Genomic DNA, 57,671 nt, shown 5'->3' with positions numbered 1-57,671 from the left:
CGGGCGGGCAGCGCAGGGCGTCCATCGCCTGCTCGAGCTGGCTGTCGATGTCCCACGCGTCCGCGGCGTCGAGCTCCTCCTGCAGCGCGCCCATCTCTTCCATGAGCTCGTCGGTGTAGTCGGTCGCCATCAGTTCGGCGACCTCGTTGTACCGGTTGAGCTTCGCCTTGATCGCCACGCCCTCTTCCACGTTCTCGCGAACCGTCTTGGTCTCGTCGAGCTGGGGCTCCTGCATCAGGATGCCGACGGTGGCGCCCGGCGCCAGGAACGCGTCGCCGTTGTTGGGTTGGTCCAAACCGGCCATGATCCGCAAGACGCTCGACTTACCGGCCCCGTTGGGGCCGACGACGCCGATCTTCGCGCCCGGAAGGAAATTCAGGGTGACGTCGTCAAGGATGACCTTGTCGCCGTGCGCCTTGCGGACCTTCCGCATCGTGTAGATGAATTCGGCCATGCCTCTGATATCGCCTTTCTCGGGTCTTCGCGATCTGCGAGAGTCCGGGCCCATCCTAGGCGCGGCCGTGATTGCGGGTGAGGGCGGCGGCGCCCGGCGCTACGCGGTGAGCGCCAGTCCGTCGCCATCGTCGGCGCTCGGCTCGGCAGATGATCCGGTCTCGGTGTCGGAACTGTTTTCCGGGCCGGCGTCGGCGGGTTCGGAGTGGCGACGCTTGTCGATGCGGGCGATGCACCGCGCCAGGTCCGGCCCCACCGATGTGGCCCTGATCTCCAGCGAGGACCGACGGTTGCCGTCGCGGTCCTCGTATTCGCTGGTGTACAGATTGCCAACAACGATCACCGCGTCTCCCTTCCCCAGGCCCGCGCCGACGCCGGTGACCAGGCGCCCCCAGCAGTTGACCGTCGCGTAGAGCGAGTTACCCGGCTCCCAGGTGCCGTCGGTGGTGCGCCGCCGGGAATTGCTCGCGACGCGGAACTTGAACAGCTCCTGGTCGCCGACCCAGCGACGCTCCGGGTTGGTGACGATCGTGCCGACGACGGTGATCGGTGTTTCGAACATGGCGGTTCTCCTTCTCGAGGCTGCGGCGCGGGCACAGCACCTGCGCCGTCGATGACACAGCCATTGACCGCCACGGCACCGACAGCCCGGCCGCGCGACAGTCGAGCGCACGGACAACCTGTGGATGAAACGGGCTCTGGGGACAGCCCCGAGCGACGTACGCCGGATCAGCTGTCGGCGCGGTCGCGCCGGGCCAGTTCGGCCAGCATCGCGTTGTACGCGGCCAGGTCCGCGTCTTCATCGCGGTCGGCGGCGCGGTCGAGCCGGCGCGCGGTCCTGTCGTCGCTGCGACTCCACTGCACGAACAGCGCGATCAACACCACCACGAGCGGCACCTCGCCCGCCGCCCACGCGATGGCCCCGCCCAGCTTCTGATCGGCGATCAGATCGGTGTTCCACGGCAACGCGAGCGAGCGGTAGAAAGCGCCGCCCATCGCGGTGTCGGTGCCCATCAGCACCACGCCGAAGAACGCGTGCAGCGGGAGCGAGGCGAACACCACCGCGAGCTTGGCGATCGGGGGCAGCGGCCGCGGCGTCGGATCGACACCGATCACCACCCAGTAGAACAGGTAGCCGCTGAGCAGAAAGTGCACGTTCATCGCGAGATGCGCGGCGTGGCTGCCGGCCACCGCGTCGAAGATGCCGCCGAAGTACAGCCCGTAGAAGCCGACGATGAACAGCGCGGTCGCGACCACGGGGTTGGTCAGCAGCCGCGACACCCGCGAATGCAGGGCCGCCAGCAGCCACTCCCGCGGGCCCGGCGCGGCATCCCGTCCCGCCGTCGGCAAGGCACGCAGCGCCAATGTGACGGGTGCGCCGAGCACCAGCAGGATCGGCACCATCATCGACAACATCATGTGCGCGATCATGTGCATGCTGAACATCGCGGGCATGTACCGGCCGAGGCCCGACGAGGTCGTGAACAGCAGCAACAGGCAGCCGAGCAACCAGGCCACGACGCGGCCCGCCGGCCACGCGTCCCCCCGGCGCCGCAAGCGCCGGTACCCGGCCAGATAGACCGCGGCGAACACCAGCGCGGCGGTCCCGAACACGAGGTCGAACCGCCAGTCGAACAGCAACCGGCCCACGGTCGGCGGGCCGGCCAGGTCGTAGCCGATCTCGACCGCCGGGATGGACAGGTTCGTCTGCACCGGTGGCGGCGGCGGAGTGCGGCCCAGAGCGACGGCCACCCCGAAGGTCAGGCCGAAGACCACCGCTTCGATCAGAGCCAGCCGGATCAGCGCGCCCCGCGCCGGCGGATCGGCGGCCAGGGCGGCGATCCCGCGGCGCCGCTGCTGCCAACCGAGGATTCCCAGGGTCACGAGTGCGAGCAGTTTGGCGATCACCAACCAGCCGTACCGGGTGTGGATCAGGTCCTCGGGCCGCACCCGCACCAGCGCGTTGATGATTCCGCTGAGCGCCATCGCGACGAAGCACCACAGCGCCACGGTCGAGAACCGCCGCGCCGCCAGGTGGTCGTTCCAACCGGAGCCGCCACGCAACGCGTGCACCAGTAGCGCCAGGAGCCCCCCGGCCCACACCGCACCCGCGATGAGGTGAACCAGGAGGCTGTTGGTCGCGATGTCGTGAGATCCGCCCGAGGACGAATGCCCGGTCAGCGCCAGCGGCAACAGGGTCACCAGGGAGCCGGCGAACAGCACCGGTGTCCACGACCATCGCAGCACCGGAATGCTCACCACCGTCACGACGGCAGCGAACAATGCGGTCCATCGCCACGCGCCCGCGATGTCGATCAGGTCGGCGACGGACCAGATGTCGGCCGGACTCAGCCGCGTCATCAACGGCTGACCGCTGACGTCGGACACGGTCAGCGGCACCATCAGCACCGCGCACACCGTCCAGAACCCCGCCGCCGCGGTCCCGATCCGCAACGCCCGGTAGCCGTCCACATCGAGAACCCCGGTGGACTGCGGCGGCACCAAAAACGCCGCGAACAGGAAGGATCCGGTAGCGACCACCGCGGCGATCTCGCCGGCAGCCTTGACGAACGGCAACCCGTACGTGGTGACCGCACCCGGGTCGGGCAGGCCCGTGGCGGTCAGCGCCTCGGCCAGCGACAGCGCCGACAGCGCCGCCGCAGTCAGGCCTGCCAGCACCGCGACGCCGTAGAGCAGCGGCCACACCGAGGCACTACGCACCCGCGCGGGCGCGGCAGAGCCGGTGAGTGTCATGCCTCAAGCGTATGACCCCTGCGCGAGTGACCTCTCACACCGCCTGTTCGCGCAGCCGCCGACGACTGCGTTCCCGCGCCATGAACTGCTTGCGCGCGTACCGATCGACGGTGTTCATATCGGCCAGGATGCCGCGCAGTTCGTTGCGGAAGGCTCTGCGCCGGTCCTCGAGATCGGCGGCGGGCTCGAGCAGATGTTGGTCAGCGGCGACTTGGCGCGCAGTGGCGAACAGCAGCGCCGACACCGACTCGTTGCTCTGCACACGGCCCTGCGCCACGTACTGCTCCCCCAACCCCAGCGCCTTGGCGGTGAGGTCCTTCTCGGAGATGTCGGCCGGCGCGTCGAGCAGCGCGTCGGCGACGATCTGATACGCCTCGAAGAACGGCCTCAGCAGTGGTCCGGCGATCGTCGGTCGCTTGGCCGCCAGTACTGCGTCGATCCGGTCGCCGCCGGCGGCGACATCGCCTTCCCAGTCGTCGTGCCAGGACATCTCCTCGGCGACGTGCGCACGGAAGGCCGCGGAGTCGGCGAAGTAGAAATCGAATTTCAACAGGTCGCGCAGACGCATCACCTGCGTCCAGAACGCCTCCACCCGGTCGCCGTCACTGCGGGCGGCACATGCCAATGCCAGCTCGACCAACGATGTCTCGAGGAACGCGTCGATCAGCGAGTTGCGGTAGAACGCCGCCTCGAGTTCGTCTTGCGGCGCGATGTACCAGACCGTCTCGCGACCGCGGTCCACGCGCGTCACCGGATGACCGCCCGACAGCGCGTCCAACGCGGCGCGCACCCCATCCGGGGTACGTAACCGCAACGCGCTGTTGGTCATCGGTGTCTGCTTGCGCTCGAGATAGTCCAGCGAATCCTGCAGCGTGTGATGCAACTGGTCGAGGGTGAGCGCGACCCCGCGGGTCGAGAGCAGCAGCGCCGAGACCAACCCGGTCGCGTTGACCGGGGTCACCTGCACGATGCGCCACGCCACTTCGAACGCCATCTTCTGCAGCGCAAGACGTTTGGCCGCCTCGTCGGTGGTCATCGGACCGTGCGGCTCGCCGAGGTACTCCCGCATCGAGACCGCGCGCGGGAACCGGACGTAGATCTTGCCGTAGTTACGTTCGCCTTGGGCGCGAATGTAGTTGACCAACCAGGACAGGCCTTCGGGGGTCTTCTCGCCGCCGCGCGCGTAGGACGCGTACTCGGCGGTCTCGTGCAGCTGATCGAAGCTGATCGACACCGGCTGCAGCAGGATGTCGTCGCTCCGGCCGTCGAGATAGGCGTCGGCCACGTACGCGAGCAGACCGAGCTTGGGCGGCAACATCTTTCCGGTGCGTGACCGGGTGCCCTCGATCGCCCAGGCGAGGTTGAACCGCTTCTCGACGATGTACCCGACGAACTGACGCAGCACGTATTTGTACAGCGGGTCGTCGAGTTTGCGGCGCAGGAAGATCACGCCGGAGCGGCGCATCAGCGGTCCCATCGCGCCGAAGGACAGGTTGATTCCGGCGAATGTGTGTACCGGCGGCAGCCGGTTCTCCTGCATCGCGACGGGCACGATCGCGCCGTCGAGATAGGAGCGGTGGGAGAACAGCAGGACGGCCGGATGGGCCTCGAGCGCGTGGCGCATCGCCTCGACCTCGGTGCGGTCGTAGTCGATGTTGGGATCGAAGCCGCGGCTGAAGATGGCCCTGCCCAGCGACGGGATCAGGTCGACGGAGAACCGGCTCCAGCCGGTGCCCAACTCGTCGAGCATCTCGCCGGCCTTCTCGACCGTCGCACCGGGAATCTGCTCGAGCCCCTCGCGGAACCGGGCCGACGACAGCATCTCCGGCTTGATCAGCCGCGGTGACTTGTATTCGGGTCCCAGCAGCCTCAACTCCACGCGCTCGATGGCCAGAATCGCCCGTCGCAGCACGAAACGTGCGAACTCCCGGGGGTTTTCGGCGGTGGTGTTCTCACTCCAGTTCTGGCGCAGTTCGGAGACCTTGGCGGGCTCGCCGGCGACGACGCGGGCACGTGACGGATCCCGCTTGAGGATGCTCCGCTGCAGCACCCGCGGCGGGCAGTAGGTGTCACGTCCCGACAGCAGCGCGACCACCTTCGACCGGGTCGGCAACCCACCGGGCACCCAGAACACCCGCACCGGGACGACCGACCTGTCCTCGTCGGCTTCGAGCATCTCGACCAGCCGGGCCAGGACTCCTGGCGGCGGATCGTCGTCGGCGGGCAGCTTCAGCACCTCGATCTTGCTCTCCGGGTGCGCACTGCGCTGCTCGTCCAACCAGTCGGCGAGCAGCGCCTCCTCCGCGGGCGACGACACCGATGCGAGGACGAGCGTGTCGTCCACGGCGGTGAACGCCGTGATGTCGTCGGCGCGGACTTTCACGGCCGCCCCTTGGCCGTGGTCGACGTCGTGCTCGACGTGGCAGTCTTCTTCGCCGGCTGCTTCTTGGCCGCCGCCTTCTTCGCCGGTTGCTTCTTGGCTGCCGCCTTCTTGGCCGGGGCTTTCTTCGCCGGCTTCTCCTGGCGCCGATACAGCTCCGGCTCCGGCAGTTGGTCGTGGGGCCAGTCCTTCAGGGTGTCGAGGTAGAGCTGGCGCACCTCGGCGATGCGGTCCTCGAGATTGTCGTGGGTCCAGCACTCAACCGAAATCGGCGGATACACAACGACATCCACGGTTCCGGGGTTGAAGGTGCTGGAGTCTCGGGCCGCGATCACCTCTGCGTTGCGGATCACGATCGGCACGATCGGGATGCCCACCGACATGGCGATGCGGAAGGGCCCCTTCTTGAATTCGCCCACCTCGGTGGTGTCCAACCGCGTGCCCTCGGGCGCGATCAGGATCGACAACCCCTTGCGGGCGAGTTCCTCGACCTTCTTCAGACCCTCGACGGCCTTCTGTGGATCGTCGCGGTCGATGAACGCGGCATCCATGATCCGGCCCATGGTCCCGACGATCGGGTCGTTCTCGAGTTCCTTCTTCCCGACCGAGGTGAAGTTGTCGCTGACGAGCCTGCCGGCGATCATCGGATCGGCCTGGTTGCGATGGTTGAAGATGAACACCGCCGGCCGTTGTGCGGTCAGGTTTTCCGCGCCCAGCACGTTGAGGTTGATGCCGACGGCCGTCAACAGCGTCCGGCCGAACACGGACGTGAAGAAGTTGACCCCGCTGCGCCGGTTGCGGGTCAGCAATCCGACGCCCAACGCACCCCACGCCACCGGCACCATCGACGCGATGCCTGCCACGGTCCGCAGTTGCGCGACGGGGTTGGCGCCGCTGCGGCTGGTGAACCGCAAGACGGGCCAGCCGCGCTTGGCGGCGACCGCCGCCATCTTGCCCTCCGGATTGGTCGGCCGCGGGTTGCCGACGAGGTACATGAGCGCGACGTCTTCGTCGCCATCGGCATAGAAGTAGCTCTTCGACAGATCGACGCCGTTGGCGGTCGCGAACTCCTGTACGGCGCGGGCCTTGCCGGGGCCCCAGATGATGGGCCGCTCGACCTCGCCGGTGATCAACCCGTTCTCGTCGGTCTCGAACTTGTTGCTGAGGATGTTCTCGATGCCGAGGAACCGGGCAACGGGTTCCACCTGCACGGTCAGCGCGGACGAGCTGAGCACCACGGTGTGGCCGCGCGCCATGTGGGCGCGGACGAGCTGCCGCATCTCGGGATAGATGCGGCCGATGATCTTCTGGGCGAAGAGGCGTTCGGCGAGTTCGTCGATGTCGTCGACCGAGTTGCCCCGCAGCATCCGGGCCCCTTTGCCGATCAGGTCCTCGAACTCCGAGCGGCCCAGCTGGTGGTTGAGCCCGGCCTGCACCATGCCGATGAACTCGCCCACCGACATCTGGCGCCGCCGCAATCGGTCCTGGGTCATCACCACCCCGGTGAACCCTGCGACGAGGGTGCCGTCGAGGTCGAAGAACGCGCCGACCTCGGGCCCTTCCGGTGAGGCTTCGATTTCGGCGACCGAACCCGGAAGGCGCATCTGGGGATTGTCGGGGCTCACTGTGCGGCACTTCCCTTCGTCGAAACGGTGTGAGACAAGGGTGACGGGGACTCGGCGGTGAACGTCGCCGGGTGGGCGCGTCCGTCGCCGCCGAGCGCGAGAACTTCGTCGAAGCCTGCCAGCAGACACTGCGCCAACAACGTCGGATCGGTGATCGCGGCGCGGTCGTAGCGCGCGGTGACGGTGCAGTAGCCGGAGCGGGAGATCAGCACGACCATCATCGCCACGCCGGGCAGTGGGCCGAGTCCGTACTGCCGCAGCACCTGCGCACCGGCGATGAACGTGTCGCCCGCGTAGACCGGCACGTTGCTGGCTTGCACATCGGAGTTCACGATGGAACCGGCCATCGACTCCAGCACGCTGTCGGGCAGCAGCGACACGACGGGCGCGATCGCCCCGACCAGGTCGAGCGCGCGCTCGTCACGCTTACGCGTCATCTGGGTCCTGATGTTGCGGATACGCACCGCGGGATCGGTGAGCCCGATCGGTGCGGCGAGGTTGACGCCGGCGAACCGGTTCCCGCCCGCGGGGTCCGCCTCCGAGCGCAGATTCACCGGGACCGCCATCGGCAACGTGTCGACCGGAACGCCCTTGGCCTGGTGGTAGAGGCGCAGCGCTCCACACAGACCCGCCAGATACGCGTCGTTGATCGAGCCGCCGGCGGCCTTGGCCGCGCGGTGAAGATCACCGAATGCGATGTCGATGGCGTCGCTGCGGCTCGACAGCGAGCGCCGGCGCAGCAGCGGCGACGGGTCGGCGACCGGCCCGATCACGCGGGCACCCGACATCGCGTAGTCGATCACGCTGCCCAGCCGCGACACCGGGTCGCGGACGACATGGCCGGCGGCCTGCGCCGCGCCGAACAGCACGTCGCGCAGCCCGCCGGCGATGGTGCTGGGCAGGCGGTTGAGCCCCTGACGCATCAGGTCGTTGGGCGACAGATCGGCGGGGATGGGTAGCGGCGGCACCGGCTGCTTCGGCGGCTGGCGTTCGAGGTCGTAGAGGTTCGCGAACATCTCGACCCCGCCCACACCGTCGGTGACGGCGTGGCTGAGGTGCACCATCAGCGCGGCCTGGCCGTCGTGCACCCCTTCGATCAGGGTCGCGGTCCACAGCGGCCGGGAGATGTCCAGCGGTGACTGCGCGGCCACCTCGGCGAGATCCATCACCTGCCGGAAACTGCCCGGCTCTGGGACGCGGACCCGGCGGAGGTGGAAGTCGAGATTGAAGTCCGGGTCGACGACCCAGCGTGGCGCTGCGGTCGGCAACGTGGGGATCACGACCTTCTGCCGTAGCCGCAGCACCTTGCGCGATGCGGTGTCGAAGCGTGCGCGGAAGGTGTTCCAGTCGGGCGTGGTGTCGAGCAGTTCGACGGTCAGGATGCCGGAGCGGGTCCGCGGGTTGGCCTCGCCACGGTGCAGGATCTGGTCGAGGGGGCTGAGCTCCTCGGGCAGTCCTGCCGCGTCCAGGTCCGGCGGATCACTCATGGGCACCACGCTAGTCGGCCGCCTTGTGACGCGGAGCGGCTTTACGGCCCGCGCGCGATAGACTCCTCGGGCACTGCCTCCGTAGCTCAGTGGATAGAGCGACCGCCTTCTAAGCGGTTGGCCGCAGGTTCGATCCCTGCCGGGGGCGCTTACCTCTCTACCCGTCTGTCGCTACACCGGCAGCAGGTTCGGCCCCTGGTTCACGCCCGCCGAGGTGGTCGGCAGGCTCACCTCCACGCTGTCGATGTGCACGAATCCGAACTGGGTGAAGTTCAGGAACGGCGTTGCGGTGGTGAAGATCTGCAGCTCCAGCTCGCTGTCGGGGGTCATCGTGTAGGCGATGTCCTCGAGGTCGATCTCGGCGACCTGATCGCGACCGTTGAGGGTGACCGGCACCGGCGAGACGATGTTGCCGACGACGAGCCCGGTGCTCTTGTCGACCACCTGGGCGTAGATGTGACGGCTGCTGCCCAGGCCGCTGTAGTTGATCACCACGTGCGGCGCACCGACGACGTTGGCCTCGCCATCCGGGTTGCTCAGCGGAATCGTGACCGCGTTCGTCGCCACCGAACCGTCGCCCAACCCGTAGGGCAGCGGCACGTCCGGGCTGGGACCCGAACCGCCGATGAACGGGATGATCGGCAGCGTCTTGCCGGTGCTCCACACCGTCGCCGGAACCTTGCTCTCGGCGTCGTAGAAATCGCTCGCGGTCGGCCGAGTCACCGACGACCAGCGATCACCATTCTGATCGGTCCACTCGAATGCGTAGGGCTCCGGGATGGGGAGGTCCTTGACGTACTTCAGCATCCACGTCGCGGTCTCGCTGAGGAACCACACATTGTCAGCAGTGCCGTTGCCCTGACCCGGCAGGCAGGTGCCGTGGCCGCCGCAGTACCAGATCAGCTTCACATTCGGATTGTTGGCCATGTAGCCCATGTTGATGATGGACTGCTGCAGCGGGAACAACACATCGACGGTGCCCTGGATGATCAGGGTGGGGATGTCGATGTTGCGCACCGTCTGACCCGGGCCGCTGGTCTGCAGCAGCTGAATCTGACTCGGCGTGAGGATTCCGAGCGAGGCGCCGGTGAGGATGCCGCCGTAGATCTGCGGGTTGATCCGCGCCCCGGTCTCGATCAGCCCGAGCAGCAGCAGGCCGGCGTATGAGGTGCGGAACGCGCTGTGCGGGTACAGCGAATCGGGCAGGGTGTTCCAGGCCCAGCCGGGTGCGATGGCGTCGACGCGGTCATCGCTTGCGGCCGTGACGAATTGGATGCCGCCGCCGTAGGAGACGCCGACCATACCCATTCTGGGATCGCCGGTCTTGTCCAGTTCGACGCCGCTCTGCGTTGCGACCCAGCTGATCAACTCGGAGACGTCCTGGCCCTCGTACTGCGGGCTGTCGAGTTGCAGTACGCCGCCCGAGGCGAACTCGCCGCGGGGGTCCCACGTGACGACGTTGTAGCCCAGGGAGCGGAATGTGGAGACGAACGGGTCGGCCGGGTCGGTCGCGCCCGGCTGCGCCAGGCCGGGTCCGTTGAAGATGGTCTCGTAGCCTGCCTGACCGTCGTTGTCGGGGACACCCGCCAGCGCGGGGAAGAAGTTGGTGCTGATCTTGGTGCCGTCCCAGGAGGTCACGAACGTGGTGAACGCGACCGGCGCACCCGCCCGCAGCGCGGTGATGTCGACGGAAATGTCTTGCAGCTCAGCGGTTCCGAGCAGACCGGACAGGACGCCTGCCTGCTGCAGTCTCTGCACGACAGGTGTGATGAGCGACGATCCGACGATCGGCAGGCCGGTGATCACGGTGGTGAACTTGGTGTTCTGCGCCACCAGCACCGAGAAGGTCTCCGTGCCGTTCGGCCCGTCGGTGAGTTTCTCGTCAGCGTAGGGCAGGAAGCGGAAGGCTCCTGTCGTCGCGTCCAGGGTCAGCTTGCCGCCGTTGCTCGGCCGATCGATGACGGTGTAGGTGGAACCGTCCGCGGTGGTGCACGTCGTCCCGACGACGCAGCCCGCGATCACGCCCTGCACGACTGTGACCGAGTAGGGATCGATGGCCGTGGGCTGAACGAGCGCGGACTCGCGCCGCGCGCCCGCGAGCAGCAGCAGGTCCGACAATGACCCGCCGACCGGCGCCGAGCCGTTGCCCGACGACGCGGGACTGAACGCCCGGTCGAGTGCGGTCAGCAGGCCGGAAACCACGGTGCGAGCGGGCGCCTCCTGGACGTCTTGGCTGCGCGGCGTCCACAGCGTGGTCCGCACCCGGGGCTCGGCCGCCTGCTCGCGGCCCGCGACCGCGCGGGGCGTCTGCAGCCAGGACAGAACGCGCGGCTGTTCCGCAGCGGGTTCCGGGTCGCCGGACGGCGCCGACACCGCGTCGACCTCCGATGAGACCTGCTTCTCCTCCACCGTGTCGGAGCGCTTCTGGCGACGGTCGGAGCCGCCACTGCGGGGAGACTCGTCGGCCGAGTCGGCGTCGTCCGCGCCGGCTTCCGCTCTGGCCTCGGCTCGCTTCTGGCGTTGCTCGGCCACCCGGTCGGCGATGCCCTTGACCGTGTCCGACAGCGACGTGCGCTCGGTGCTGCGGTGCTTGCCCACCGGCCGCGTGTCGAGCGTGGCCGAGTCGCCCCGCGGAGAATCCGACTGGGACTGGGACGGGCGTGAGACGGACGCCCCGGTGTCGTCGGCGTACGCCACGCCCTGCCCGGTGATGATCGCGGTCCCCACTCCCAGGGCGATCGCCAGGCCGCCCACGCGACCGATATAGCTAGCAGCACTCATGACACAACCTCCGCCGTCACCATCGGAAACGGGGCAGACACTACGCCGACGACGCGATGATCACAGCGAAATCCGGCCAGAGATTTATGACCGCGTCAATTGTCCGAGGCTGACACTTTCCGCCTCAGCCACAACGGCATTGACGCTGCCCCGTGACCGGCAGATCACGCCAGGTCATGTATCAGCGAACGGCCACCGGGGGTTCTTCGGCAAACGCCTCGGACTGCCGGTGAGATACGGTGACCCCGAAAGCGTCGGGGGAGGATGCGGGAACATGGCGAAACATCGTAAGAGCGGTCGAGGCAAAGCCGGCATCGTCAGTGCAGCCGCGGTGGGGGTCGCAGCAACCGTGGGCGGTGTCGCGGCCGTGCAACCGACAGCGCTCTCGGCGCTGCCCGTAGACCTGACCGCACTCATCGTCGTGGGCAGCTCGACGCACCCGGATGGCAGCGGCAACGAGAACTTCTTCGGTGGGCTGTTCAACCAGGCGCCCTACAACCCCGGCGGCCAGCCGGGCCCCGATCTGGTCGGCGTGCCCTTCGGCGGCGGCCCGGCGGCGATCGACGCGGCGCTTCAGGCGCACTCGGGTGAGGCCAACGCGGTTCTCGCGTCAGGGTGGGGCGCCGCGAACGCCAGCGTGGCGCTGTCGCGTCTCGATCGCCACCAGGATCCGGCGCTGCCCTCGACAGTGTTCGTCCTCGACAACAACGTGTCGCGGCCCGATGGCGGCTTTGGCACGCGTTACCCGTGGTTCTCGCTCATCGGGGTCAACCCGTTTCCCTCGCCGGTGGACACCGCCGCTGCCGCGGTGGTCGACATCGCCTACCAGTACAACTACAACTCGAATGCGCCCGCGGACCTGCTGAACCTCGTCGCCCACGTGAACTCTTTGGTCGCCTATCTGTACGGCTATCGCGAGCAGGACGAGATCGACCTGCCCGTTGACGAGGAGGGACGCCCGACCGTCTCCTGCGGCGGCGCCAACACCTGCGCGGTGCTCGCCGGCAGCGCGGACGCAATGCCCTGTAGCGACGCGCGATGCGACGCTCCCGACGGTGACCGCGTGGTCGCCTACGTGACGACACGCGGCAACACCACCTACGTCACCTACACCACCGAGGAATTGCCGCTGGCGCGGTTGATCCGCGACGTCGTTCCCTTCGGCGACGCGATCGCCGACGTCAGCGAGCCCCTGCTCAAAGTGATCGTCGACTCGGCGTACTACGACAACAACCCGATTCCGTCCGACCCGAGTCGGTATCGGCCCGCGCGTCTCGCGCCGACGGTCGGCGAGATCGCCGAGACGGTCGCAAAGGTGCCGAGCGCGGTTCGTGACGGCCTGAAAGCACTGTCGGACAAGGACACCGAAGCTCCTGAGGTCGAGTCGACCGACAAGGCCGACAAGGCCGACAAGGCCGAGCGCGCCGCCACCCGCGCAGAGACTCGCCGCGACCGTCGGCTCGAGCGAATCCACGCGCGGGCCGCTGCGCGTGAGGAAGCTTCGCAATCGAAAGCCGCTGAACAGAGAGAGGTCTCGAAGACCCCGGCCGACTCACACGGTGCAGCAGGCGGAGACGACGCCGATACCGCGGACTGAGGCGGGTGGGCCCGTACTGGAACCACAACACCGCTTACCATCGGCGGGTACTCAGCCTCGCCGACGGCCGTGACGTCCTCGACGTCGGTTGCGGCGACGGGCTACTCGTGTCGCGGCTCGCGCCGGTGGCCCGCTCCGTCGTCGGCGTCGATCCTGACCCTGGCGCGATTCGGCGAGCACGCGCGAGACTGGTGGACGTCGCGGGAGTATCCGTCGTCGAGAGCACATTCGATGAATTCGCCACGACAGGTGCGCGATTCGACCTCATCACCTTTGTCGCCAGCCTGCATCATCTGGACTTGCGACCGACACTGGCGGCCGCGAAGCAGATGCTGCGGCCCGGCGGTGACCTCGCAGTGGTCGGACTGAGCGCGAACACGACCGTCGCCGATTGGATGTGGTCCGCGTTGTGCTTGCCGGCGGTACGCCTGGGCTCGTGGTGGCACCGCGAGACGCGTGACATCGGGGTCGCGGTCGCCGATCCGCGTGAGAATCTGGCCGAGATCCGCCGCTCCGCGTCCGAGGTGCTGCCGGGTGTGAAGATCCGCCGCGCGCTGTACTACCGCTACCTGATGCGGTGGACGAAGCCCCGCGACGGCTGATCCGTTTCTGTCAGTGGTTCACTGCAATTTCTTTGGCCTCAACTGCCCCAGCTGCATATGTCGTCACATCGGAGGCTCTTCTTGTCGGTGGGTCGAACTAGTGTTCGATATATGGATGTTGTCGCGGATGCGGTGGCGGGATTGCGGGCTCAGCTCGCGATCCTGTCGCAGGCCTGCGACGGGATTGCGGGCTCAGCTCGCGATCCTGTCGCAGGCCTGCGACACCCTGTCCCACCGCGAGCTGGTGGCTGCGATGGCGGAGGTCACGTCAGTGATCCGGTCTGTCCCAGCGCTGGAGCATCAGATCCTGGCCCGGCTGATCACTGAGACGGAGCCGCGGCGGCTCGGGGAAGCGTCATGGAAGAAGGTGCTCACCACCGCGCTGCGGGTCTCCGAACGCGACGCGAAACGCCGCCTGGCTGACGCGGCCGCGTTGGGGCCGCGGCAAGCCCTGACCGGCGAACCGCTGCCACCGGCCTGGGAGGCAACAGCGGCCGCGCAAGCCGCCGGGGCGTTGGACGCCGAACACGTCTCGGTGATCGCGACGTTCCACAAGGACCTGCCCGGGTGGGTCGACGTCGACACCCGCGCCGCCGCCGACCGCCAGTTGGCCTCGCTGGGAGCGGGGCTCACGCCGGAGGATCTGAAGAAATCGGCCGATCGGTTGGCGGCGATGATCGACCAAGACGGCCCCGAACCCACCGACGCCGACCGCGCCCGCAAGCGCGGCATCACCCTCGGCGAGCAGCAGGCCGACGGCATGAGCCGGCTCACCGGCTGGATCACCCCCGAAGCACGCGCCACCTACGAGGCCATTTAAGCCAAACTCGCCGCCCCCGGCATGTGCAACCCCGACGACGAGACACCCTGCGTCGACGCAGAACCCGCGCCCGAACAAGCGCGCTCGGACATCCGGAGTGTGGCACAACGCAACCATGACGCGTGGCTGGCCGTGGGGCGGATGGCGCTGAGTTCCGGAGATCTCGGTTCTCACAATGGGTTACCGGTGACGGTGATCGTCTCCACAACACTGCAGGAACTGGAGAAGGCCGCGGGGGCAGCGCTCACCGGCGGCGGCAGCTTGTTGCCGATGGCCGACCTGATCCGGATGTCCGCCCACGCGCACCACTATCTGGCGGTGTTCGACCAGCACACCAACCAGCCGCTCTACCTCGGCCGCACCAAACGACTCGCCTCCCCGGCACAACGAATCGTGCTGCACTCCTCCGCGCGCGGCTGCACCCGACCCGGCTGCACGGTGCCCGGCTACTGGACCCAGGTCCACCACATCGAGGACTGGAAGCGCGGCGGAGCCACCGACATCACCAACCTCACCCTCGCCTGTGGGACGGACAATCGGATGGTCGAGCAGACCGGCTGGACCACCCGCATCAACGACCGCGGCCAGACCGAATGGCTCCCCCCACCCGACCTAGACACCGGCCAACGCCGCACCAACGGCTACCACCACCCCGAACGCCACCTCCTGCCCCAAGACGACCACGGACCGTAGGCTGACCGGCGATGAGCACCGAAGACGCTGACCGTCGATTGAGCCCGCGCCCCGAGTCGGGCTATGTGTACACCACCTCGTGGCGGGTCGCGACGGGAGATGTCGGCGACGACCTCACCCTGCGCCTCGACGGGGTGGCCCGCTACATCCAAGAGGTGGGTGCGGAAAACCTCGTCGATGCCGGAGAAGCGGAAGAGCACCCGCACTGGCTGGTTCAGCGCACCGTCATCGACGTCATCGAACCGATCGAGTTCCCCAACGAGGTGACATTCAGCCGATGGTGCTCGGCACTGTCACTGCGCTGGTGCACGATGCGAGTGGACCTCGTCGGCAGTGACGGCGGCCGCATCGAGACCGAAGGTTTCTGGATCGCGATGAACGCCAAGACGCTGACGCCGCAGCGCGCCACCGACACCCTGCTCGAACGGTTCGGCACCACCACGACCGAGCATCGCCTCAAGTGGCGGCCGTGGCTGAAGAACCCGGACACGCTCGAACACACCGAGCCGTTCGCGTTGCGCCGCACCGACATCGACCTCTTCGAGCACGTCACCAACACCGCCTACTGGCACGCGATCCACGAAGTGATGGCCCTGGCGCCCGAGGTGTGCACCGCGCCCTACCGGGCGGTGGTGGAGTATCGAAAACCGATCAAGTACGGCGAAGAGGTCACCCTGGGCTGGACCCGCGACGGTGACGACGTCCACATCGCGTTGAGCGTCGGCGCCGATGTGAGGGCCGCGGCGCTGTTGCGCAGCCTCTGACCCGGTCTCGGTGAGTGGGACTGAACCTTGTCCCCCGTTCACCCGCCGTTCACCGTGGACCCGACCTTGACCAACGGCGGGAGGAACCCTTCATGAAACAGGCGTCTGATCCGGACGCGCCCCACGGGCAGCGAGGAGCGCTGTGGCGCGTTCTCGGCGTCGCTGTGGCCGTCATCGGCTTGCTGATCGGCGCCGCGGTGCCGGCGTCGGCGGCCGAGCTGATGAGAGTGACATTCATCCGCCACGGTGAGTCGGCCGGCAATGCGTCGGGCAACATCGACACCTCGACGCCCGGGCCGGTGCTCACCGCGAAGGGGCAACTACAGGCCGAGGCCGTGGCCGCGCTGCTCTCCGACAACAACTACGACGGCATCTACGCCTCGACGATGGTGCGGACCCAACTCACCGCCGCACCCATGTCCCAGGATCTCCGGCTGCCCATTCAGGTTCTGCCCGGCCTGCAGGAGATCGAGGCAGGCGTATTCGAAGGCACGCCGGAGAGCCAGGCATCGAGCGGCTACGGCCTCTACCCGCTCGCGTGGGCCGTCCAGGGCAATCGCGACCTGCGGATCCCGGGGTCCATCGATGGCAACGAGTTCGACGCTCGCGTCGACCAGGCGCTCGAGGCGATCTACGACAACGGCGATCGCAACGCCGCGATCTTCTCCCACGGCGGCGCCATCATGTTCTGGACGATGATGAACGCCCAGAACCTCACGGCTGCGCAGAAGATCGATCTGCTCAGGACCGCCCCGCTGGGCAACGCCCAGTACGTGATCGTCGAGGGCAACGGCGAGGACGGATGGACCCTGGTCAACTGGAACGGAAAGCTGTTCGCGCCGGAGCCCACTTTCGTCGCCGAGGTGCACCGACAGAGACGGACGTTGAACCGCCAACTCGCCTCCAGCGCGCAGGAGTTCGTCGCGTCATTCGAGTCCCGCGACCTGGCCACCATTGCGGCCGCGCTCAATCACAGCATCACCGACGCGGCGTTCTCGGTCTCCAAGTACCACCGCGCCATTCGGGCCAAGATCATCGACAGCTTCGGCACCAAGAATGATCCGGCGCCGGCGATGTTGCCCACCGGTGAGACCACCGATGACGCGACCGCACGGGCCATTAGAGCCACCAAAGCCACCAAGACCGAGGTGGCCGAGGCGACTCAGGCGACCGAGGCCAGCGAATCCACCACGCGGACATGGAAGCGCGATCGCACCAGAAAGTCCGAGGCCGTGCAGCAGAGCGACGACTCCCCGGCCAAGACCAGAAAGCCGCTCGGCAAGCGCCGCAGCCCCGTCGCAAGCAGTGCCGCTGGCGACGGCAGCAAGAGGGTTGCGGACAACCACGACGCCGCGGCCTGACGCCCCTTGAGGAACCGGCTACCGGTCAGCCCCCCTGCCCCACAGGCAGAGGGGCTGATCCGCGTGGCCATTCGGCGCCGCCACCGGGCGTCCGCCGCTACGGTGACTCAGGTGCGGCACGCAGACGTCGAGGGATCTTCGTCGATGGTGGCCCGGGTGTCGTTGATCCTCAACGCGTTCGACCACGCGGGCACCCTGCTGCGCCTGGATCACATCGCGTCCCGAACCGGACTCCCCCGCTCGTCGACGCACCGCATTCTGACCCAGCTGCACGCGACCGGCCTGGTGGAGCACCGGGCCGACGGTTACCGCCTCGCCGCCGCGGCGGTACCCGCCTCCGGCGATCATCAGGCGCTGCGCCGCGTGGCCGCGCCAGTGCTCGAACGCTTGCAGAGCGACACCATGCTGGTCGTGCACCTCGGCGTGCTCGTCGGCGCCGATGTCCACTGCCTGGACAAGATCGCGGGCAGCAGCGGGATCGTGGTTCCGTTCGGCGTCGGTGGGCGCACGCCTGCGCATGCGAGCGCGCTGGGCAAAGCCGCGCTGGCCCAGACGTCCGCGGAGGACATCGATGCGCTGCTCGACCGCACGCTCCGCAAGATCACCCCCGCCACGATCGCCGACTTGCCGACCCTTCACCATGAGCTCGCACGCGTTCGCGCCAGGCACGGCCTGGCCTACGACGACCAGGAACTGGTGGTGGGGCTGGCCAGCGTCGCTGCGGCGATTCGCACACCGGCCGGTGAGATCGCCGGCCTGTCCCTGACCGGTCCCGCTCCTGCCGAGCGCCTGAAAAGAGTCGCGCCGTTCCTGACCCGCGCCGCGCGCGGGATCGCCGACCGGTTGGGCGACGCAGCGGCACCGACGGGCGCCCAGGCAGACCTCGCCGCCGTCACCGACGACATGCTGTCTCGCGTGCTGCGCACGCTGTCCTCCGACGACTGGGTCTGACGCCCGCTCACCAGATCAGATCGTCGATGCTCAGCCCCACGGCGAACCGGCCGGCGACCGTGAGCACCTGCTCGACGTTGCTCGACACGTGCTTACGCGCCGTCTGCACGTCGCGCCACAGACGTTCGATCAACCCCTCGCCGTCGTCTGCGTCCGCGACGACAGCGCGCACGGCACGCACCGCTCGCTCGCACGCCATCACCTGGTCACGCCGGTTGCGCAACACCAGAGCGGAATCGGGATGCCCACCGTCATCGACACACCGGACGAGATCGCGAACGTTGCGCTGGATCTGGCGCAATGACAACTCGATGTCCTTGTCCGACAACGCGATCGAACTCAGCGCCGCACGCCCCGCGCTACCTCCCACGCTTTGCAGCGCGCTCTGAGCCGCACCCAGCAGGGGCATCGTTCCCGCCAGTGTGAACACCGTCGGCTGAGGGAGCCGATCCAGCGCCGTCACCGACGCCTCGCCGTCGAGGTGCAGCCAGCTGAACGCACGGTGGTCGGGCACGAAGGCTCCTGCCACCACGACGTCGTCAGCACCTATTCCCCTCAGACCCAAGCCGTTCCACGTCGGTTCGACGACGAAGTCGGAACTCGGCACCAACACGGCCATGAAATCCTGAGCGGCACCATCGGCTCCGACCCGCAGCGCCGCAGCGCTCAACCAGGACGAGTGCCGCGCACCGGTACATCTCGACCATCGACCCGAGAGCCAGAACCCGCCCTCCCGGCGATGCAGCCGCCCCGTCGGGGCATAGGAGGAGCAGAGCAACGCACGCGGGTCAGGTCCCCAGATTTCCCCGAGCACACGCGGGTCGCGTACCGACAGGCCCCAGCTGTTCACCCCCAACCAACCGGCCAGCCACCCGGTCGACGTGCACGCCATCGAAAGTTCGCGCGTCGCCGTGAGATACGTCCCGAGGTCGGCGTCGATTCCGTCGGGTCGCCGAGACTGCAGAAGCGCGAAGTAGCCTGCATCGTGGAGCGCGGCGATCACGTCCGGATCCACCTCACCGCGTCGGTCCACCTCGGCGGCCGACGCTGCGATCGCGGGGAGTAGAGATCGCACCGATTCGAGGACGGTTCGAGCGGACGGACTCGACATCGACGATCGGCGTGCCACGATCATGCTTACCACTGACCGCCGTCGAGAAAGGCCGGTATGACGGGTCCGGACACACGGGTTCGCGAATTCGTCTCGCGTATCCATGAACTCGCGATAGCCGACGGCACCCGCGCGTGGCTCGACGCGATGTTTGACATCGGTTCCCTCGAGGCCTCGGCCGCCGGCGGCGCATGGCCCGACACCACCTTGATCGCACGGGCCCATTGCGGCTGCGGCGAACTCTCCGACGGCCGGCTCACCGGGCGGTGGACCGCGGTCGGCGGAGCCCGCTACGCCGACTGGTTCGTGTTGCCGGCCCGCCACACCGCCCTGTGCCGCGTCCTGGTCCCCCGCGACTGTGTGGCTGTCGGCATCGAACCCCGCGGCGCGGGACTGGCCGAGGTGGCCGCATTCGACGTCGTCGTCGACCCCGGCCACGTCCTGCTCGGCGACGGCGCCACAGCGTCGCTCCTCACCGCCACCGGCGCGGCCGCCGCGGTGCTCGGTTCCACCCAGGGACTCTGGCGCCGACACGTGGGGCAACTCCGCAGCCACCTCGCGGCGTACCACGGCGGCACGACGGCGGACTCCGACGCGGCCCAGGTCGCACGCGCCGCGTCGGACATCGACGCCGCCGAGCTGCAACTGCTCGAATCCGCCACCGCTGAGGCGAGTCTCGAGGACACGGTGTGGGTGTGCCGCCAAGTCGTCGCCCGTGCGCGGGCGGCCGCCGACCGACTGCTCGAACACAGCAGGCACGCACTCGACGCCGATGATCCGGTGACGCAGAGATGGTGCGAGGTGGACGTGGGTGCCCGGGTGGCCGTTCGCCTGTTCGACGATCTGAGCGCCTCGCTACGCTGACCCGATGTCCGATCTGGTACTGACCGAGGTCACCGACCGCGTCGCCCTCATCACCGTCAACGATCCCGACCGCCGCAACGCGGTCACGGCCGAGAGTTCGGCGGCGTTGCGCACCGCCGTGGAGGCCGCCGAGGCTGACCCCGACGTGCACGCGCTGATCGTGACCGGCGCAGGCAAGGCGTTCTGCGCCGGAGCGGACCTGACCGCGCTCGGTAAGGCCACCGAAGACGGGCTGCGGGTCATCTACGACGGCTTCCTCGCCGTCGCGGAATGCAGCCTGCCGACCATCGCCGCGGTCAACGGACCCGCCGTCGGCGCCGGCCTGAACCTCGCCCTGGCCGCCGATGTGCGCATCGCCGGCCCGGCGGCACTGTTCGACCCCCGCTTCCAGAAGTTGGGCATCCATCCCGGCGGTGGAGCGACGTTCATGCTGCAACGCGCGATCGGACCGCAGGCCGCCCGGGCCGCGCTGCTGTTCGGACTGCGCTTCGACGCCGAGTCGGCCGTCCGGCACGGGCTGGCACTCGACATCGCCGACGACCCCGTCGCCGCCGCACGCGCCCTGGCAGCCGGTCCGGCCTCTGCACCGCGCGACGTCGTCCTCGCGACCAAGGCGTCGATGCGGGCAACGGCCAACCCCGGCATCACCGACATGCACCAACACCACATGGCCGTCGACGTCGAGATCGGCCCCCAGGCACGCTCGATCGAGTCCCCGGAATTCGCCGAGCGTCTGGCCGCCGCACAACGCCGATAGCCGTCAGAGATCCAGCAGTGCGGTCGCCGGCGCCTCGATCGACGACCGCAGCTCGGACAGGAACGCGCCCACCTGCGCGCCGTCGGCGACGCGATGATCGAATGCACATGTCAGGCGCATCGTCGAGCGCGCCACCACCTCCCCGTCGACCACCACGGCGCGCGGCCGCAGCGATCCCACGCCGAGGATCGCAGCTTCGGGATGGTTGATCACCGGCACCCCGTCGTCGAGCCCCAGCGCCCCGAAGTTCGACACCGTGAACGTCGACCCCTGCATCTGCGACGGCGTGAGTGTGCCGTCCCGCGCGGCGGCGACGAGACCCGCGACCTCGTCGCCGAGCTGGCGGGCGGTCCGGTTCTGGGCATCCGGCACCACCGGGACCAGCAGCCCGCGCGGCGCTGCCACCGCGACGCCGAGGTGGATCGCCGAATGGGTGTGGATGCGTGGCCCGTCGACAGTGTCCAGCCAGGTGGCGTTGAGCTCCGGATGTCTGAGCAGCGCCGCCACCGTGAGTCGAAGCACCAACACGAACGGTGTCACCGACGTCGCGCCGACGGATCTGCAGTGGTCGCGTAACCGCAGCAGCTCGGTGCCGTCGACGTCGACCGACGCGTTCGCATCCGGGATCTCGCTGCGCGACAGAGCCATTCGGCGCGCCATCGCCAACCGCACGCCGGTCACCGGCGCGTCAGCCGTCGGTTCGGCAGCCGCGAGCACATCGGCTCTCGTGACGATGCCCTCCGGTCCAGAGCCGTCGATGCGGCCCAGGTCCACGTCGAGGTCGGCGGCCAGCTTGCGCACCGGCGGCTTGGCGCGGACGCGCCGACGGCTGCCGTCGAGCGCGGCATCGGTGCCATAGCCCACCAGCACGGGCGTGCGCTGCGGCTCGCTCCCGGTCGTCTCGATGCGGACGAGCAGGGAGCCGACCGGCAACGTCTGCCCCTCGGCACCGCCGAGTTCGACGACGCGCCCGGCGTATGGGCTGGGGATCTCCACCTCGGCCTTGTTGGTCTCGACGGTGCACAGCGTCTGGTTCAGCGTCACCTCGTCGCCGACGGCGACGACCCAACGGGTGATGGTGGCGTCCTCCAGCCCCTCACCCAGGTCGGGTACGAGGAAGTCGCGCGACGCGCTCATGGCCGGCTCATCGCGTCGTCGATACAGTCCAACAGCCGGTCGACGCCGGGCAGCCACAGTCGTTCCAGCCGGGCCGGTGGATACGGTGTGTCGAAGCCGGTGGCGCGCAGCACGGGCGCCTCCAATTCGTAAAAGCACTCCTCGGAGATCCGGGCCGCCAACTCGGCACCGAAACCCAGTGTGCGCGAACCCTCGTGCATGACCACCGCGCGACCGGTCCTGCGCACCGACGCCGCGACGGTGTCCATGTCGAGCGGGTTCAGCGTCCGTAGATCCACGACTTCGACGCCCGCGGAACAGGTGTCGGCCGCGTTGAGTGCGGTCGCGACCAGCGGTCCGTAGGTGATGACGGTGACGTCCTCGCCTGGCCGCCGGATCACCGCGCGCCCCAGGGGTTCGGCCGGGTTGCGGGTGTCGACGGGTTCGCGGGCCCAGTACCGGCGTTTGGGTTCGAGGAAGATCACCGGATCGCGTTCGGCGATGGAGTACCTCAGCAACCAGTACGCGTCCGATGGCGTGGCGGGGACCACGACTTTCAACCCCGCTGTGTGCAGCCAGTAGGTCTCGGTGGATTCCGAATGATGCTCCACCGCACCGATTCCGCCGAACGACGGGATGCGGATGGTCACCGGCATGTCGATGTCGCCATGGGTACGCATCCGGTACTTCGCGAGGTGGCTGACGATCTGGTCGAACGCGGGCGCGGCGAAACCGTCGAACTGGATCTCCGGAACCGGGACGAATCCGCGGATCGCCATGCCGATCGCAATGCCGACGATCGCGGACTCGGCGAGTGGGGTGTCGAAGCACCGGCCGTCACCGAACTTCTGGGCCAACCCGTCGGTGACGCGGAAGACACCGCCCAGCGTCGCGACGTCCTCCCCGAAGACCAGCACCCGATCGTCGGCGAGCATCGCATCCGAGAGCGCGCGGTTGATGGCCTGGGCCATCGACAACGCCTCCACCTCCGGTACGTCGTCGTCGAACCCGAAGGGCCGCTCGATCAACTGGGTCATGTCAGACCTCCTCGAGTGCGTCGGCGGCCAGTTCTGCGCTCAGCGCGTCGCGCTGGCGGACCAGGTCGGGTGTGATCCGGTGGTAGACGGTGTCGAACACCTCTCGGATGTCGGCGTCCGGTTCGCTCAGCACTGCCTCGCGCAGCTCGCTGCGCATCCGCTGCACCCGGTGCGCGACACGGTCTTCCAGCCGCTGGGACCACACGTCCTCGCGCTCGAGATAGGTGCGATACCGGGCGATGGGATCCCGTGCGCGCCAGCGATCCACCTCGTCGTCGTCGCGGTAGCGGGTCGGATCGTCGGAGGTGGTGTGCGGCCCCATCCGGTAGGTCACCGCCTCGATCAACGTCGGTCCGTCACCGGCACGGGCACGTACGGCGGCCTCACTCATCACCGCGAAGCACGCGAGGACGTCGTTGCCGTCCACGCGCACCCCGGGCATGCCGTAGCCGTCGGCGCGCGAGGCGATCGACGCCGCGGCCATCTGCCGTTGCACCGGCACCGAGATCGCCCACTGGTTGTTCTGCACGAAGAACACACACGGCGCCCGGTACACCGCCGCGAGGTTGAGCGCTTCGTGCACATCGCCCTCGCTGGTGGCGCCGTCGCCGAGGAACGCGACGGTCACGCTGTCCTCTCCGAGCCGTTGCGCCGCCATCGCGGCACCGACGGCGTGCAGGCCCTGCGTGCCGATCGGAATCGAGATCGGGGCGCAGCACTTGTCGGTGAACCCGACGCCGCCGTGCCACCGGCCACGCCACAGCGCGCCGATCTGCGGTGGCGAGATCCCCCGAACCAGGAACGCGCCGAGTTCGCGGTACTGCGGGAACAGCCAGTCGGTCTTGCGCAGGCAGGCCGTCGCGCCCACCTGCGCGGCTTCCTGCCCGCGGCACGACGCGTAGAGCGCCAGCTCGCCTTGGCGCTGCAGGTTCACGAACTCGGTGTCGAGCTCCCGGGTGACGACCATCGACTCATAGAGCCAGGCCAGGGTCTCGGGAGGCAGCTGTCTTCGGTATCGGGTGTCCGACGTGGGTGCGCCGTCGGGCGCGACGAGCACAATCGGGTCGACAACACCGGCCATACCGCCTCCTAGGGTCACTGCCGGCGGATCGCGCCGTCAGTCGACTGAGGTGCTCAGCACAGGGGCGGTCGGTGCTGACCTCTGGTGGGAGGTCTGTCCGTCAGCTGCCGGGGTGGGGCGCCAACGCGACGATGCGCTCCGCCCGCCGAAGTACTGGGGCATCCACCATGATGCCACCGAAAGCGAAGACGCCCCGTTGTGTTCGGGCCGTGTCGAGCACGCGGCGCGCCCAGTCGATCTGCTCCTCCGTCGGCGAGTAGGCCGCCCGGATGACTGCGACCTGCGTCGGATGGATGGCGACCTTGGCGTCGAACCCGACTGCGACCGCGTCATCGCTCTCCTCGCGCAGCCCGTCGAGGTCTCTGATGTCGAGGTAGACCGAGTCCAGCGCGAGACGGCCATGGGCCTTGGCGGCGAGGAGACTCTGTGACCGGACATGGCGGGCGACGTCGCGATAGGTGCCGTCGGGCCAGCGGTTGGCGGTTCCGCCGGTCGCCGCGAACAGGTCCTCGGCACCCCACATCACGGCACAGGTGTTGTCGACGCGGGCGAGCTCGACCACGGCCAGCGCACCCAGTGGCGTCTCGACGAGCACGACGACGTCGCGGGGCGCCAATGAGGCCACCTGATCGGCGGTTTCGGTCTTGGCCAGCATGACGGTGCTGTAGTCGGTCGACGCGAGCGCCTCGAGATCCCCTGCATGATCCGGCGTTCCGGCCGGATTGACCCGCACGACGGTGCGCGCCGGGTCCAGGGGTGTCGCGATCAACGCGGCGCGGGCGGCCTCTCGGTCCTTGGCGGCCACCCCGTCTTCGAGATCGAGGATCACGACATCAGCTGCAGCCGCGGCTTTTCCGAAGCGTTCCGGCCGATCGGCCGGGCAGAACAGCCAGCCCGGGCCGCGCGCGTCGAGCATCATGTCTCCCCGTCAGGACGCTTGCGCACCATGGTCTTCCGCGACGCCGTGGCGACGACGTCGCCGTGTTGGTTGCGGCCGGTGTGGGCGAACGTCACGATCCCCTCACCGGGACGGCTCTTGGACTCCCGCTTGTCGGTGACCTCGGTCTCTGCGTACAGGGTGTCCCCGTGGAACAGCGGCTTGGGGAAGGCGACGTCGGCGAAGCCGAGGTTGCCGACGATCGTGCCCTGCGTCAGTTGCGCCACCGACAGACCGACCAGCGTCGACAGCGTGAACATCGAGTTGACCAGCCGCTGATGGAAGGGCGGCAGCGCGTCGGAGAACGCGGCGTCGAGGTGCAGCGCCTGCGTGTTCATGGTCAGCGTGGTGAACAGGACGTTGTCGGCCTCGGTAATCGTGCGGCCCGGGCGATGCTGGTACAGCACGCCGGTCTCGAACTCCTCGAACCACAGACCGCGCTGCACGATCACCCGGGTCACAGGCCGAGCTCCCGACCGATCAGCATCAGCTGCACTTCCGTTGTGCCCTCGCCGATCTCGAGGATCTTGCTGTCGCGGTAGTGCCGCGCCACGGCGTACTCGTTCATGAAGCCGTAGCCGCCGAAGATCTGGGTGGCGTCGCGGGCGTTGTCCATCGCCGCCTCGCTGGCCACCAGCTTCGCGACCGCGGCGGCCTTCTTGAACGGCTTGCCCGACAGCATCAGCGCGGCCGCGTCGTAGTACGCCGCCCGCGCGGTGTGCGCCCGCGCCTCCATCCGCGCGATCTTGAACGCGATGGCTTGGTTGGTGCCGATCGCGCGGCCGAAGGCATGCCGTTCCTTGGAGTAGGTCACGCATTCGTCGACGCAGCCCTGGGCGGCGCCCACCGACAGCGCCGCGATGGCGATACGCCCCTCGTCGAGGATGCGCAGGAAGTTGGCGTAGCCGCGGCCGCGCTCGCCGAGCAGGTTCTCGTGCGGCACCCGCACGTCGTCGAAGCTCAAGGGGTGCGTGTCCGAGGCGTTCCAGCCCACCTTGTTGTAGGCGGGTTCGGCGGTGAAGCCGGGCGTGGGCACGGGCACCAGGATGGAACTGATCTCCTTTTTGCCGTCGACCTCACCGGTGACCGCGGTGACGGTGACGAGCCTGGTGATGTCGGTACCCGAGTTCGTGATGAACTGCTTGCTGCCGTTGATCACCCAGTGTCCGTCGTCGAGGCGCGCGGTGGTCCTGGTGGCGCCGGCATCGCTACCCCCGCCCGCCTCGGTCAAGCCGAACGCGCCCAAGGCCTTTCCCGACGCCAGCAGCGGCAGCCACTCCTGTTTCTGCTCCTCGGTGCCGAACCGGTGCACCGGCATCGCGCCGAGCGAGACCCCGGCCTCCAACGTGATCGCCACACTCTGGTCGACCTTGCCGAGTTCCTCGAGCGCGAGGCACAGCGCGAAGTAGTCGCCCCCCATGCCGCCGTACTCCTCGGGGAACGGCAGCCCGAACAGGCCCATGTCGGCCATGCCGGCGACCACCTCGTAGGGGAACGAGTGCTCCGCGTCGTGCTTGGCGGCGACGGGCGCGACCACATGCTGTGCGAAGTCGCGGACGGTCTTCGCCAGCTGCGCGTAGTCGTCGGGCAGTGTTCCGGTCGAGAGGAAGTCGGTCATCGCGGTTGCTCCTTGGTCGCCGTGATCCGGGCCAGTACCTGGCCCACTTTCACCTGTTCGCCCGCGCTGACGAGGAGTTCGGCGACTCCGTCGACCGGTGCGGTGAGGGTGTGTTCCATTTTCATCGCTTCGACGGTGACGACGACGGTGCCCGCAGTCACCGTGGCGCCGTCGTCGACGCCGATCGCCACGACCGCGCCGGGCATCGGGCTGGCCAGTTCGGCGTCCCCGCTGTGTTCGTCGTCGGGTCGCACCGGCGCTTCTCGGACCTCCTCGACCACGCTGACCCTCCCCTCGGCGGCCAGCCACATCGCGTCGCCGGTGTCGGCCACCAGGTACTCGACGCGCACGCCGTCGATCGTGACAGCGAGCCTCTGCCCCTCCAGATCGGCACGCAGCGAACGAGTGTCGCCTCCCTCGACGGCGGCCGTGGCCGCCTCGGGTGTGCCGGTGAGGTAGACGTGCTCGGTGCGCTCCCCCGCGCGCAGGCGGACCGACACCGGCGCGCGACCGGCGATGCGCCACCCCGAGGGCACCTCCCACGGGCTGGCCGGCTGGGCCGGCCAATCCCTGCGCCACCGGTAGGCGGCGGCGGCGATCAGATCGTCCTCGCGCGCCGGCGACGGCGTGAAGTCCGGGAGTCGCCGGTCGAGCAACCCGGTGTCCAGGCGCCCTGCGGTCACGTCGGCGTCGGCCAGCAGGAAGCGCAGGAAGTCGATGTTGGTGGTCACCCCCAGGACCACGGTGTCGGCGAGCGCAGCGTCCAGCGACCTCAGCGCGCCCGCCCGGTCCTGTGCGTGGGCGATCACCTTGGCCAGCATCGGGTCGTAGTCACTGCCGACCACGGTGCCCTCGGCCAGGCCCGAGTCCACCCGCACGCCGGTCCCCTCCGGTTCGCGCAACGCCGCCACGGTGCCCCCGGTGGGCAGGAAGCCGCGAGCCGGGTCCTCCGCATAGACCCGCGCTTCCACCGCGTGACCGTGCATCGAGATGTCGTCCTGGGCGACGGGCAATTTCTCTCCCGCGGCGATGCGCACCTGCAGTTCGACCAGGTCCAGTCCCGTCACCATCTCGGTCACCGGATGCTCCACCTGCAACCGGGTGTTCATCTCCATGAAGAAGAACTCGTCGGGCCGATCGGCGGAGACGATGAACTCCACGGTGCCCGCACCGGTGTAGTCCACGCTGCGGGCGGTGTCGCACGCGGCCGCGCCGATACGCGCCCGCGTCGTCGCATCCAGCAGCGGCGAGGGCGCCTCCTCGATCACCTTCTGGTGCCGGCGCTGCAGGCTGCACTCGCGTTCACCCAGATGCACCACGCCGCCGTGGGTGTCGGCGAGCACCTGCACTTCGATGTGACGGGGGTTGAGCACGAAACGTTCCAGGAACAGGGTGTCGTCGCCGAACGCCGAGGCCGCCTCCCGGCGTGCACTCGTGAGCGCACCCGGTAGCTCGTGCGCGTCATGCACCACGCGCATGCCCTTGCCGCCGCCACCAGCCGACGGCTTCACCAGGACGGGAAAGCCGATCTGCGGGGCGGCGTCGATGAGATCCTCATCGGTCAGACCGGGCCGCGAGATTCCCGGCACCACCGGAACTCTGGCCGCCGACACCGTCGCCTTCGCCGAGATCTTGTCGCCCATGGTGGCGATCGCCGCGGTCGGCGGGCCGATGAACGTGATCCCGGCGGCATCGAGCGCGCGGGCGAAGGCCGCGTTCTCCGAGAGGAACCCGTATCCCGGGTGGACCGCCTGGGCGCCGGTGCGCTGCGCCGCCGACAGCAGCGCGTCGATCGACAGATAGCTCTGGCGGGCCGGCGCCGGGCCGAGACGGACCGCGACATCTGCCTCGGCGACGTGCCGGGCGCCGGCATCGGCGTCGCTGAACACCGCGACCGAACGGATCCCCATCGTCCGCAGCGTCCGGATGACGCGGACCGCGATCTCACCGCGGTTGGCCACCATCACCGTATCGAACATCGTCACATCCTGAAGACGCCGTAGGAGACCGGATGCAGCGGCGCCTGGGCGGCGACGGAGAGAGCCAGTCCGACAATTGTTCTGGTGTCGGCGGGGTCGATGACACCGTCGTCCCAGAGCCGGGCGGTCGAGTAGTACGGATTGCCCTGCGCCTCGTACTGGGCGCGGATCGGCGCCTTGAACGCTTCTTCTTCGTCGGCGGTCATGTCACCGCGGACGGTGGCGAGCACTGCGGCGGCCTGCTCACCGCCCATCACCGAGATCCTGGCATTCGGCCACATCCACAGGAAGCGAGGCGAATACGCGCGTCCGCACATCGAGTAGTTGCCGGCGCCGTAGGACCCGCCGATGACCACGGTCAGCTTCGGCACCCTCGCGCAGGCCACGGCGGTGACCATCTTCGCGCCGTGTTTGGCGATGCCGCCGGCCTCGTAGTCGCGGCCGACCATGAAGCCGGAGATGTTCTGCAAGAACAGCAGCGGGATGACGCGCTGATCGCACAGTTCGATGAAATGCGCTCCCTTGACCGCGGATTCACCGAACAGCACGCCGTTGTTGGCGACGATGCCGACGGGGTGGCCGTGGATGCGGGCGAAGCCGGTGACCAGCGTGGTGCCGTAATTCGCTTTAAACTCGTCGAATTCGCCCCCGTCGACGATCCGGGTGATGACCTCGTGCACGTCGTAGGGCACCCGGGAATCGACGGGCACGACGTCGTAGAGCTCGGTCTGATCGACCACCGCGTCCACGGCGGGCGCCATCTGCCACGGGATCTCGATCTTGGGAGGTAGCGTGCCGACGATGCGGCGGACGATGCGCAGTGCATCGCGGTCGTCATGGGCCAAGTGATCGACCACCCCGGACACCTTGGCGTGCAGGTCACCACCACCGAGGTCCTCCGCAGAGACGACCTCGCCGGTCGCGGCTTTCACCAGCGGTGGTCCCCCGAGGAATATGGTGCCCTGGTTGCGCACGATCACCGATTCATCGCTCATCGCGGGCACATACGCCCCGCCCGCGGTGCACGACCCCATGACCGCGGAGATCTGAGCAATCCCGTTGGCGCTCATGGTCGCCTGGTTGTAGAAGATGCGGCCGAAATGGTCGCGATCCGGAAACACCTCGTCCTGACGGGGCAGGAACGCCCCGCCGGAATCCACCAGGTACACGCACGGCAACCGGTTCTGCAGCGCGATCTCCTGCGCGCGCAGGTGCTTCTTGACCGTCACCGGATAGTAGGTGCCGCCTTTGACCGTCGCGTCGTTGGCGACGATCATGCACTCGCGCCCCGATACCCGACCGATGCCGGCGATCATGCCCGCACCCGGACACTCGTCGTCGTACATCCCGTCGGCGGCCAGCGCGGCGACCTCCAGAAAGGGGCTGCCGGAATCCAGCAAGCCGGTCACCCTGTCCCGGGGCAGCAACTTCCCCCGCTCGACATGGCGATCACGAGATCGCTGCGAACCGCCCAGAGCCGCGGCGGCCAACTTGGCACGCAGCTGCGCGACCAGTTCGACATGGTCGTCGCGATGTGATGTCCGCGTCGGCATCGCAGGACCCCGCCTCACGTCGAGTTAATGATGACTAACCGGTGGTATGTTAATCACAATTAACCAGCAGTGTCCATCACCGGATCGGCAGGATGCGTCATGACCACCACCGACGCCACGTCCCCGCGCAACCGCGCCAAGTCGGATCGGCGCAGCCAGTTGATCGCGGCGGCAGAACACCTCTTCGCCGAACACGGGTATCTGGCGGTCAGACTCGAAGACATCGGCGCCGCCGTGGGCGTCAGTGGACCCGCGATCTACCGCCACTTCCCCAACAAGGAATCGCTGTTGACCGAGCTGCTCGTCGGTATCAGCGCGCGGCTGCGGGCGGGGGCTTCCGAAGTCGCCGCCTCCACCGCAGACCCCGACGCGGCATTGGCGGCGCTCATCGATTTCCATCTCGACTTCGCGTTCGGCGAGCCGGACCTCATCCGCATCCAGGACCGCGATCTCAACAACCTGCCGGCGCCGGCCAAGCGTCAGGTGCGCCGCTCGCAACGCGAATACGTCGAGATCTGGGCCGGGGTGCTCCGGCGTCGCGAGTCGGGATTGTCGGAAGCATCAGCCCGGGTGATGGCACATGCCACGTTCGGCCTGCTGAACTCGACGGCCCACAGCATCAAACCGGGCAGCACGAAAGCGGCCGAGGCCTCGTCGCGGACCGTCCTGCGGGCAATGACGGTGGCGGCGCTGACCTCGGCCGAAATCCATTCCGCGTGAGCGTCAATACCAGGCTCGGCGACCGCCGACGGGGCGGCCGATCGAGCCGAGCACCCAGAACACCGCGCCGATCACGAGCAGGACGACGCCGATGTACAGGATGGTCGAGATGTTCAAGAACCAGCCCAGCAGCAGCAGGATCACGCCGAGAACGATCATGACTCCTCCAATCTCCGACGGGTCAGTCGCTACTGACTCGGTTGGGGCACATTGCAATCCGTGACTTTCGGATTCACACCCGCATAGTTGAGCGGTCCGGCGACGACCGTGAGCGCAATGCTTCCGGCAGTGGCACAGTTGGCCTCACCACCGGAGAAGTAATCGCGTTGGTATGCGGCGAACACCCCGATCAACAACCAGACGAGCACAATGACGCCGAGAATTCCTCGCATGTCCTGCCTCCTCCGTCATGGCACCCCAACGAGGCGCGCAGTCGGGTTTACCCGGCAGATAATTACGGTAAACACCGCAAGCCGGCTCGGTGGCACCTCAGCCGGCGAACGCGGCAGTCAGCCAGCTGGTCATGGCTTTCAGCAGTACTGCACGGTTTTCGCGTTTGTCGATCTCGTGTCCGTCATCGTCGAACAGCAGCAGCTCAGCGTGCTTGCCCTGCTCGACGAGCGTCTCGTACATCTGCTGGGACTCGCTGGGCGGGACGTTGGTGTCGTTGAGGCCGTGTACCAGGAGCAGCGGTGCCGTGATCGCCTCCGCGCGGGGCAGCGGTGAAAGCTGCTCGAGCAGATCCTGATCGCTGACCGGATGCCCGTATTTCGGGTAGGCGGCCGCAGCGATCCACTGCTCGGTGGTGCGGTACCAGTTGTTGAGGTCGCTCATCCCGCAGATGCTGATGCCTGCGGCGAACGCGTCGGGATGGAACGCCAACGCCGCCTGCGTGAGATATCCACCGTAGGACCAGCCGCAGCACGCGACGCACCCGCGGGGCGCGTAGGAGTTGTCGACCAGGAACCGCACCGCGTCGGCGACGTCGTCGATTGCGGCGAACCGCTTCTCCCGATCGTCGGCGTGCATGAACGACCGGCCGAAGCCGCCCGAGCCACGCACGTTCGGCAGGAACACACAGATGCCCGCTTCGAGCAGACCGGGGAAGAACTCGTTGTATCCCGGCCTGCCCTGTCCCTCGGGACCGCCGTGCAGGAACAGCATCGCGCCGATGGTCGCCACCCCGTCGGGCGGGCGGAACAGCCAGCCGGTGAACGCCAGACCGTCGCGCGCGGTGACGGTCTCCAGCGTCGGGTCGGCCGACACCGGACCGCGGCTGGGTTCGCGATCGACCGTCTCCCACTCGCGGGTGCGCGGGTCGACGAGCTCGACGGTCGGTGGCATGGACGGCCCCTCGACCGTCAGCGCCAGCATCGATCCGCCGGCGCTGATCGACAGCTCACTGGCCACCATGCCGGGCAGCGGAATCGGGTCGTAGAGCGTGTAGTCGGCGTACTCGAGGATCTGTAACTCGCTGGCGCCGTGCCGGTTCCACAACATCGCGACGGTGGACAGGTCGTCGCTGACGGTGAATTCGTCGAGTTCACACCCCGGCCGCTCGGCGACGATGTGGTAGGCGACGCCGTCGGCGGTGACCGTCACCTCGAGCAGCCGCGCGTGCTCGGTGCCGTTCTCACTGCGGATCAGCGCGCGCACGTACCCTTCGGTGCTGTTGACGTCGTAGTCGCGCGCCGGGTGGTAGAGCTTGGTCTGTTCGCCCTCGGGTCCGTACCGCAGCCGGCGCGGGCTGTGATCGTCGAGGATGATGCCGGTGTCCGTGGTCGAGCCGGGATCGAACGGCAGCAGGCCGGTCTCGGTGAGGCCACGCAGCATGATGAGGTCGCGGTAGCCACGCGGCCCCACGCGCACCAGGGACGCGCCGCACCATGCGTCGACCAGGCGGCCCGCGGAGCGCCGATCGAGCACGATCGTCGAGCCGTCGGCCGGATCGATCAGGCACGAGCTGCCCACGCCGTCCTCACCGGTGAGGATGGCCGCGACCCGCGTGCCGTCCCAGCTGATGAGTTCGGCGGTGCCCTCGACCTCCGACGGCCAGTGGTCGATGCGACGCGCCGCGCGATCGTCGGGATCGGTTGTGACAACCCAGATCTGGCTGCGGGTGCCACCGACGGGTGAGACCTGGCACGCCAGCCAGTGGCCGTCGGCCGAGTGCAGGACACGGGTGACGGGCCCGTCGACGGGCAGTTCCACATCGCGCGACGAGCTGGCCCGCCAGCCCCGGAGGAACCGCTGCACCGCGCGCGGGTATCCCCCGTCGTCGACCAGATGGGCGAACGCGGTGGCGTCGGGGGACATCGACGCCCCGTAGACCCGGCGAACCTGCTGTGCCACGGTGCTCGATTCTCACACGGTCCGCGGGCGACGGCGCCTCGGGCCGCCGCGGCGCCGCCACAGGTACCCTGCAGCCATGAGGTGGGTATGACGGATTCCCCCGACGGACGTCGCGATGAGCCGACGCAAGCCTTCGGCGGCGGCTACCCCACCTATCCCGGTTACTCCGACCCCGCCTACGCCGGGCAGGCCTACCCGCCGCCCGCCGGCTACCGCCCCACCGAGCAGCTGCCGCCGTATTCGCCCTACGGGTACGACCCGTACGGCACCGGCCAGTATCCGCCCGGCCCCGCGTACGGCAGTGGTCCCGCTGCCTACGGCGGTGAGCCGCCGCCCCCGCCGGAGGACCCCAAGCCGCCGCGGTGGCTGTGGGTCGTCGCGGGACTGGCCGTCCTCACGATCATCGGCCTGGTCATCGCCCTGGTGATCGTCAACAGCTCACGACAGCAGACCGTGATGGCACCCGCACCGGTCGCGCCGGAACCGACCGTCACGTCGAGCCGGCCGACGCCGACGACGACGTCACGCCCGCCGCTCACCTCGGTCCTGCCGCTGCCCACGGCGCCGTCGGCACCCATCACCACCCCGGAGCAGACGACCACACCCGGCGCGACCGACACGGTCGTCTACACCGTGTCGGGCACCGGGCGCGTCATCAACATCACCTACGTCGACACCGGCGGCCTGCTCCAGACCGAGTTCAACGTGATGTTGCCGTGGACCCGCGAGGTCTCGCTGCCCCAGCCCGCGGAGCGCTCGGCCAGCGTCAGCATCATCAACGTGGGCCGGGAGGTGACGTGCTCGATCACCGTCAACGGCACGGAGGTCCAGCAGCGCGAAGGCGCCGGTCTGACCGTCTGCGCGGCGGGTCGGCGCTAAACGGCGACGTGCCTGCCCGGCACGCGCACGCACGCGAACGCGACCAGACCCATGACGAGCACGACCAGCAGACCGCCCAGTCCGGCGCGGTCGCTGTCGAAGACGTCGATGAACACCGAGAACAGCCACGGCGCCAGGAACGTCGCCGCCCGCCCCGCGGTGGCGTAGAGGCCGAACGTGATGCCCTCCTTGCCGTGCATGGCCATCCGCATCATCAGCGTGCGCGCTGAGGCCAGCACCGGCCCGATGAACAGGCACAGCGACAGCCCGAGGATCCAGAAAGCGACGGCGCCGGACAGCGCCATCAACGTGATCCCGACAGCGATCATCGTCACCAGGGACGCGACGATGACCCTTTTGGCGCCCAGCCGGTCATGGGCGTACCCGCCGATGACGGAACCGACGGCGGCGATCACGCAGGCCGCGATGCCGAACAGCAGCACATCGGCCGACGAGATGCCGTACACCTGGACGCCCAACACGGCACCGAAGGTGAACACGCCGGCCAGACCGTCGCGGAACAACGCGCTGGCGCCCAGGTAGTAGATGACGTTGCGGTCGCGGCGCCACTCGGCGCGGACCTCCTGCCAGATTTGACGGTAGGCGCCGACGAAGCCCACCCGCTGCGGCAACACACCCGTGCCCGCGGGGCCGCGCAGCAACAGCGGCAGCGCGAAGAGCGCGAACCAGACCGCCACCAAAAGCATTGCCGCACGCACGTTCTGACCGTCGGCGGCGGGCAGGCTCAGCAGCCCGCGGGTGTCGCCGGTGCCGGAGATGAAGCCGACGTAGACGATGACCAGCACCACCACACTGCCGACGAAGCCCGCGCCCAACCCCATTCCGGACACCCGGCCCGCGGTCTGCGGGGTGGACAGCTCGCGCAGCATCGCGTTGTAGGGCACCGTGGACAGCTCGCTCAGCGCTGCGGTGGCGGCCAGCATCACCAAGCCCGGCAGCAGGAAACGGTGGTCGTCGCGGATCAGACTCATCGACGCGACGAGCACCACCATCGCCCCGGTGAGCAGCGCGAGCGCCCGGCGCCGCCGCCCCGGCGCGTCCACCCATACCCCGGTGACCGGCGCGAAGAGCGCCACCGTCAGTCCGGCGATCGCCAGCGCCCGGCCCAGCCAGCTCGCCGGACTGGCGTCACCCGGGAGATCGTCGCCCACCGCGTTGGTCAAATACACCGAGAACACGAATGTCACCACGATCGCGTTGACGGGGGTGGCGCCGAAATCCCACAGCACCCAGGCTGCGACGCGGGATCGCACCGGACCGGCGACAGGAGCCTGGACCGGAGGCGACTCGCTCATGGACGCCCACGATATAGTCAGCGCCCATGCCCGTCCCCGGACCCAGTGCGCAGGCGCGCGCGGTCGTCACCGGCGCGTCCCAGAACATCGGCGAGGCGCTGGCCGTCGAGCTCGCGGCCCGCGGCCACCACCTGATCATCACCGCCCGCCGCGGCGAGGTGCTCGAGGCGCTCGCCGAACGCATCCGCAGCCAGTACGGCGTCACCGTCGAGGTGCGCGCGGTCGACCTGGCCGACCCGGCCGGCCGCGCCGAGTTGTGCACCGAGCTGGCAGAGCGCGAGATATCGATCCTGTGCGCCAACGCCGGGACCGCGACGTTCGGGCCCGTGGTGACGCTGGACCCGGCAGAGGAACGCAAACAGGTGCAGCTCAACGTGCTCGGGGTGCACGACCTGGTGCTCGCCGTGCTGCCCGGCATGGTGGCGCGGCGGGCCGGCGGCATCCTGATCTCCGGCTCCGCGGCGGGCAACTCCCCCATCCCGAACAACGCCACCTACGCGGCGACGAAGGCGTTCGCCAACACCTTCAGTGAATCGCTGCGCGGTGAGGTGAAATCGGCCGGCGTGCACGTCACCGTGCTGGCGCCCGGGCCGGTGCGCACCGAACTGCCCGATCCCGACGAGCAGTCGCTGGTCGAGCGGCTGATCCCCGACTTCTTGTGGATCGACACCGAGTACACCGCGAAGGTGTCGCTCGACGGGCTGGACCGCAACAAGATGCGCGTCGTTCCCGGCATCACGTCGAAGGCGATGTCGGCGGCCAGCGGCTACGCACCGCGCGCGATCGTCGCGCCGATCGTGGGCGCGGTGTACAAGAAGCTCGGCGGCGACTGACTGCGCCTGACTACCGCCGCCGGCGGCGGCGTCCGGTGCCGAAGATGCTGCGGGTGATCTCGCGGCCGATCACCGTCCCGGCCGAGCGCATGGCGCTCTTGAACGCCGGACTGTCCATCACGGTGTCGAGGAAACCTGGCTCGCGCGGCTGCACCGGTTCCGGCATCGGCGGCAGATCCCACGGCTGCGGCAGCGGAATCTGTTGCGGGACAGGCTGTTCCGCGGGCGACGAGGCCGCAGGCGGGGCGAGCTTGGCCGCCAGCCTCTCGTAGGCCGACTCCCGGTCGACAGTCTGGCCGTATTCGGCCTGCAGTGGGCTCGCAGCCGCCGCGGCTCGAATCGCGTCGGGTCCGATCGTGTCCATCAGCGAACGCGGTGCACGCACTCGGGTCCAGGCCACCGGCGTCGGCACCCCGGTCTCCGACAGCACCGTCACGATCGCCTCACCGATGCCCAGCGATGTCAACGCGGACTGCAAGTCGTAGACGTCGGTCTTCGGGTAAGTCCGCACCGTCTTGTTCAGCGCCTTCTCGTCGTCCGGGGTGAACGCGCGCAGCGCGTGCTGGATGCGCGCACCGAGCTGGCTGAGCACGTCCTTGGGCACGTCGGTGGGCAGCTGGGTGCAGAAGAAGACGCCGACGCCCTTGGACCGGATGAGCTTGACGGTCTGCTCGACCTGCGTCAGGAACGCCTTCGACGCGTCGGCGAACAGCAGATGGGCTTCGTCGAAGACGAACACCAGCTTGGGTTTGTCGACATCGCCGACCTCGGGCAGCGTCGTGAACAGATCAGCCAGCACCCACATCAGGAACGTCGAGAACATCGCCGGGCGGGTGGCCTGCGCACCGAGCTCGAGCAGTGAGATCACCCCGCGACCGGAGGCGTCGACGCGCAGTAGATCCGCGGGCTCGAGCTCCGGTTCGCCGAAGAACGTGTCGCCGCCGTCGGCCTCGAGGTTGATGAGTGCGCGCAGGATCACGCCGGCGGTGGTCGTCGACACCGCGCCGAGCGCTTTGAGTTCGGGTTTGCCCTGCTCACTGGTCAGGTACTGGATCACCGAGCGAAGATCCTTGACGTCGAGCAGCGGCAGGCCCTGCTGATCCGCCCAGTGGAAGATCAGCCCCAGCGTCGACTCCTGAGTTTGGTTGAGGCCCAACACCTTCGACAGCAGGATCGGCCCGAAGCTGCTGATGGTGGCGCGCACCGGCACCCCGGAGCCCGACGTGCCCAAGGACAGGAACTCCACCGGGAAGGATGCCGGCATCCACGCATCCCCGGTGTCGGCGGCGCGCTGGGTGACCTTGTCGCCCCCGGCACCGGGACGAGACAGCCCGGACAGGTCGCCTTTCACGTCGGCCATCAGCACCGGCACGCCGGCTTCGGACAGCTGCTCGGCGAGCATCTGCAGCGTCTTGGTCTTGCCGGTGCCTGTGGCACCGGCGACCAGGCCGTGCCGATTGACCGTCGCCAGCGGGATGCGCACTCGCGCGGTCGGATCGCTGACGCCATCGACGACGACGGACCCGAGTTCGAGTGCGGGCCCCTCACCGGCGTAGCCCGCCGCGATCCGCTGCGCCGCGCTGCTCGACGACTCCGTCACCATGCGTCGCACCTTAGTGCGGTGTGAGGAATTAGGGTGGATCGCTGTGCGTGACGAATTGGTGTGGATCGACTGCGAGATGACCGGCCTGGACCTGGGGTCCGATCGACTCATCGAGATCGCCGTCTTGGTGACCGACTCGGAGCTCAACATCCTCGGCGACGGTATCGACGTGGTGATCCACGCCGAGGAGGACGCGCTCACGTCCATGGTCGACGTCGTCACGCAGATGCACACCAAGTCGGGGCTGATCGACGAGGTCCGGACGTCGACGATCGATCTCGCCACCGCCGAGACCATGGCGCTGGACTACATCCGCGAACACGTCAAACAGGCCAAGACGGCACCGCTGTGCGGCAACTCGATCGCCACCGATCGCGGCTTCCTGGCCCGCGACATGCCCAAGCTCGACGACTACCTGCATTACCGGATGATCGACGTGAGCTCGATCAAGGAACTGTGCCGCCGCTGGTATCCCCGCATCTACTTCGGCCAGCCGGAGAAAGGTCTGGCTCACCGCGCGCTCGCCGACATCCACGAATCGATCCGCGAGCTGAAGTACTACCGGCAAACCGCGTTCGTGCCGCCGCCCGGGCCCGCGACCAGCGAGATCGCGGCGATCGCGACCCAGTTGGGCCCCACATCGACAACTGATTCGGCTGACGGGGGTTCTACCGGCTAGTATCGACGACGCCGCGCGAGCGGCAATGGTGGCTGTAGTTCAGTTGGTAGAGCACCAGGTTGTGATCCTGGCTGTCGCGGGTTCGAGTCCCGTCAGCCACCCCGCAGGTCAGGGGCCCCTCATGGGGCCCCTGACGTGTTTCTCGGGCCGCCGGCTCTTCAGATCGCGACATGGAGCATCGTCACTGCGGACGCCGTCCCGCCCGGAAGGTTCGGTGGCGCGCGGTCTCGAGGCTCAGACCGGGTCGAAGTCCTCCCAGTGCTCGATCTCCAGACGGTCCCCTCGCACCCTCGGAGTCAGCGCCCCGGGCCCGGCGAAGTGCGCGGGGTAGACGGCCGCACCCTGCTGCGCCGCCCTCGCGAGTACGCGGGTGCGGCTGATCCGTGCCTGCTCGGCATCGATGTCGAACGCACACGAATCGTTGGTCCTGCTGATCTGAAGCGGAGTGTGCACCAGATCGCCGACGAACACGGCGCCGGCTCCGCTCTCGAGCCAGACCACCGACGAACCCGGGGTGTGACCGGGCGCGGGTTCCACCCGCACGGCGTCATCGATGCGGTGCTCGCCCCGCCAGGTCTGCAATTGTCCGGAGGCCGCGATCGGGGCAATGCTGTCCTCGAAGACCAACCGGATGCCCGCGAATCGCGCCCTCTCGTCCTCGGTGCGCGCGGGACGCATTCGTTCGGCGTTCTCCGGGCGGAAGTAGTCGTAATCGGCTTCGGGCACCACGAAGGTGGCGTTCGGGAACGTGGGCACCCACTGCGCGCCGACGAGTGTGGTGTTCCACCCCACGTGGTCGTAGTGGATGTGGGTGTTGATCACCACGTCGACGTCGGCGGGCTGCACCCCGAGGCCGGCGAGGCCGGCCAGGAAGTCCGTGTGCAGGTGGTCGAGAACAGGGGCCTGCGGGCGCTCGCGATCATTGCCGACCCCCGTGTCGATCAGGATCGTGCGACCGCCCGTGCGCAGCACCCAGGTTTGGATCGCGGCGCGGTAGGCGCGGGTCTGCGGAACCCAATGGTGCGGAGCCAGGTCGTCGGTCCACAGGTCAGCCGGGGTGTCGGGGAACATCTCCCCGACGGTCTTGAGCGGGCCCACCCATTCCAGCACCCGAGCGATCTCGACAGAACCGATCCTGACAACCATCACCGGGCTCCCTGTTCATCGAGCAGCGCCAACGGCCGCACGGGTGCACCCGTGGCGCCGAGCATGTTCAGCGGCGCACAGACGAACGCGAATTCGCGCTGTCCGCCGAGATTCTCGAGATTCATCACCTCGATCAGATGGATTCCGTGCTCGGCGAGCAAGATGCGATGAACCGGAAGCTCGGCGAGCCCGATCGCGGACGAGATGCGTTCCAGTGCAACGGTGTCGGCGCCGACAACGGCGACGCCTCGCTGGGCCAGCCACTCCGCACCCGCGGGGTCCAAACCCGGAACACCGGTTCGTCGCCCGACGTAGGCCTCGGAGTCAGGCCAGAGCTGCGCCCAACCGGTGCGCACCAGCACAGCGTCACCGGGCCCGATCGGCACATCGACCAGTTCGAGGTCGTCGGCCGACACGGCCTCCCCGGGTCCGAGCCGGTCGACGCCACGCAGAAGCGGCATGTCGACGAGAACAGCGCGGCGCACTGCCAGCGGGAACTCGTCGATCCCGCCGGCTGCATAACGACCGTCGACGACGTCGGTGCGCCGACCACCGAAGATCTTGCCGTCGACCGCAACGTGACACAACGCGTCGACGTGTGTTCCGACGTGGCCACCGGAGGTGAACATCTCGTGGGCGCCGGTCATCCCGTCCGGTCGCACGGCGTCGCCGTGGCGCAGCGTCAGTGCCGACCGAAATCCGGGGTGCGACGGTGACGATGGCGCACCGTTGAACAGCGGCTGACCCAGGTCGAGAACACGAACGGGGTTTTCGGCGAGGTGGTCGAGGAGTCGCATGTCAGTAAGCCTCGTCCAAGGCCCTGTGGCGTGTCTCGGGCAGGGTGAGCACCGTGGCGGCGGTGATCAGAAGAACGACCACCACATAGCCGTCGAAGGCAGACCGGCCGAAGTGCTGTCCGACCCCGCCCTGCAGGTAAGGGGCCGTTCCACCGAACAGCGCCACGGTGATCGAGTACGGGATGGCCATTCCGCTCGATCGGATGCCGGTGGGAAACAACTCGGCGTAGACGGCGGGCAGGATCGACACGCCGGCGGCCAGCGGCACCATGGCGATCAACAGAGCCGAGAACAATTGCCATGCCGAATCCTGCAGTAAATACTGCAACGGGAATTGTGCTGCGGCACTGCCCAATACGCTGATCAACAGCACCGGCTTACGGCCTATTCTGTCGGAGAGCGCACCCCACAGCGGCATGGCCGCCATGAATGCCAGTGCCGCCCCGATCGCCGCGGTCAGCGCCTGCGCGGACCCGATGTGCAAGGTGGTGATCGCATAAGACGGGGCCGCGATCACCCAGGCGTAGTAGACGACAGTGAAGCCGATGCTCAGTCCGACCACCTGCGCCACCTGCCGGCGGTGACCGAGTATCGCTCGGAAAAGCGTTGTTCGTTGCGGCTTTTCGTCATTCTTCCGGAAGACTTCCGGCTCGTCCATCACTCGCCTCATGTACGCCGTGATCAGACCGAACACTCCGCCGAGCAGGAACGGCACCCGCCAGCCCCATTCGTGCATCGCCGCGGTGGACAGTTGGGAGGTCAGCAGGAGCCCCACCGCGATCCCGATGGTGTTTCCGCTGACACTGGCGATGTAGATCAGGCTCGACCAGCGTCCGCGGCGCGGCGGTGGCGCGATCTCCGACAGGTACGTCTGCGCGGCGGGAAGTTCCCCGCCGCACGCCATCCCCTGGATCAGCCGAGTCGCCACCAGCACGATCGGCGCCCATAGGCCGATCGCGTGGTAGGACGGGGTCAGCCCGAGGACGAAGCTCGCCGCGGCCATGCATCCGACAGCGACCATCATCGCGAAGCGTCGCCCGCGGCGGTCGGCGAGCAACCCGAACACGATGCCGCCCAGGGGACGCGCACCGAATCCGACCGCGAACACCGCGAGGCTGGCGAGTACGGCAGTCGTGGGATCGCCCGCGGCGAAGAACTGGTCGGCGAAGAACGGCGCGAAGACCGCGTAGACACCCCAGTCGTACCACTCGATCGCGTGCCCCAGGCCGATGGCCGCGAGGTGGCGCTTCGGCGTGGGGTGGTCGGTGGTCTGCCGGTCAGCCGTTCTCGCGGTGGTCATGATGCTTCTCGCTTCGACGCGGATGAACAGAGCTGCAGCCGGCGGACCGCGAGTGAGGCCAGCAGGACCGCACCGTCGACGAGGACGCCGTCGTCGAAAAGGGCTGCGGGGCTGTGGTTGTAGGCGGCATTGTCGGCGCACATGCCGGCCGGCATGGCGCCGAGACTGAGGAAACAACCCGGCACGTGCGCCAGGATGCGGGAGAAGTCCTCGGAGCCGTTCTCGGGTCGAGACGATCGGTGCACCCGGGTGGGTCCGAACAGCTCGGTACCGATGTCGATCGCCAGATCGGCTTCGCCACGATCGTTGACCGTCGGCGGACGCATCGGCGTGAACGTGATGTCCGCTCGGACCCCATGCGCGGCGGCGACACCGTCGAGCACCCGGCGCGCGAGGGCGTGCACGCGCTCCTGCGCGGCGGTGGAGAGCGTTCGGATGTTGGCGACGAAGCGGGCCGATTCGGGAATCACGTTCGGCCGCTCACCGGCCTCCACCACACCGACGGTGACGACCGCCGGATCCTGATTGTCGAGGTCGCGTCCGGCGGCCCGCTGCAGTGCCAGGATCATCTCCGCGGTCGCCGGAACGGGGTCGTGGGCCAAGTGGGGTGCCGATGCGTGACCGCCGGCACCGACGACGCGGACCTCGAGCTGCGCGGAGGCAGCCAGCACGGCACCGGCGCGCGTGCGGACATGGCCTGCAGGCTGATTCGAGAACACGTGCAGTGCGTACGCCGCGGCGACCGGGACTCCCGCCGCCTCGAGAAGACCTTCGTCGAGCATTGCCTGCGCACCTTCCCAGCCCTCCTCCCCGGGCTGGAACATCAACACGACGTCGCCGTCGAGTTCATCGCGGCGCTCGCACAGCAGTTCTGCGGCCCCGACCAACATCGCGGTGTGCAGATCGTGGCCACACGCATGCATCGCACCGGGCACTTCCGATGCGTACGACAGGCCGGTGGCTTCCTGCACCGGCAACGCATCCATGTCTGCACGCAGCAGCACAGCGTGCGAGGCGCGTCGTCCCCGCACGATCGCGGTCACGGAGGTCAACGCATCACCGGTGCTGATCTCGACGGGGAGCCGGCCCAGCGCGTCGAGGACCTCGGCTTGGGTTCTCGGGAGCTGCAGGCCGATCTCAGGTCGGCGGTGCAGCCGTCGGCGCAGCGCGATCAGCCGGTCGCCGAGGTCGCCGCGTTGGAATGTGTGAGGCATGGGTCTACCGTGGGCCGCTGAGCACATACGGCGCCCAGAATCGCTGATATGTGAATTGCGGTGCGCATATACTCCGAATTCGTGCACGCACTACCGCTGCAGGAGCTGGATCTGCAGCTGATCCATGCACTGCAGATCGCGCCGAGAATCAGCTGGTCCGAGGCAGGTCGGATACTCGGCGCCAGCGCGCAGGCCCTGGCCGCACGCTGGGAGCGGTTGCGCGCCAACGGTTTCGCCTGGGTCGCGGTTCATCCCGGAGGCACCTACCAGCACCAGACCACCGCGTTGATCGAGGTCGACTGCCGCGCCGGGGCACAGCGGGAGGTGGTGCAGGCGTTGTGCGCTGATCCGCGGGTGGTGACAGTGGAGGAATCCACCCAGGGATACGACCTTCTGCTCACGGTGATGACGGCCGACATGTCGCAGATGAGTCGGTTCGTCGTCGACGACCTCGCCACCATGACGGGGGTGGCCGGCAGGCGCACCTACGTGGCAACCGCCGTTCATCGGGACGGCAGCAGCTGGCGGCTCGACGCCCTCGACCCGGCCCGGGTTCGGGCGCTGGAGAACGTCGCGCGGCGAGCGCGCCGTGCCACGGCCCCCGGCCCGCCACCAGCTGCGTGGCCGCTCATCCAGGCGCTGAGCGGTGACGGGCGGCGCACTGCCGCCGAGATCGCGGACCTCGTCGGGCGCAATCCGGCGACCGTGCGCCGCCAACTTCCCCGCCTGCTGGCCTCGGGGATGCTGTCGATACGCTGCGAAGTGGCGCACACCGCGGCGCGCCGCCCGATCAGCTGTACGTGGCGCGCACGGCTGCGGCCGGCCGATCGGGCCCGCACGGTTGCCGCCTTGCACACCCTCCCCCACGTGCGCCTGTGTATGTCCACCACTGGTGATGCCAATCTGCTGATCACCGCGTGGACTCCCGATCTGGCGCGCATCCTCGAGATCGAACAGGTGCTCGGCGACAGATTGCCCTGGTTGGAGCTGCGCGACAGCGGGATCAACCTGCGAACGTCCAAGCGGGTCGGCTGGCTCCTTGACGAGCGCGGGTGCGCGACCGGGGAAGTGGTGACTCCGATCGCGCTACGGCCGACCTAGACGTTGGCGTTACCGGCCTGCCATTGCTCCCACGGGATGTTCCAGTCACCCAGGCCGTCGGTTCCCGGCAGAGGCGACCCCACCGTGTTGACGATCTCGACGATGTCTCCGCGCTTGGCGTTGTTGTAGAACCACTGCCCGTTGCTGGTACTGACGTTGATGCACCCGTGGCTGACGTTGCTGTAGCCCTGGCTGCCCACCGACCACGGGGCGGCGTGCACGTAGATGCCGCTGTAGGAGATCTGGGTGGCCCAATCCACTTCGGTGCGATAGCCGTTGGGTGATTCGACCGGCACACCGTAGGTCGACGAGTCCATCACCATGTGCGCACGACGATCCCCGACGATGTAGGTGCCGTTGTTCGTCGGCGTGCTGTTCTTGCCCATCGACACCGGCATCGACTTGATCACCTCGCCGTTGCGCCTCACCGTCAAGGTCTTGGTGTTGTCGTCGACGGTCGTGATGACCTGATCGCCGATCGTGAAGGACGTCGAGACGTTCTCCTGACCGAACAGCCCGTCGCCGAGGTCAACGCCGTAGGTGTTGACCTCCACCTCGACCTTGGTGCCCGGCTTCCAGTACTCGGCCGGACGCCAGCGCACCTCGCGATTGCTCAGCCAGTAGAAGGCGCCCTCGACCTCGGGGGTCGTCTTCACCGTGATAGCGCGTTGCGCCGCAAGGCGATTGGGGATGTTCTCGTCGAATCGCACGGCGACGGGTTGTCCCACCCCGACCACTTCACCCTCGTTGGGCAGCACATAGGGCATCGTCAGGTTCTCCGGCGAGTGCGTCTCGAACGACATCTGCCGCTTCGCGACGCCACCGAGACCGAGCGACTCGGCGGTGAGCGTGTAGCGCTTGTTGTAACCCAACGGCTCCGCGGTCTCCCACGTCAGGCCGTCGTCGGACAGTCGGCCCTGCACGGGCTTGCCGTTCTCGTTCATCATCGACACTGCACCCAGGACCCCGAACTCGGCGCTCACGGTCACCGGAGAGTCCACACTCACCCCGACTGCGCCGTCTTTGACCGAGGAGGTCAACTTCGGTACCAGCAGATCACCGAACGGGGTGCCCTTCTCGTCGATGACCTGCGGTGCGGCCGACTCCGTCCGGCTCCCACACGCTGTCATCGCCAGCGCCATCGCGGGAACCAGCACGACCGCGGCCAGCCAGGCCCGCCCGCGCGTCGCCGTGTTGCGCTGCCACATAGTCGCTCCATCTCTTCTACACAGACTTGTCGGGGAATACCCACAGGAGGTTCCCAGCATTGTCGGGTTCGATTCTACGATGCATTCGGCATGCGCACATGAACGCGACGTTGCGATCGGGAAGTGCCCTGACGAGCGGATTCTTCGGTGATTTCCGTCCTGCGCCGCGGGCCTGTTATTGTCTCACACGCGCGCCGTTAGCTCAGTTGGTAGAGCAGCTGACTCTTAATCAGCGGGTCCGGGGTTCGAAACCCTGACGGCGCACCACCCACAAAGCCCCGCCCCGGCGGGGCTTTTGTCTTGTGCTCCGGACCCCGCTGCGGCGACCGACTGGCCGCACCCGCTCACGCGTACATCTGTGCCGTCGAACTGCCGTCCGCGATCCCGTTTGGCCGTCGCCACCTCGGGTAGCGGCTCCGGACCACACCCACATCGAGGGCGCCCGGAGGTGCAGATGTTCATTCACAACAAGGATTTGCAGTTCGAGGTCAGGGTCGACAAGCCTGATCCCAGGTTCGCCACCCTGCTGCAGGAACAATTCGGCGGAGCCAACGGCGAGCTCAAGGCCGCCATGCAGTACTTCACCCAGGCGTTCGTGCTGCGGCAGAAGAACCCGAAGATGTACGACCTGTTCATGGACATCGCCACCGAGGAGTTCAGCCACCTCGAGATGGTCGGTTCGCTGATCACCATGCTCCTCGACGGCCTCAACGACGACCTCAAGCAAGCCGAACGACGGTGCGACTGGATGCCGCTGGTCTCCACCCGCGACGGCCGTGAGCAGGCCATCCACGCGGTCGCGGTGAATCCGTTGGCCCTCATCGAGAGTGCGGGTGGGCCTACGGTCGGCGATGCCGCGGGCAACTTCTGGAGCGGCGCTTTCGTCAACGCCAACGGTGAACCCACAGTCGATCTGCGCAGCAACATCGCAGCCGAGTCGCGGGCGAAGATCGTCTACGAGTACCTCAAGCAGTTCACCGACGACCCTGGGGTGCAAGACACCTTGACGTTTCTGATGACCCGCGAGGTGACGCACTACCAGCAGTTCACCGCAGCACTCAATGACCTGCCGGTGAACTTCCCGCCGGGGCACCTCGCCGGCGACGAACGCTTCCAGACCGTGGCGTTCAACATGTCTGACGGCGAGGGTTCGGTGCGTGGACCGTGGAACGAGGGCCAGGGTCCGTGGCCCGACGGCATCAGCTGGGACTACGTGGAGAAGCCGACCGAGCAGTGGCTGCAGGGTTCGACCCGGGAGAACACGGGCAAGCAGAACAATCCCGAGGGGCAGCCCGCGGTGGCCAGCGAGAAACCGTTCACGCACGAACAGCGCACGCCCACACAGTAATTCGGAGAGGCAAGAGCCCGGTCGGCACGCTGCGACCGGGTTCTTGCCCGTCACCGATCAGCGGACCTGCGGGTCGGGTGGGTTCTCGTCCGACCGTCCGGTGACCGCATCGCGCACGTGATCCACGACCGCCGCCCCCATGCCGGCGGTCTTGAGGACCGCCGGATTGGGTGGGGTGTTCGGGTGGGGCCGGGTCGGCGCCGCCTTCCTCGCGGTCTCCAGTTTCTGACCGAGTTCCTCGAGCGCCTCTCGGCTGAGCGCCTCGGACACGGCCGGCCACACGACGTCCTGTTCGTAAGCGATGTGTTCCCTTGCTGCGGCTGCGAATTCCTTGATCGCCTGCTGGTAATCCGGTTCACCGGGGCTACCGTCCTCCAGCCTCTGCAGAAGCTGCTTGCCCTGCTGTTCCTGTTCGATGGCGGTGTCGGCCAACTCGTCGCCGTCGGGGAGCGCTGCGCGCACAGCCGGCCAGAAGAACTGTTCTTCGATCGCCTCGTGTTGGGACTCGGCGATGACGAGATTGGTGACGTACGTTGCCAGGCCGCTGCTGTGGGCGCCGTCCTGCGCCGGTGCGCCGTCGAGCGCCTCCAGCATTCCGAGAACGCTCTCATGGTCTTGGCGGAGATAGGTCAAAGCGTCCATTGTCGTGATTGCTCCTCGGGTGGTGTCGGTGTCGAGCTGTGCGACGCCGTTACCCCGGGAGCGGGCACCGAAACAGTGCCGGCATCCGGCGCCGACACACCTCAGGCCGCAAACGATCCCTTAGTGTTATCTTAAGTATGCCTTATTTTTCTTATTTTCGAACTAGGCTCGACGCATCGACGACGGATACGGCCAGCGAGGCCCGACACGAAGGAGTGCACCATGTCCGCGGAAGCAGAACGCGTCGTACTGGTCAGCGGGGGCACGCGCGGCCTCGGTCATGCCGTCGCCCGGCGTCTGGGCGATACCGAGGGCCGCGTCGTCACCGCCGACGCCGGGAGTGCGTCAGCCCAGCGCGCCCTCGAATCCGTGGCCGCGCAACACGGTCGCCTCGACGCGCTGGTACTCGACGCGTCCGAGTGTCTGTCGCTGGTCGATCCCGATCCCGGCGCGCTGCAGGCGTTCCGCGACGCGCAGCGCGCGCTGGTGTCGCTCGCGACGCCCCTCATGCGACCCGGCGCGCGCATCGTCTATGTCACCGACCACCGAGCACACTTCTTCCCGCACAAGGCGGTGCCCAAGGGCGGTACCGCGGCGGTGGCGAGCATGCGCGCCGGCGAGACGGCCCTTTACGCCATGCGTTCGCAGCTTCTCCGCCTCGGTGTCCACCTGAGCGTGGTGTCCAGCCAGAGGATCGACGCGATCCACCCGTCAACCTCTATGCTCGAACTGGCCGCGGCCGTCGTCGCAGCGATCACCGCGCGCACCCCGGCCGGCCTCGTCTGCGTCGGCGGAACGACCTACCTCATGACGGCCTGACCGTCCCCCGGTCTACAACGTCCGGGCCAACCTCGCCGCGAGCAGGTCGGCGAACCGCGCCGGATCGTCGAGCGCCCCACCTTCGGCCAGAAGCGCTGTCCCGTAGAGCAGTTCGGCCGTCTCAGCGACCGCCGGATCGTCGGGCCGGTCCTGATGGGCCTGACGAAGGCCCGTGACGAGCGGATGGTCCGGGTTGAGTTCGAGGATGCGCTTGGCGACGGGAACGTCCTGACCCGACGCCTTGTACAGTCGCGCCAGCGCCGGGGTGATGTCGAACGCGTCTGTGATCAAGCAGGCCGGCGATTCGGTGAGCCGAGACGACAGCCGCACCTCCTTGACGTGCTCGTCGAGCGTCTCCTTCAACCAGGACAGCAGCTCGGCGAACGTCTTGCCCTGCTCCTCGCGTTCGGCCTCACGCGCCGAGCGTTCCTCGTCGGACTCCAGGTCGACCTCGCCCCTGGCCACCGACTGCAACGCTTTCCCGTCGAACTCGGTCACGGTCTGCACCCAGACCTCGTCGACCGGATCCGTCAGCAGCAGCACCTCATAACCCTTGGCCTTGAATGCCTCCAGGTGCGGCGATCTCAAGATCTGCTCCCGGGACTCGCCGGTGGCGTAGAAGATCTGTTCCTGCCCGTCCTTCATCCGCTCGACGTAGCCCGCCAGTGTGGTGGGCTCCTCCTCCGCATGGGTCGACACGAACGAGGCGATTCGCAACAGCGCGTCGCGGTTGTCGGCGTCGGAGAGCAGACCCTCCTTGACGACGCGGCCGAACTGCGCCCAGAACATCCGGTAATCCTCCGGACGTTCCGTCTGCAGCTCGGCGATGGTCGAGAGAACCTTCTTGGTCAGCCGGCGACGGATCGCCGTCACCTGGCGGTCCTGCTGCAAGATTTCCCGAGACACGTTGAGCGACATGTCCTGTGCGTCGACGACACCCTTGACGAAGCGCAGGTACTGCGGCAGCAGCTCGTCGCAGTCGCCCATGATGAACACACGCTTGACGTAGAGCTGGATACCGACGTGCGCGTCGCGGTCGAAGAGGTCGAACGGCGCGTGCGACGGGATGAACAGCAGCGCCTGGTACTCGAAGGTGCCCTCCGCCTTCATCGCGATGACCTCGAGCGGCTCGTCCCAGGCCCGGGCGATGTGGCGGTAGAACTCGGTGTACTCCTCGGCGGCCACCTCGTCCTTGGATCGCGACCACAGCGCCTTCATCGAGTTCAGCGTGTCGGTCTCGACGGTGACGGTGCCTTCGCCGCCGTCGCTGTCCGCCGGGCGCCGCCGCTCGACCTGCATCCGGACGGGCCAGGAGATGAAGTCGGAGTACTTCTTCACCAGGCTCCGCAGGGTCGGTTCCGCGGTGTAGTCACCCAGCTCGTCCTCGGCGTCGGCGGGCTTGAGATGCAACGTGACCGACGTGCCCTGCGGGGCATCGTCGACCGCGGCGATCGTGTAGGTGCCGTCACCGCTGGACTCCCAGCGGGTGGCCTCGCTCTCGCCCGCTTTGCGGGTGAGCAACTCCACCCGATCGGCGACCATGAACACCGAGTAGAAGCCGACGCCGAACTGACCGATCAGCTGGTCCCCGGCTTGCTTGTCGTCACCGGTAGCCTCCCGCAGCTGCTGACGCATGCGCGCCGTACCCGACTTCGCCAGCGTGCCGATGAGCTCGACGACCTCGTCACGCGTCATGCCGATGCCGTTGTCGCGCACGGTCAGCGTGCGCGACTGCGTATCGGTGACGAGCTCGATGTGCAGATCCGACGTGTCGACCTCGAGGTCCTTGTTGCGGTACGCCTCGAGCCTCAGCTTGTCCAAAGCATCCGAGGCGTTCGAAATGAGCTCGCGCAGAAACGATTCCTTGTGCGAGTACACCGAATGGATCATCAGGTCGAGCAGCTGCCGTGCTTCGGCCTGGAATTCGAACTGCTCCACATCCGCGCTCATGACGTCCTCCTCCTGGTGTTCGCGCAGTGGGAATCGGGGTGGGGTCAGCGCCGCGGCGCACCTGGGCCGGGCTGACCGGTCAACGGGTTGGGGGCCGCGCCGGGCTGCCCCGGATGATGCTGCTGTTGATGTGCCTGCATCGCCTGGACGAGAGGATTCTCTTTCATCAGCGCACGGCGATCGTCATCGCTCAGCTCGTAGAAGGTCCACATGGCCCACGCGGCGGGCCGCACATACAGCGTGACCTTTTGCCGCTTGCGGTTGTTCTGCGGCAGCATCGCCGGAATCGGCACCACGCGGTCCAGCGTCACGGCACTGACCAGTTCCTGCGCCAGCTGATCGACATCGGTCAGGTCCTGCAATTCGTACACCGAAGCCTGGTGGCTGGGCTGCGACGGGCCCTGCAGGGCGAGAAACCACGCCATCGCGCGTCTCCTTTGCTCGTGGTGGGTCAGCCGTCAGCGTAGATGACCCGTGACCGGCGGCGCCGACCCTGTCGGTCGACGGCAGCGCACACCTCTTTTTGACGATCTCGAAAAATTCCGGCGTTCGCTCGGACGACGGCAGAATCATGTGCTAAGAATCGCCCGATCCGGCGAGAATAGACCCGACCGTCAACGCCGTGGCTCGGTCCGAACATTTCCTCAGTTCGCGGCCCGGTTGGCGATTGCGCTGGGCATAGGGCAGATCGGGTGTTAAGGTGCCGTTAGCTGCTTGCGACGGAAACGGGGCCCTCCTCGTTCCGTGACGGGAAACGAGGAACTTAGCTGATGCCAGGGCTGATGGAGCCGACAGCGACTGCGACCGCACCGGGCGGCTCGGGCGCGGACGCAGCGGATGAGCGTCCGGTTCTCGTGCACAGCTGTAGTCGGCTGGGCCGCGTGGCCAACCCACCCGGGTTTTCCTTCAGGAACTGGTTCCGCTCGGCTCGTCGGCGCTGAACCGACGGCGCTGACGCGTCAGCGGCGCGCGCGCCGCACCGCCACCACGAACACCAGCACGCCGACGCCGGCCAGCGAGATCGCCACCGGCGGCCGCGTCACGAAGCGCACGACACCTGCCTTGAGATCGTCGGCGAGCCGTCGCGGGTTGGCCCGCGCCGCCAACGAGTCGACGGTCAGAGCCAGCTGATCGCGCGCCTGATCGATCTCGGCCTTGATGGTGTCGGGATCACGATCCGCCACGTATGCCTCCGCCCGTCTGTCGGTCCTGCCGCACTACCCTAGTTCAGCGGGTGCTGCGCGCAGCGCCCGGTCGCGCATCGATGCCACGGATCGAAGGAGAGCCACCAGCCATGCCGCAGACTCCCCGCCTCGAGGTGGGCGATCAAGCACCCGCCTTCAGCCTTCCCGACGCCGACGGCAACACCGTCTCGCTCTCGGACTACCGCGGGCGCAAGGTCGTCGTGTACTTCTACCCCGCCGCCTCCACGCCCGGGTGCACGAAGCAGGCGTGTGACTTCCGTGACAATCTGGCCGAACTGGGCGACGCCGGGCTCGACGTCGTCGGCATCTCGCCGGACAAGCCCGAGAAGCTCGCGAAGTTCCGGGACAAGGAAGGGCTCACCTTCCCGCTGCTGTCCGATCCCGACCGCGCGGTGCTCGAGGCGTGGGGCGCCTACGGCGACAAGACGATGTACGGCAAGACCGTGCAGGGCGTGATCCGCTCGACGTTCGTCGTCGACGAGAACGGCAAGATCGAGGTGGCGCAGTACAACGTGCGGGCAACCGGCCACGTCGCGAAGCTACGTCGCGACCTGTCCGTCTGACCCGAGCTTCTGCAGCAGGAGCGCTTCGGCCGTCGCGGCACGCTCCAACACACCCAGGTGCAGGCTCTCGTTGACGCTGTGCGCCTGCGTATCGGGGTCCTCGACGCCCGTCACCAGAATCTTTGCGTCGGGGAACGCGGCGGCGAAGGCCGCGATGAACGGGATCGAGCCGCCGACGCCGGTGTCGACCGCGTCCTGTCCCCAGGCCTCCCGGAAAGCCTCGCGCGCTGCGTCGTAGACCGGGCCCGCGGCGTCGATGGCGTAGGGCTGGCCGACGTCGCCGGGGGTCACCGTCACCCGGGCACCCCACGGCGTGTGCTGTTCCAGGTGCCGGGTCAGGGCGGCCAGGTGCTCGCCGGCATCGCCGCCGGGCGCCACCCGCATGCTGACCTTGGCGCACGCCGCCGGGATCAGCGTGTTGGATGACTTCGCGATCGGCGTGGTGTCGATACCGATGACCGTGATGGCGGGTTTGGCCCACAGCCGTTGTGCCACTGCGCCGGAACCGATCTCCGTGACGCCGTCGAGCAGCCCGGTGTCGGCGCGCACGCGCTCCGCGGTGTAATCGACGTCGGCTGCCGTCGCCTCGTGCAGACCCTCGACGGCCACGTTGCCGTCGTCGTCGTGCAGGCTGGCCAGCAGCCGCACCAGCACCATGAGCGCATCGGGCACGACGCCACCCCACATGCCGGAATGCAGGCCGTGGTCGAGTGTGGCGACCTCGACCACGCAGTCGGCCAGCCCGCGCAGCGACACGGTCAGCGACGGGGTGTCGGTGCTCCAGTTGTCGGAGTCGGCGATCACGATGACGTCGGCAGCCAGTGCGTCCTTGTGCACGTCCAACAAGCGTGACAGCGACGGTGAACCCGATTCCTCTTCACCCTCGACGAACACCGTCACGCCGACGGGCGGATTGCCGCCGTGCGCTCGGAACGCCGCGAGATGCGTTGCGATGCCTGCCTTGTCGTCGGCCGTACCGCGACCATAGAGGCGGCCGTGGCGTTCGGTGGGCTCGAACGGAGGACTGTGCCAGGCGGTGGAATCGCCTTCGGGTTGCACGTCGTGGTGGGCGTACAGCAGGACCGTCGGCGCTCCGTCGGGCGCGGGGTGGTGGGCGATGACCGCGGGCGCGCCACCCTCGGAGACGATGCGGACGTCGCCGAAACCCGCGTCGGACAACAGCTTCGCCACGGCCTCTGCGCTGCGGGTGACCTCGTCTCGACGCTCGGGATCCGCCCAGACGGACTCGATGCGTACCAGATCCTCGAGATCGGCCCGTACCGACGGCAGCACGTCGCGGACCCGCTGAACGAGATCAGTCATAGCGACGAGGGTAGTGCCGCTACCGCTCCTCGAGGACGGCGACCGCGGCCGCGGTGTCCTTCTCGTGAGTGAGCGACAGGTGGATGGTCACCTCTTTGAGGTGCTCGGCCACCGCGCCCGTCAAGCGGACGCGGGGCCTGCCCCACATGTCAGTGATCACCTCGATGTCGCGGTGGATCGCTTCGGGCAGCACGGGCCGCTTGGAGAACCGCGACCCGGACCAGGCCTTGATCACGGCCTCCTTGGCCGCCCACCGCGCCGCCAGGTGGCGCGCCGCCGACGAACTCTTGTCGGCGGCGTCGCGCCGCTCCCCTGGCGTGAACGTCTCGGCGAACACCGTGCCCGGCCGGTCCACCTGCTCGGCGAAGTCGGGAATGGAGACGAGGTCGATACCTATCCCGACGATGCCCACGGCCAGCACGCTATCCCACGGGTCACCGCTGATACACCCCGTTCTCGCCGAGACGCGAGGCCGTGTCGAGCAGCATCGCCGCCTCCTGCGCCTTCTCGGGGTGCTCGCCATCGAAGCGACGTCCCTCGGGCCGCTCGTACAGCGGCCGCCCGCCGGCGATCGCCGAGGCCAGCCGGCGCTGACCGGCCAGCGTGCGCTCCTGAGCCTGGGCGGTGTAGGCCGCCCGCTGCTCCGGGGTCAGCGTCGCCAGGAACGCCTGCGGATGCACCAGCGCGATCAGACCCGACACGTGCCCGAACCCGAGGCTGGTCACCAGACCGGCCTTGAGCGGGTACTTCTCGCCCAGGCGCAGCGTCTCCCGCGGCCACACGAAGTGCGCCGAGGTGGCCAGCTCGTCGTCGACGCAATCCAGGCTGCGGTTCGGCGGGATGACGCCGTCGCGCAGAACCTGGCACAGGCCCATCATCTGGAAGACCGCGGCACCGCCCTTGGCGTGGCCGGTGAGGCTCTTCTGGCTGATGACGAACAGCGGCGCACCCGCCGAGCGGCCCAGCGAGGCCGCCAGGCGCTCGTGGAGCTCGGTCTCGTTGGGATCGTTGGCCAGAGTCGAGGTGTCGTGCTTGGAGATCACCGCGATGTCGTCCGCAGTCACGCCGAGCTTGTGCAACGACCGCGCCAGCACCGAGTCCCGGCCACCGCGGCCGGCACCCAGTGCACCCAGCCCGGGAGCCGGGATCGAGGTGTGCACGCCGTCGGCGAAGGACTGGGCGTAGCCGACCACGGCCAGCACCGGCAGACCCATCTTCAGCGCCAGATCACCACGCGCCAGCAGGATCGTGCCGCCGCCCTCGGCCTCCAGGAAGCCCAGCCGCCGCCGATCGTTGGCCCGCGAGATCTTCGAGTCGCTGATGCCCTTGGCGCGCATCATCTCGGTGTCGGCGGTGGCCGCCATGTCACCGAAGCCGGTGATCGCTTCCAGCGTCATGTCGTCGAAGCCGCCCGCGACCACGAGCTCGGCCTTGCCGAGGCGGATCTTGTCCACGCCCTCCTCGACCGAGACCGCGGCGGTGGCGCAGGCACCCACCGGGTGCACCATCGCGCCGTAGCCGCCGACATAGGACTGCATGACATGCGCTGCAACGACATTCGGCAGCACCTCCTGCAGGATGTCGTTCGGCTTGCTGCGGCCCAGCAGGTTGCCGTGGTACATGGTCTGCATCGAGGTCATGCCGCCCATGCCGGTGCCCTGGGTGGAGGCCACCAGGCTCGGGTGCACCCACCGCATCAGCTCGGAAGGCGTGAAGCCCGACGACAGGAACGCATCGACGGTCGCCACGATGTTCCACAGCGCCACCCGGTCGATCGAGGTCGCCATGTCGGGGCTGACACCCCACACGGTCGGATCGAACCCGGTCGGGATCTGCGCGCCGACGGTCCGCGACAGCTTGGTCTTCCGCGGGACGCGGATCTCGGTGCCCGCCTTGCGGATCACCTCCCAGTCGCCGGAGTCCGGGATCGGCCGGGCCACGGTGTGCTCGGGGTCGAACGCCACGAACGCGCGCGCGTCGGTCTCGCTGGACACCACGAACCGGAAGTCCTTGTCCAGGAACACGCTCACCAGCAGCGGCGACGCGTGATCGGGATCGATCGCGCCGTCGTCGACGAACTCGCGAATGCCGCAGCGCTCCACGACCGCGTCGTGGTACCGCTCGACGAGCTCGGATTCGTCGACCAGCTCACCGGACTGCGTGTCGTACCACCCTGGCTGGGGATCGTCCTCCCACGTGATGAGCCCGGTCGTCCACGCCAGTTCGAGCACACCGGCCGCCGACAGTTCGTTGTCGACCTCCATCTCGAAACGGGTGCGCGACGAGCCGTAAGGCCCGAGTTCCGCGCCACCGACGATGACCACGAGATCGGCCGGGTCGACGTCGAGGTCGGCCCACTCCGGCACCGGCGCACCGGTCACCACCCGAGGCGGCGACGGCAGAGCCGAAATCGTGTGCGCCGCAACTTCGTCCGCGGCATCGTCGGCAGCCGGTGCGGTCGTCGCCTCGTCGCGCGCCTTGGCGGCGAGCTCGGCCATGTCGAGATTCGCCTCGGCCAGGCCACCGGTGAGGTCGGCCTCGACCGGTTCCCGTGCTGCCGCCACCTTGGTCTCGACGTCGCACAGGTCCAGCAGCATGCTCGCCATCTGCTCGGTCGAGTAGGTGGTGACACCGGCCTCTTCGACCGCGTCGACGATGACGTCGTTGTGACCCATCAGGCCGGTGCCCCGGGTCCACCCGATCAAGGCGTGCGCGAGGCTGACTCGCTGCGCCCACGACGTCTCGGCCTTCCAGCGCGACACCAGCGCGTCGAGCGACGCCTTGGCCTCGCCGTAGGCACCGTCACCGCCGAACATGCCGCGGTTGGGCGAGCCCGGCAGCACCACGTGCAGGCGTGCCGCGATGTCGCGGTCCGCCCCGATGTGGGACAGCCCGGCGATCAGCCGCTGCACGGCCCACAGCAGGACCTTCATCTCCATCTCGGCGCGTGCCCCGACCTCGGACAGATCGCCACCGACCCGCGGCGCTGCGAACGGGAACAGCAGTGTGGGCGACAGCGCGTCCTTGACGTGGATCGATTTCGGCCCGAGGCTCTCGGTCTGCTCGTTGCCCACCCACTCGACAAGAGCGTCGATGTCGTTGTAGGAGGCCATGTTCGCCGGCAGCACCCACAGCTTGGCACCGAAGCAGGCGTTGTCGCGGTAGAGCTCGCGGTAGAAGGCCAGTCGCGAATCGTCCAGCTTGGAGGTCGTCGCGATCACGGTCGCGCCACCGGCGAGCAGCTGCGCTGCCACCGACGCCGCGATCGAGCCCTTCGACGCACCGGTCACCACGGCGACCTCGTCGCTGTAGCGGCCCTTGCCGGGATTCTCCGCACCCGCCGCCGCACGGGCGTACAGCGACGCGTGCACCGTGCGGCCGGCAGCCAGGGCCTTGCCCTGCCAGTAGGTCGCCTGCGTGCCGACCACGTGCCCGGCTCCCTCGAACCGCTCCGAGAGCCGCGCCCAGTTCGCGTCGATCTCGTCGTCGTCCATCAGCCAGATCTTGACCAGATCCTCACGCGCGCTGGCCCACCGGTCGTCGAGCAAGACGGCCTTGCGGGCGTCGAACGACGGCGCCACCAGACGCGGCCAGTCCGAACCCAATTCGGCGGTGACCAGGTCGATGAGCTCCGCGTCGGCCGCAGCCTCCGGGGTCACCAGAGGTGCGCCCAGGCCCAGCTGATCCAGGATCGTGCGGGCCGCCGAGGCCAGCACACCGTCGGGTCCGGTGACCTGCTCGGCGAATTCGCTCAGGGCCGCCGAGTCGACGACACCGCCACCGGCGCCGCCGGCAGAGGGCAGCGACACCGACACACCGCGGCGTGCCGCCACCGCGGCCACCGCCGCGTCGATCGCCTTGTCGACCGCCGCCGCGTCGGCGAGCGCACCGTCGTGCAGACCGCCCAGGGCGCCGCCGCGCACGCTGGAGCCCTCGCGGGTCCCCAGTGCCACCTCGACGGTGGCGTGCTTGGCCCAGCCCTCGCCCAGCTCCCACGTCTTGGTGACGCGTTCGGTGATGTAGGCGGGACGCTTGCCCGACGGCCCGAGGACCGTGCGCAGCTGGTCGTTGATCGCATCGGAGAGCACCGGTCCGAACGGCTTGTACGTCCGGGCCAGCTTGGTGACCTGAGACTTCAACCCGGACAGATCCGCTTCTGCCGCACCGTCGATCGCGCCCAGGTTCAGCTCCGACCCGAGATCGACGAGCATCTGGTTGCGGCGCGACGACGCACCGTCGGTGATCGACTCGATGGAGTCCAGCGGCTCGATCTGATCGATGCGGATCTTCGCCGACAGCGCGATCAGCGCCATCGTCGCATCGGAGGCGTCGAAGGCGATGTCCTCCGGACG

The 57,671-nt window shown here is 68.2% G+C and carries 49 protein-coding genes, 3 tRNA genes and 1 pseudogene (1 of these 53 running past the window's edge); 20 read left to right on the top strand and 33 right to left on the bottom strand.

Features of this window, described 5'->3' with window-relative positions; translation table 11 throughout:
• The 6 genes from ettA to MHN84_RS18495 all read right to left on the bottom strand — a co-directional run.
• Positions 1-454: the 5' portion of an energy-dependent translational throttle protein EttA gene (gene ettA, locus MHN84_RS18520; RefSeq protein WP_241205968.1), read on the bottom strand. 1,220 nt of this gene lie to the left of the window's left edge; 454 of the gene's 1,674 nt are visible here — the first part of the coding sequence; its start codon is at positions 452-454; its stop codon lies off the left edge, out of view.
• Positions 455-553: 99 nt separating this feature from the next.
• Positions 554-1,015, bottom strand: a complete 462-nt coding sequence (locus tag MHN84_RS18515; protein WP_241205967.1) for a single-stranded DNA-binding protein — start codon at positions 1,013-1,015, stop codon at positions 554-556.
• 167 nt (positions 1,016-1,182) lie between these two features.
• Complete coding sequence (locus MHN84_RS18510; protein ID WP_241205966.1) at positions 1,183-3,207, bottom strand: cytochrome c oxidase assembly protein; 2,025 nt, start codon at positions 3,205-3,207, stop codon at positions 1,183-1,185.
• 34 nt (positions 3,208-3,241) lie between these two features.
• Positions 3,242-5,590: a glycerol-3-phosphate 1-O-acyltransferase gene (locus MHN84_RS18505; RefSeq protein ID WP_241205965.1), complete on the bottom strand. Its 2,349-nt coding sequence runs from the start codon at positions 5,588-5,590 to the stop codon at positions 3,242-3,244.
• On the bottom strand, positions 5,587-7,191 hold the full coding sequence (locus MHN84_RS18500) for an HAD-IB family hydrolase/lysophospholipid acyltransferase family protein (RefSeq protein WP_241205964.1): 1,605 nt from the start codon (positions 7,189-7,191) through the stop codon (positions 5,587-5,589). Before MHN84_RS18500 ends, MHN84_RS18505 begins: the two co-directional genes overlap by 4 nt.
• Before the next feature lie 17 nt (positions 7,192-7,208).
• Positions 7,209-8,699 (bottom strand): wax ester/triacylglycerol synthase family O-acyltransferase, encoded by a 1,491-nt coding sequence (locus MHN84_RS18495; protein ID WP_241205963.1) that lies wholly within the window; start codon positions 8,697-8,699, stop codon positions 7,209-7,211.
• Positions 8,700-8,774: 75 nt separating this feature from the next.
• On the opposite strand from MHN84_RS18495, the gene MHN84_RS18490 reads away from it, so the two are divergent.
• Positions 8,775-8,847, top strand: a tRNA-Arg gene (locus tag MHN84_RS18490).
• Between the two features lie 23 nt (positions 8,848-8,870).
• Here MHN84_RS18490 and MHN84_RS18485 read toward each other — a convergent pair.
• Positions 8,871-11,480 carry a CocE/NonD family hydrolase gene (locus MHN84_RS18485; RefSeq protein WP_241205962.1) on the bottom strand — a complete coding sequence of 870 codons (2,610 nt, stop codon included), beginning with the start codon at positions 11,478-11,480 and terminating at the stop codon, positions 8,871-8,873.
• Positions 11,481-11,754: 274 nt separating this feature from the next.
• Here MHN84_RS18485 and MHN84_RS18480 point away from each other — a divergent pair, with 274 nt between their 5' ends.
• The 7 genes and pseudogenes from MHN84_RS18480 (at position 11,755) to MHN84_RS18455 (ending at position 18,268) form a co-directional block, all read left to right on the top strand.
• Positions 11,755-13,077 carry a PE-PPE domain-containing protein gene (locus MHN84_RS18480; protein WP_241205961.1) on the top strand — a complete coding sequence of 441 codons (1,323 nt, stop codon included), beginning with the start codon at positions 11,755-11,757 and terminating at the stop codon, positions 13,075-13,077.
• Between the two features lie 5 nt (positions 13,078-13,082).
• Entirely contained in the window at positions 13,083-13,679 is a 597-nt protein-coding gene (locus MHN84_RS18475) for a class I SAM-dependent methyltransferase (protein WP_241205960.1), read from the top strand.
• Positions 13,680-13,794: 115 nt separating this feature from the next.
• Positions 13,795-14,841: pseudogene (locus tag MHN84_RS18470) on the top strand (DUF222 domain-containing protein); the annotation flags it as partial.
• Entirely contained in the window at positions 14,818-15,192 is a 375-nt protein-coding gene (locus MHN84_RS29895) for an HNH endonuclease (RefSeq protein WP_308192963.1), read from the top strand. The pseudogene MHN84_RS18470 and the gene MHN84_RS29895, both read left to right, overlap by 24 nt.
• Before the next feature lie 11 nt (positions 15,193-15,203).
• On the top strand, positions 15,204-15,956 hold the full coding sequence (locus MHN84_RS18465; RefSeq protein ID WP_241205959.1) for an acyl-[acyl-carrier-protein] thioesterase: 753 nt from the start codon (positions 15,204-15,206) through the stop codon (positions 15,954-15,956).
• 92 nt (positions 15,957-16,048) lie between these two features.
• Positions 16,049-17,317 carry a histidine phosphatase family protein gene (locus MHN84_RS18460; protein WP_241205958.1) on the top strand — a complete coding sequence of 423 codons (1,269 nt, stop codon included), beginning with the start codon at positions 16,049-16,051 and terminating at the stop codon, positions 17,315-17,317.
• A gap of 111 nt (positions 17,318-17,428) precedes the next feature.
• On the top strand, positions 17,429-18,268 hold the full coding sequence (locus MHN84_RS18455) for an IclR family transcriptional regulator (RefSeq protein ID WP_241205957.1): 840 nt from the start codon (positions 17,429-17,431) through the stop codon (positions 18,266-18,268).
• A 7-nt stretch (positions 18,269-18,275) separates the two neighbouring features.
• On the opposite strand, the gene MHN84_RS18450 is transcribed toward MHN84_RS18455, so the two are convergent.
• Complete coding sequence (locus tag MHN84_RS18450; protein ID WP_241205956.1) at positions 18,276-19,379, bottom strand: acyl-CoA dehydrogenase family protein; 1,104 nt, start codon at positions 19,377-19,379, stop codon at positions 18,276-18,278.
• 57 nt (positions 19,380-19,436) lie between these two features.
• Here MHN84_RS18450 and MHN84_RS18445 point away from each other — a divergent pair, with 57 nt between their 5' ends.
• Both MHN84_RS18445 and MHN84_RS18440 read left to right on the top strand, forming a co-directional pair.
• Positions 19,437-20,243: a hypothetical protein gene (locus MHN84_RS18445; RefSeq protein ID WP_241205955.1), complete on the top strand. Its 807-nt coding sequence runs from the start codon at positions 19,437-19,439 to the stop codon at positions 20,241-20,243.
• Between the two features lie 4 nt (positions 20,244-20,247).
• Positions 20,248-21,000 carry an enoyl-CoA hydratase gene (locus MHN84_RS18440; protein ID WP_241205954.1) on the top strand — a complete coding sequence of 251 codons (753 nt, stop codon included), beginning with the start codon at positions 20,248-20,250 and terminating at the stop codon, positions 20,998-21,000.
• Between the two features lie 3 nt (positions 21,001-21,003).
• On the opposite strand, the gene MHN84_RS18435 is transcribed toward MHN84_RS18440, so the two are convergent.
• From MHN84_RS18435 to MHN84_RS18400, 8 genes are all read right to left on the bottom strand, one after another.
• On the bottom strand, positions 21,004-22,137 hold the full coding sequence (locus tag MHN84_RS18435) for a dihydrolipoamide acetyltransferase family protein (protein ID WP_241205953.1): 1,134 nt from the start codon (positions 22,135-22,137) through the stop codon (positions 21,004-21,006).
• Complete coding sequence (locus MHN84_RS18430) at positions 22,134-23,153, bottom strand: alpha-ketoacid dehydrogenase subunit beta (RefSeq protein ID WP_241205952.1); 1,020 nt, start codon at positions 23,151-23,153, stop codon at positions 22,134-22,136. Before MHN84_RS18430 ends, MHN84_RS18435 begins: the two co-directional genes overlap by 4 nt.
• A 1-nt stretch (position 23,154) precedes the next feature.
• Positions 23,155-24,234 carry a pyruvate dehydrogenase (acetyl-transferring) E1 component subunit alpha gene (gene pdhA / locus MHN84_RS18425; protein ID WP_241205951.1) on the bottom strand — a complete coding sequence of 360 codons (1,080 nt, stop codon included), beginning with the start codon at positions 24,232-24,234 and terminating at the stop codon, positions 23,155-23,157.
• 100 nt (positions 24,235-24,334) lie between these two features.
• Entirely contained in the window at positions 24,335-25,153 is an 819-nt protein-coding gene (locus MHN84_RS18420; protein WP_241205950.1) for a CoA ester lyase, read from the bottom strand.
• The gene (locus tag MHN84_RS18415; protein ID WP_241205949.1) at positions 25,150-25,632 is read right to left on the bottom strand and encodes a MaoC family dehydratase; all 483 of its coding nucleotides are present in this window, start codon (positions 25,630-25,632) and stop codon (positions 25,150-25,152) included. The genes MHN84_RS18420 and MHN84_RS18415 overlap by 4 nt, the downstream gene beginning before the upstream one ends.
• Positions 25,629-26,789: an acyl-CoA dehydrogenase family protein gene (locus tag MHN84_RS18410; RefSeq protein ID WP_241205948.1), complete on the bottom strand. Its 1,161-nt coding sequence runs from the start codon at positions 26,787-26,789 to the stop codon at positions 25,629-25,631. The genes MHN84_RS18415 and MHN84_RS18410 overlap by 4 nt, the downstream gene beginning before the upstream one ends.
• Positions 26,786-28,768, bottom strand: a complete 1,983-nt coding sequence (locus tag MHN84_RS18405) for a biotin carboxylase N-terminal domain-containing protein (RefSeq protein ID WP_241205947.1) — start codon at positions 28,766-28,768, stop codon at positions 26,786-26,788. The genes MHN84_RS18410 and MHN84_RS18405 overlap by 4 nt, the downstream gene beginning before the upstream one ends.
• Before the next feature lie 2 nt (positions 28,769-28,770).
• Positions 28,771-30,321, bottom strand: a complete 1,551-nt coding sequence (locus MHN84_RS18400; RefSeq protein WP_241205946.1) for a carboxyl transferase domain-containing protein — start codon at positions 30,319-30,321, stop codon at positions 28,771-28,773.
• Between the two features lie 99 nt (positions 30,322-30,420).
• On the opposite strand from MHN84_RS18400, the gene MHN84_RS18395 reads away from it, so the two are divergent.
• Positions 30,421-31,041 carry a TetR/AcrR family transcriptional regulator gene (locus tag MHN84_RS18395; protein ID WP_241205945.1) on the top strand — a complete coding sequence of 207 codons (621 nt, stop codon included), beginning with the start codon at positions 30,421-30,423 and terminating at the stop codon, positions 31,039-31,041.
• 3 nt (positions 31,042-31,044) lie between these two features.
• On the opposite strand, the gene MHN84_RS18390 is transcribed toward MHN84_RS18395, so the two are convergent.
• The 3 genes from MHN84_RS18390 to MHN84_RS18380 all read right to left on the bottom strand — a co-directional run bounded on the left by MHN84_RS18390 (position 31,045) and on the right by MHN84_RS18380 (position 33,357).
• Positions 31,045-31,200, bottom strand: a complete 156-nt coding sequence (locus MHN84_RS18390) for a DUF6131 family protein (RefSeq protein WP_241205944.1) — start codon at positions 31,198-31,200, stop codon at positions 31,045-31,047.
• 29 nt (positions 31,201-31,229) lie between these two features.
• Entirely contained in the window at positions 31,230-31,433 is a 204-nt protein-coding gene (locus MHN84_RS18385; RefSeq protein ID WP_011781249.1) for a hypothetical protein, read from the bottom strand.
• Positions 31,434-31,530: 97 nt separating this feature from the next.
• Positions 31,531-33,357: a S9 family peptidase gene (locus MHN84_RS18380; protein ID WP_241206037.1), complete on the bottom strand. Its 1,827-nt coding sequence runs from the start codon at positions 33,355-33,357 to the stop codon at positions 31,531-31,533.
• A gap of 123 nt (positions 33,358-33,480) precedes the next feature.
• Between MHN84_RS18380 and MHN84_RS18375 the strand changes: the two genes are divergently transcribed.
• A complete protein-coding gene (locus MHN84_RS18375; RefSeq protein ID WP_241205943.1) occupies positions 33,481-34,272 on the top strand; it encodes an MmpS family transport accessory protein in 792 nt (263 codons plus the stop codon).
• On the opposite strand, the gene MHN84_RS18370 is transcribed toward MHN84_RS18375, so the two are convergent.
• Positions 34,269-35,588: an MFS transporter gene (locus MHN84_RS18370; RefSeq protein ID WP_241205942.1), complete on the bottom strand. Its 1,320-nt coding sequence runs from the start codon at positions 35,586-35,588 to the stop codon at positions 34,269-34,271. The two genes, MHN84_RS18375 and MHN84_RS18370, sit on opposite strands and share 4 nt — an antisense overlap.
• Before the next feature lie 26 nt (positions 35,589-35,614).
• On the opposite strand from MHN84_RS18370, the gene cmrA reads away from it, so the two are divergent.
• Positions 35,615-36,421: a mycolate reductase gene (gene cmrA, locus MHN84_RS18365; RefSeq protein ID WP_241205941.1), complete on the top strand. Its 807-nt coding sequence runs from the start codon at positions 35,615-35,617 to the stop codon at positions 36,419-36,421.
• 10 nt (positions 36,422-36,431) lie between these two features.
• Here cmrA and MHN84_RS18360 read toward each other — a convergent pair whose 3' ends face one another.
• Positions 36,432-38,024, bottom strand: a complete 1,593-nt coding sequence (locus MHN84_RS18360; RefSeq protein WP_241205940.1) for a helicase HerA-like domain-containing protein — start codon at positions 38,022-38,024, stop codon at positions 36,432-36,434.
• Positions 38,025-38,067: 43 nt separating this feature from the next.
• Between MHN84_RS18360 and orn the strand changes: the two genes are divergently transcribed.
• Both orn and MHN84_RS18350 read left to right on the top strand, forming a co-directional pair.
• A complete protein-coding gene (gene orn, locus MHN84_RS18355; protein WP_241205939.1) occupies positions 38,068-38,703 on the top strand; it encodes an oligoribonuclease in 636 nt (211 codons plus the stop codon).
• Between the two features lie 28 nt (positions 38,704-38,731).
• A tRNA-His gene (locus MHN84_RS18350) sits at positions 38,732-38,804 on the top strand.
• A 133-nt stretch (positions 38,805-38,937) separates the two neighbouring features.
• Here the strand turns inward: MHN84_RS18350 and MHN84_RS18345 are convergent.
• Genes MHN84_RS18345 through MHN84_RS18330 form a run of 4 tightly spaced genes read right to left on the bottom strand, consistent with a single transcriptional unit; the run spans position 38,938 to position 43,160 of the window.
• Entirely contained in the window at positions 38,938-39,849 is a 912-nt protein-coding gene (locus tag MHN84_RS18345; RefSeq protein ID WP_241205938.1) for an MBL fold metallo-hydrolase, read from the bottom strand.
• A complete protein-coding gene (locus MHN84_RS18340; RefSeq protein WP_241205937.1) occupies positions 39,849-40,646 on the bottom strand; it encodes a cyclase family protein in 798 nt (265 codons plus the stop codon). The genes MHN84_RS18345 and MHN84_RS18340 overlap by 1 nt, the downstream gene beginning before the upstream one ends.
• Before the next feature lies 1 nt (position 40,647).
• Positions 40,648-41,946, bottom strand: coding sequence for an MFS transporter (locus MHN84_RS18335; RefSeq protein WP_241205936.1), 1,299 nt, complete (start codon positions 41,944-41,946; stop codon positions 40,648-40,650).
• Positions 41,943-43,160, bottom strand: coding sequence for a M20 family metallopeptidase (locus MHN84_RS18330; RefSeq protein WP_241205935.1), 1,218 nt, complete (start codon positions 43,158-43,160; stop codon positions 41,943-41,945). Before MHN84_RS18330 ends, MHN84_RS18335 begins: the two co-directional genes overlap by 4 nt.
• 81 nt (positions 43,161-43,241) lie before the next feature.
• Here MHN84_RS18330 and MHN84_RS18325 point away from each other — a divergent pair, with 81 nt between their 5' ends.
• The gene (locus tag MHN84_RS18325; protein WP_241205934.1) at positions 43,242-44,261 is read left to right on the top strand and encodes an Lrp/AsnC family transcriptional regulator; all 1,020 of its coding nucleotides are present in this window, start codon (positions 43,242-43,244) and stop codon (positions 44,259-44,261) included.
• Here the strand turns inward: MHN84_RS18325 and MHN84_RS18320 are convergent.
• Positions 44,258-45,469 carry an Ig-like domain-containing protein gene (locus tag MHN84_RS18320; RefSeq protein WP_241205933.1) on the bottom strand — a complete coding sequence of 404 codons (1,212 nt, stop codon included), beginning with the start codon at positions 45,467-45,469 and terminating at the stop codon, positions 44,258-44,260. The genes MHN84_RS18325 and MHN84_RS18320 overlap by 4 nt on opposite strands.
• A gap of 191 nt (positions 45,470-45,660) precedes the next feature.
• On the opposite strand from MHN84_RS18320, the gene MHN84_RS18315 reads away from it, so the two are divergent.
• Positions 45,661-45,736, top strand: a tRNA-Lys gene (locus tag MHN84_RS18315).
• A gap of 187 nt (positions 45,737-45,923) precedes the next feature.
• Complete coding sequence (locus MHN84_RS18310; RefSeq protein ID WP_241205932.1) at positions 45,924-46,817, top strand: manganese catalase family protein; 894 nt, start codon at positions 45,924-45,926, stop codon at positions 46,815-46,817.
• 57 nt (positions 46,818-46,874) lie between these two features.
• Here MHN84_RS18310 and MHN84_RS18305 read toward each other — a convergent pair whose 3' ends face one another.
• Complete coding sequence (locus tag MHN84_RS18305) at positions 46,875-47,459, bottom strand: hemerythrin domain-containing protein (protein ID WP_241205931.1); 585 nt, start codon at positions 47,457-47,459, stop codon at positions 46,875-46,877.
• Between the two features lie 222 nt (positions 47,460-47,681).
• Here MHN84_RS18305 and MHN84_RS18300 point away from each other — a divergent pair, with 222 nt between their 5' ends.
• Positions 47,682-48,278 carry a short chain dehydrogenase gene (locus MHN84_RS18300; RefSeq protein WP_241205930.1) on the top strand — a complete coding sequence of 199 codons (597 nt, stop codon included), beginning with the start codon at positions 47,682-47,684 and terminating at the stop codon, positions 48,276-48,278.
• 12 nt (positions 48,279-48,290) lie between these two features.
• On the opposite strand, the gene htpG is transcribed toward MHN84_RS18300, so the two are convergent.
• The 3 genes from htpG to MHN84_RS18285 form a co-directional block, all read right to left on the bottom strand.
• Positions 48,291-50,228, bottom strand: coding sequence for a molecular chaperone HtpG (gene htpG / locus MHN84_RS18295; protein ID WP_241205929.1), 1,938 nt, complete (start codon positions 50,226-50,228; stop codon positions 48,291-48,293).
• Positions 50,229-50,272: 44 nt separating this feature from the next.
• Positions 50,273-50,653, bottom strand: a complete 381-nt coding sequence (locus MHN84_RS18290) for a hypothetical protein (protein WP_241205928.1) — start codon at positions 50,651-50,653, stop codon at positions 50,273-50,275.
• 534 nt (positions 50,654-51,187) lie between these two features.
• Positions 51,188-51,412: a DUF3618 domain-containing protein gene (locus MHN84_RS18285; protein WP_241205927.1), complete on the bottom strand. Its 225-nt coding sequence runs from the start codon at positions 51,410-51,412 to the stop codon at positions 51,188-51,190.
• Positions 51,413-51,522: 110 nt separating this feature from the next.
• Here MHN84_RS18285 and bcp point away from each other — a divergent pair, with 110 nt between their 5' ends.
• The gene (gene bcp / locus MHN84_RS18280; protein ID WP_241205926.1) at positions 51,523-51,996 is read left to right on the top strand and encodes a thioredoxin-dependent thiol peroxidase; all 474 of its coding nucleotides are present in this window, start codon (positions 51,523-51,525) and stop codon (positions 51,994-51,996) included.
• On the opposite strand, the gene MHN84_RS18275 is transcribed toward bcp, so the two are convergent.
• The 3 genes from MHN84_RS18275 to MHN84_RS18265 form a co-directional block, all read right to left on the bottom strand.
• On the bottom strand, positions 51,973-53,319 hold the full coding sequence (locus MHN84_RS18275) for a dipeptidase (RefSeq protein WP_241205925.1): 1,347 nt from the start codon (positions 53,317-53,319) through the stop codon (positions 51,973-51,975). The genes bcp and MHN84_RS18275 overlap by 24 nt on opposite strands.
• 19 nt (positions 53,320-53,338) lie before the next feature.
• Positions 53,339-53,731, bottom strand: a complete 393-nt coding sequence (locus MHN84_RS18270; protein ID WP_143820172.1) for a holo-ACP synthase — start codon at positions 53,729-53,731, stop codon at positions 53,339-53,341.
• A gap of 22 nt (positions 53,732-53,753) precedes the next feature.
• On the bottom strand, positions 53,754-57,671 hold a 3,918-nt coding region (locus tag MHN84_RS18265), incomplete at its 5' end, for a beta-ketoacyl synthase N-terminal-like domain-containing protein (protein WP_304654332.1).

The organism is Mycobacterium sp. PSTR-4-N (assembly GCF_022348085.1).
GTDB lineage: Bacteria > Actinomycetota > Actinomycetes > Mycobacteriales > Mycobacteriaceae > Mycobacterium.
The sequence above is the reverse complement of the archived record's forward strand: the minus strand, read 5'-3'. Positions and strand labels throughout refer to the sequence as shown.

Bases quoted from the DNA above. Each gene is read 5' to 3' on its own strand.
- MHN84_RS18310 (WP_241205932.1), top strand. From the start codon at position 45,924: ATGTTCATTCACAACAAGGATTTGCAGTTCGAGGTCAGGGTCGACAAG.
- htpG (WP_241205929.1), bottom strand. From the start codon at position 50,228: ATGAGCGCGGATGTGGAGCAGTTCGAATTCCAGGCCGAAGCACGGCAG.
- MHN84_RS18440 (WP_241205954.1), top strand. From the start codon at position 20,248: ATGTCCGATCTGGTACTGACCGAGGTCACCGACCGCGTCGCCCTCATC.
- MHN84_RS18480 (WP_241205961.1), top strand. From the start codon at position 11,755: ATGGCGAAACATCGTAAGAGCGGTCGAGGCAAAGCCGGCATCGTCAGT.
- MHN84_RS18460 (WP_241205958.1), top strand. From the start codon at position 16,049: ATGAAACAGGCGTCTGATCCGGACGCGCCCCACGGGCAGCGAGGAGCG.
- MHN84_RS18390 (WP_241205944.1), bottom strand. From the start codon at position 31,200: ATGATCGTTCTCGGCGTGATCCTGCTGCTGCTGGGCTGGTTCTTGAAC.
- MHN84_RS18465 (WP_241205959.1), top strand. From the start codon at position 15,204: ATGAGCACCGAAGACGCTGACCGTCGATTGAGCCCGCGCCCCGAGTCG.
- MHN84_RS18345 (WP_241205938.1), bottom strand. From the start codon at position 39,849: ATGGTTGTCAGGATCGGTTCTGTCGAGATCGCTCGGGTGCTGGAATGG.
- MHN84_RS18500 (WP_241205964.1), bottom strand. From the start codon at position 7,191: ATGCGCCTTCCGGGTTCGGTCGCCGAAATCGAAGCCTCACCGGAAGGG.
- MHN84_RS18290 (WP_241205928.1), bottom strand. From the start codon at position 50,653: ATGGCGTGGTTTCTCGCCCTGCAGGGCCCGTCGCAGCCCAGCCACCAG.
- MHN84_RS18515 (WP_241205967.1), bottom strand. From the start codon at position 1,015: ATGTTCGAAACACCGATCACCGTCGTCGGCACGATCGTCACCAACCCG.
- MHN84_RS18385 (WP_011781249.1), bottom strand. From the start codon at position 31,433: ATGCGAGGAATTCTCGGCGTCATTGTGCTCGTCTGGTTGTTGATCGGG.
- MHN84_RS18335 (WP_241205936.1), bottom strand. From the start codon at position 41,946: ATGACCACCGCGAGAACGGCTGACCGGCAGACCACCGACCACCCCACG.
- MHN84_RS18380 (WP_241206037.1), bottom strand. From the start codon at position 33,357: ATGTCCCCCGACGCCACCGCGTTCGCCCATCTGGTCGACGACGGGGGA.
- MHN84_RS18435 (WP_241205953.1), bottom strand. From the start codon at position 22,137: ATGAGCGCGTCGCGCGACTTCCTCGTACCCGACCTGGGTGAGGGGCTG.
- MHN84_RS18485 (WP_241205962.1), bottom strand. From the start codon at position 11,480: ATGAGTGCTGCTAGCTATATCGGTCGCGTGGGCGGCCTGGCGATCGCC.
- MHN84_RS18445 (WP_241205955.1), top strand. From the start codon at position 19,437: ATGACGGGTCCGGACACACGGGTTCGCGAATTCGTCTCGCGTATCCAT.
- MHN84_RS18320 (WP_241205933.1), bottom strand. From the start codon at position 45,469: ATGTGGCAGCGCAACACGGCGACGCGCGGGCGGGCCTGGCTGGCCGCG.
- cmrA (WP_241205941.1), top strand. From the start codon at position 35,615: ATGCCCGTCCCCGGACCCAGTGCGCAGGCGCGCGCGGTCGTCACCGGC.
- MHN84_RS18395 (WP_241205945.1), top strand. From the start codon at position 30,421: ATGACCACCACCGACGCCACGTCCCCGCGCAACCGCGCCAAGTCGGAT.
- MHN84_RS18400 (WP_241205946.1), bottom strand. From the start codon at position 30,321: ATGCCGACGCGGACATCACATCGCGACGACCATGTCGAACTGGTCGCG.
- bcp (WP_241205926.1), top strand. From the start codon at position 51,523: ATGCCGCAGACTCCCCGCCTCGAGGTGGGCGATCAAGCACCCGCCTTC.
- MHN84_RS18305 (WP_241205931.1), bottom strand. From the start codon at position 47,459: ATGGACGCTTTGACCTATCTCCGCCAAGACCATGAGAGCGTTCTCGGA.
- MHN84_RS18410 (WP_241205948.1), bottom strand. From the start codon at position 26,789: ATGACCGACTTCCTCTCGACCGGAACACTGCCCGACGACTACGCGCAG.
- MHN84_RS18430 (WP_241205952.1), bottom strand. From the start codon at position 23,153: ATGACCCAGTTGATCGAGCGGCCCTTCGGGTTCGACGACGACGTACCG.
- MHN84_RS18450 (WP_241205956.1), bottom strand. From the start codon at position 19,379: ATGTCGAGTCCGTCCGCTCGAACCGTCCTCGAATCGGTGCGATCTCTA.
- MHN84_RS18340 (WP_241205937.1), bottom strand. From the start codon at position 40,646: ATGCGACTCCTCGACCACCTCGCCGAAAACCCCGTTCGTGTTCTCGAC.
- pdhA (WP_241205951.1), bottom strand. From the start codon at position 24,234: ATGGCCGGTGTTGTCGACCCGATTGTGCTCGTCGCGCCCGACGGCGCA.
- MHN84_RS18405 (WP_241205947.1), bottom strand. From the start codon at position 28,768: ATGTTCGATACGGTGATGGTGGCCAACCGCGGTGAGATCGCGGTCCGC.
- MHN84_RS18370 (WP_241205942.1), bottom strand. From the start codon at position 35,588: ATGAGCGAGTCGCCTCCGGTCCAGGCTCCTGTCGCCGGTCCGGTGCGA.
- MHN84_RS18510 (WP_241205966.1), bottom strand. From the start codon at position 3,207: ATGACACTCACCGGCTCTGCCGCGCCCGCGCGGGTGCGTAGTGCCTCG.
- MHN84_RS18495 (WP_241205963.1), bottom strand. From the start codon at position 8,699: ATGAGTGATCCGCCGGACCTGGACGCGGCAGGACTGCCCGAGGAGCTC.
- MHN84_RS18360 (WP_241205940.1), bottom strand. From the start codon at position 38,024: ATGGTGACGGAGTCGTCGAGCAGCGCGGCGCAGCGGATCGCGGCGGGC.
- MHN84_RS18300 (WP_241205930.1), top strand. From the start codon at position 47,682: ATGTCCGCGGAAGCAGAACGCGTCGTACTGGTCAGCGGGGGCACGCGC.
- MHN84_RS18275 (WP_241205925.1), bottom strand. From the start codon at position 53,319: ATGACTGATCTCGTTCAGCGGGTCCGCGACGTGCTGCCGTCGGTACGG.
- MHN84_RS18420 (WP_241205950.1), bottom strand. From the start codon at position 25,153: ATGATGCTCGACGCGCGCGGCCCGGGCTGGCTGTTCTGCCCGGCCGAT.
- MHN84_RS18330 (WP_241205935.1), bottom strand. From the start codon at position 43,160: ATGCCTCACACATTCCAACGCGGCGACCTCGGCGACCGGCTGATCGCG.
- MHN84_RS18375 (WP_241205943.1), top strand. From the start codon at position 33,481: ATGACGGATTCCCCCGACGGACGTCGCGATGAGCCGACGCAAGCCTTC.